Origin of the sequence: Bacillus sp. S2(2019), from assembly GCF_005144805.1 — a bacterium.
Taxonomy (GTDB): domain Bacteria; phylum Bacillota; class Bacilli; order Bacillales; family Bacillaceae; genus Bacillus; species Bacillus altitudinis.
The window spans coordinates 748,246-805,916 of the sequence record NZ_SWFL01000001.1 but is presented as its reverse complement, the minus strand read 5'-3'; the positions used below and the strand labels follow the sequence as shown (position 1 = coordinate 805,916).

The following is a 57,671-nucleotide window of genomic DNA, read 5'->3' as shown; positions in this document are numbered from 1 at the left end:
AAAACCAACGAAAAACATCATGTGTGTTGGGAAAAACTATCAAGATCACGTCATGGAAATGGGAAGTGCGGCAGATATTCCTAAAGACGTGATGATCTTTACAAAGGCGCCTACCTCTGTTGTAGGGCATGAAGCGGACATTCTTCTCCATGAAGATGTGACAAGTGAATTGGATTACGAAGGGGAGCTTGCCATTGTCATTGGCAAAACAGGAAAGAATATTGCTCCTGAAGAGGTCCACGATTACATTTTCGGTTACACCATTTTAAATGATATAACGGCAAGAGATTTGCAGAAAAAACACAAACAATTTTTCATCGGAAAAAGTTTAGATACAACTTGTCCAATGGGACCTTATATCGTTCACAAGTCAGTGATCGAGGATCATGGAGCACTCCATGTAGAAACAAAGGTAAACGGAGAGGTTCGTCAGTCTGCCAGTACGGAATTAATGATCTTCCCAATTGAAGACATTGTGTCAACTCTTTCAAAAGGGATGACGCTGGAAGCGGGAGACATCATTGCAACAGGTACACCTTCTGGAGTCGGCAAAGGTTTTGAACCGCCAAAATTTTTAGCCTCAGGCGATCAGGTTGAAGTAACAATTGAACCAATTGGGACGTTATCAAATCGCGTCAAATAAAGGCGTGTTGACACAGGATTGTCGCTTTGTGTTCGACTTATTTCGTGGTACGATGAGAAGGTAATTGTTCTGATAAAGGGGGAAATCACAAATGGGAACACATTTACATATTACAGCGTGGGTGCTAGGTATTATTCTATTTTTCGTTGCCTTTGCATTAGCAGGTAAAAACGATAAAGGCGCTAAAATTGTGCATATGATCGTACGACTGTTCTACTTGATTATTATTGCAACAGGCGTAGAGCTGTATGTTCGCACAGGAATGAAAATCCCGGGTTACGGGGGCGAGTATGTTGGAAAAATGATACTTGGTATTCTTGTGATTGGTTTCATGGAAATGGTCCTTGTACGCAAGAAAAAAGGAAAATCGGTGACGGGTGTATTCATTGGTTTTATCGTGGTTGCCATTGTGACCATTCTTCTAGGCTTACGTCTGCCGATCGGTTTCCATATCTTTTAAGATAAAAAGGGCATTGCTTATCAAAAGCAGTGCCCTTTTTATGTGAGATCAAACTGAGACATCAGCCGGTGACCGTCAGATGTCGTCCATTCCAATTGAACTTGATTTGTACCCGAATGATGGTGGCATTGAAGGGCAAGTGATTGCATGTCTCCTGAAAACTGAAAAAAAGACACGCGATGAGAAGGATGGAAGGAAGAGAAGACACAATCATAGACGGAAAAGCCAAGCTGTTCTACATGGTCAATGATCTGATAAAAGACGCTTTCTGGTACGAACATAAGCAAATCAAGCCACCCTTTAGAAAGAGACGCTGTATATTGAATGCGTTCACCGCCTTTTACCTCCATCAACTTCCCATTATCACAAAGAACGACAGACCCGAGCAATTCTCCTTTTGTCCATCGATCCTTTTCTTTCAAACAGATCATAGAACTTTGAAGGCTTTCAGGCATCATGATGTCTCCTTCTTCGTCTTCAATCAGACAATGACCGTTTTCCATCAGTAAGTACCCGTTACACCATTTTGGGTGGTTTTGCTGAAGATAGGTCATGCGGTTCTCCATTCGCAAAACCTCCTTTCCTCTTTCTTTTCTTACCAAATGAAGCTTGTCCTATACACAGGAGGAAAAAAGGACAAATCAACTATCAAGGAGACGATGCATAAACTAAGAAAGGCTAAATGAGAACACTTGATGAAAAACGGATGGGAGCTGATGATGATGTGTGGAATAACAGGCTGGGCAGACTTTAAAAAGCAGCTCATCCAACAGGATCATGTAATCAATCAAATGACAGATACATTATCTAAACGAGGGCCGGATGATACAAATACGTGGAAAAGTGAGCACGTTCTTTTCGGCCATAAACGGTTAGCCGTTGTCGATGTTGAAGGCGGAAAGCAGCCGATGACATATACCCATCAACACCATGATTATACGGTGGTATACAATGGAGAACTCTATAACACAGAGGATATACGAAAAGAATTATTCAAAAGGGGGCACCGCTTTCTTGGGCATTCTGATACAGAGGTTCTTCTTCACGCCTATACAGAATGGAAGGAAGAGTGTGTGACCCATTTTAATGGAATTTTTGCATTTGTCATTTGGGATAGTGAACGTGAATTATTATTTGCAGCGAGAGACCGGCTCGGTGTTAAGCCATTTTTCTATACAGAACGTCATCATTCCTTTTTGTTTGGCTCAGAAATCAAAGCACTTCTGGCTCATCCTGAAATGAAAGCCAAAGTGGATCATGAAGGGTTATCAGAAATCTTTGGTTTAGGGCCGTCTAGAACACCAGGGCAAGGCGTATTTAAAGGGGTGAAAGAGCTGAGACCTGCTCATGCTTTAACCTTCTCAAAAGATGGTTTGCGTGTGTGGAGGTACTGGAATGTCAAAAGCAAGCAGCATACAGATTCGCTTGATGACACCGCTCAGCACGTGAAGGAACTCTTTACGGATGCTGTTACAAGACAGCTCGTCTCTGATGTGCCTGTATGTACGTTTTTATCGGGCGGTGTGGATTCTAGTGCCATTACGGCCATTGCCGCCAAGCACTTTGAGAAAATAGGGAAAGCCCCGCTGCATACGTATTCCGTTGATTACGACGGAAATGATCAATTCTTTGAAGCAAGTCAATTTCAGCCCAATGCTGACGGGCCGTGGATTGATCGAATGACCAAAGCGTTTCAAACGAATCATCACAGCTGTATCATCGGGCAAAAAGAGCTGGCTTCTTATTTAAAAGAAGCGGTTGAAGTGCGAGATTTGCCGGGGATGGCAGATATTGATTCTTCCTTACTATGGTTCTGCCGAGAAATTAAAAAGGATTTTGTTGTCGGTTTATCAGGTGAATGTGCAGATGAAATTTTTGGAGGTTACCCATGGTTTCACATGGCAAGCGAAACCAATGGATTTCCGTGGATGAGATCAACGGAAGCACGCATTCAGCTTCTTCAAGACTCATGGCAAAAGAAATTATCACTGAAGGAATATGCGCAAAGCAAATATGAAGAAACCGTGGCAGAAACCCCTCTTTTAGATGGGGAAACTGGAGTAGATAAAGCCCGAAGAGAACTTTTTTACTTAAATATGATTTGGTTTATGACAACACTGCTGGATCGAAAAGATCGTATGAGCATGGGTGCGAGCCTTGAGGTACGTGTACCATTCGCAGATCATCGTCTTGTTGAGTATGTATGGAATATTCCTTGGGAAATGAAAATGTATGGAAATCGGGAAAAAGGGGTTTTGAGAAAAGCATTAGAGGGAATTTTACCGAATGAAGTGCTTTATCGCAAGAAGAGCCCTTATCCGAAAACACATCATCCTGCTTATACTCAGGCGGTAAAAGAGATGTTAACAGATTGTCTCGCGCAAAAGGATTCTGTGCTTCATGAATTTTTAGATCCACATCAATTAAAACAGCTGATTGAAACAGAAGGGGCTTCTTTCCAGGTTCCTTGGTATGGTCAGTTAATGAAAGGCCCACAGCTCATTGCCCATTTGGCACAGATTCATCATTGGTTTGAAACATATCGAATTGATATAGAAGCATAACAAAGGGTCGGCTTTCTTGCACTTGTTGAAAGGAAGTCGGCTTTTTTGCTACATAACATGAGACTTTTAGAGCACATCAAAAGTTGATCTAACCGCTTCAATTTGTATAATTAACTTAAAGTGAATTAATTTGGAGGAAAAAGGATAATGAAAATCATTGTGATCGGAGCAGGACCAGGGGGACTTGCAGCAGCTATGATGTTGCAAAGCAAAGGACATGATGTTCATATATATGAAAAACAGTCCTTTGTTGGCGGACGTAACTCTAAGTTTCAACTTGGTGATTTCACGTTTGATACAGGTCCTACTTTTCTCAGTATGATTCATATTGCAGAGGAACTGTTCACCTTTGCCGGTAAAAATCTCTATGATTATATAGATGTGATTGAATTAAAAGAAATGTATAGATTAATTTTTCAAGATGAGAAGCTTGATATGATTCGAGATCGAGACGAAATGTACAAACGGCTAGAAGCCTTTGCACCTGGTGAGGGCGAGGGGTATGTACGTTTTATGAATGATACAAAACGAAAAATGGACCGCCTAACGCCGATTCTACAAAGTAAAATGGATCGTTTCCATCATTATTTGCGTCCAAAAGTCATCAAAGCACTTCCACAGCTCTCATTAAATAAAAGCTTATATGATGTGCTGTCGGATTATTTCTCAAATGAATCAGTGAAATATGCCTTTACATTCCAATCAAAATATTTAGGGATGTCACCTTGGGAATGCCCAGGAGCGTTCTCAATTCTTTCCTTTATGGAGCATGACACAGGCGTTTATCATCCGAAAGGCGGAGTGAATCAGCTGTCAGAAGCGATGGCAAAGGCAGCTGTTGAATCTGGGGCTACCCTTCATCTATCAACTGGAGTTGAGAAGTTGCTGACGGAAGGCAGGAAAGTGAAGGGCATTCGCTTAGAAACTGGTGAAGAAATACAGGCAGATGAGGTCGTCGTAAATGGTGATTTTGCACACGTGATGACAAAGCTTGTAGAGCCGGGTCTTTTAAAGAAATATAGCGAGAAGAAACTGAAAAAGAAAAAATTCTCATGCTCCACCTTTATGCTGTACCTAGGTTTAGATACGATATATGATGAGCCGCATCATACCATCGTTTTTTCCGATGACTATGCGAAGTTCGTCAAAGAGATTACGAAAACCTTTGAGCTGCCGGATGATCCGTCCATTTATATTCAAAATGCAAGTGTGACAGATGATTCGCTTGCGCCAAAAGGCAAGTCCGCTCTTTATGTGTTAGCACCCGTTGCCAATAATCAAAGCGGTATTGACTGGGAAGCGCATCAAGAAGAATTTAGAGAGCTTGTGCTGGATACACTGGAGCGGAAAACGGGCTTTAAGAATATCAGGCAGCATATTGAAGTCGAGCGGATGATCACGCCGAAGCATTGGGAAGAAGAGCTGTATGTATATGAAGGAGCTACATTTAATCTGGGTCATCAGTTGACGCAGATGATGGTACTCAGGCCGCATAATGAATTTGATGAGTTGAAACACTGCTGGCTCGTTGGTGGAGGAACCCACCCGGGCAGCGGATTGCCAACCATTTTAGAATCAGCGCGTATTACGACAAATGCGATTCTGGCAAAAGAGAAACATACGCACAAAAGAGTGCCACATCAAGAAAAGGGGAGCGCCTCATGAAAAAACATATATTGATTGCTGGCGGCGGTATTGGCGGAATGATCTCAGCCCTCTATTTAAAAAAAGCTGGACATGATGTCACCCTTGTTGAAAAAAATGAACGGCTCGGCGGGAGACTTGCTTTTGTACGTGAGAAAGGATATAAAGTAGATGAAGGTCCGACCATTGTCCTACTTCCTGATATGTTAAAAGGCATTTTACATGACGTAGGCATTGATGAAACATCTCTTGATCTCTTGCAGCTCGATCCGCTGTATACGATCCACTATCAAGATGGAACCTCCTATACGAAATACTCTGATACACTGAGACAACTAGAAGAAATCAAACGTGTATTTCCAAAGGAAGAACAGGGATATTTAACATTTATGCAAGAAATGACGGATCGGTTTCAAGAAGGGCAGGAAGCTTTTCTAGAAAAATCATTTCATGAAAAACGAACCTTTTTTACAAAAGCGAACATGAAGATTTTAATGAAATTAAAAGCATATCGAACCGTTCAAAGTTCTCTCAAAAAATATTTTTCAGATGAGCGCCTCCGAGATGCATATGCACTTCAAACCCTCTATGTCGGAGGAAATCCGTATGAAGCATCTGCCATTTATTCGCTTGTTTCATATAGTGAGCACGCACACGGAATTTACTATTTAAAAGGCGGATATGCGAGTTTAGTAGATATATTGGAGAGACAGCTCTTAAAGACGGGTGTACGCATAAGAAAAAGTGAAGAAGTCGCACAATTTGAGTTTGAGGGGAAACGTGTGGTCAAGGCAAAAATAAATGATGAGCACATAGCAGCTGATGCATTTGTGATGAACGGAGATTATCCAGCGGCGTTAAAACAGCTTGGTTTAGGTGAACAAGACCGGCGTAAATACGTTCCATCCTCCGGCTGCGTGATGGTGTATCTAGGGTTAAACAAAGTATACGATGAAGCACCTGTTCATCAATTTTTCATGGGAGAACACTTTGATCAGCATATGAGAGAGGTGTTCCAAACGAAAACGATACCTCAAGATCCATCATTTTATACGTTTAATCCATCGACCATCGATCCATCCCTTGCCCCAGAAGGCAGCAGTGTCCTATATATGCTCATTCCTGTTCCATCAGGAGATCACATCAACTGGGAACAAGAGACAGACTTTGTGGATAAAATGGTGGAGCGTCTTGAGAAAAGAGGCTTTCCGCAGCTGCGAGAGGCGGTTGTCTGGAAAAAGGTGAGAACACCGAATGATTCAATGCGAGAAGGATTGTTTGAAGGCGGCAGCTTTGGCCTCGCTCCTAATTTGTTTCAATCAGGTGTGTTTCGCCCGCAAGTAAAGGTTGCAGATGTAGACAATCTATATGCGGTAGGTGCATCCATCCATCCCGGCGGCGGGGTACCGATCGTGATGCAAAGTGCAAAGCTCATGGCTTCTGTACTGCTTAAAGATCTGAACAACAGAAAGGAAGTGAAGCTAAGTGGTTGATGTGCAAACAGCATTGAAAATATGTGAAGAGACCATTCAAACCCATTCAAAAACGTTTTATCGGGCCTTTTCCATGCTGCCTAAAAAGAAAAGACAGGCTGTTTGGGCCGTATATTCTTTTTGTAGGAGAGCGGATGACATTGTAGATGAGTCTCCTTCACCAAAGGAAGAACTGGCGTCTTTTCAGGAGGCATTTGAACGTTTCTTACAAGGAGAAGTAGATCGTGATGATCCAATGTGGGTGGCGCTGGAGTATACATTTCAACAGTTTCGTATGGATGAATCCCCATTCCGTGACCTGCTGCGTGGACAGGAGATGGATTTAGAGCAGCACCGGTATGAAACGTTAGATGAACTGCTCATCTATTCCTATCATGTCGCAAGTACAGTTGGATTAATGCTGCTTCCGATCATTGCACCGCGTAAAAAAGAACAGCTAAAAGAAGCCGCGATTTCCCTTGGGATTGGCATGCAGTTGACCAATATTCTTCGAGACATTGGTGAGGATAAGGCGGAAAGGAATCGCATTTATTTGCCAAAACAAGTCATGGATCAATTTGGGTATACAGAGCAAGAATTACAAGAAGGGATCGTCAATCAAGCCTTCCAGCACGTATGGGAATATATTGCGTTTGAGGCAGAGGCGTACTATGAGGAATTTTTTGACCATCTCCATGAATTCCCACTTTATTCAAGGATACCAGTGAAAGCAGCTGCTCACTTTTATAAGGCTATTCTAGATAAAACTAGAGAAAACGAATACCGCGTCTTTACGAAGCGGTCATATATTTCAACACAAGAAAAAGCACTTATTTTAGAAGATATTACGTAATGAAAAGAAGACAAAGGGCTAAAATAAAGTTCGTTTTAGCCCTTTCAGCGTGTAGACAAACCCTCGCATTCGGTGTCAGTCCTGCGCTTCGGTGCTCACGAATGTCAAATTCGCTCCGCGCCGATGCTCGTCCTTCCTAGGGCTGCAAAGGTTTTCTATCACGCTGAAAAGAAGACAAAGGGCTAAAATAAAGTTCATTTTAGCCCTTTGTCAACAATCTGAAAGGACTGCACCCGCAGTCCTTTTTATGTGGAAGTAAATCGATAATCCGTCCACACCCTTGAACGCCACCGCCTATACATGAAGATGCCTCTTACCCATTCATCCACGATAAAAGAAATCCAAACCCCGATCAGGCCCATCTCAAGTTGAATGCCTAATAAATAAGCGATCGGAAGGCCGATGCCCCACATTGAAATCATCGCCATATAGACTGGAAACTTCGCGTCACCAGCTGCCCGCAAGGAGTTGATGATGACCATATTAAAAGAACGTCCAGGCTCTAAAATAATCGTCAATATGAGGAGGAGGCTCGCGATTTGAATGATCTCACTGTTGCTAGTGAAAAAAGTAAGTAAATGCGTCGATGATAAAGATAAAGCAGTAGAAGAAAGAAGCGAGATGGCAATGGCCCAGTATAAGCTTTTCATGCATCTTCGATAGGCCGCATCAAATTCTTTCGCCCCGATCAGGCGCCCAATTAAGATTTGCGTTCCTTGGCTAATGGCGGCACCAAATAACATAATGAACATCATCAAATTCTGGGTATAGACTTTTGCTGCCAGTGCTTGCGTGCCCATAAATGTGATAAACAGCGTAATAATCATTTGAGAGCCATTATAAGAAAGCTGTTCTCCAGCAGAAGGAATGCCGATTTTTAGCAGTTTTTTTAAATGCGTTCGCTGGATGTAAAACATTTGCTTGAATGAAAACTGCAATCCAATTCGGTGTCGAACAATGAGGATCATGGCAGTTAGACCGATCAACCGTGCAAATGATGTGGAAAGAGCAACACCCATGACACCTAATACAGGCAAGCCAAATGGCCCAAAGATGACCAAATAATTACCAGCAACGTTTAACAGGTTCATACCGATGGTGACATACATCGTATCTCTCGTGAATCCATAGCTTTTTAAAATAGCACTATAGGTCATAATGAGCGCCTGAATAAAAGAAAGCAGGCCGACAATCTGTAAAAAGACGGTTGCATCTGGCATGAGCTCGCTTGATAATCCCATCATATGCAGGATGGGCACAGCTAACACAAACATAAGAAGACTGATCACAAAGCTAATGAGGAAGTTGGTGCCTAGTGATACATAGGCAACTTGGGTCGCTTCCTGCTTGCGGCCCGCTCCTAAAAGCTGCGCAATGACAATCGTCGTCCCAGTCGTAATGAAGCTGAACATCACAATCAATAGATTTAATAGCTGATTACTAACCCCTACTGCGGCAACACTATTGTCAGAATACTGGCTGAGCATCAGTGTATCTGCGCTGCCCATCAGCATATATAAAGAGATTTCGATAAAAATAGGCCAAGTTAATGCAAATAATGAAGGGTGGGATTTTTCACTTTTGGCTTGAACCTTTTGTATTGTCAGTGCTTGTGGTTTCATCACATCGCCTTCTTTCGTATAAATCCGATTTATAGTGTACCTTGCATCGACTATAATAAGAAGAGATGAAACCGAAACTTATTGGAGAAATCCGACTTCATAAGGGGATGAATATGGGTCCGTTTATTACATTTACTGTACCGCCATTTCCAGTCTATATTGCTTCAGGCAAAGGTGTATTCCATCCAGGAGAACGACATATCTCCAGAATTTTCACAGTATTTGATCTTCTTTATGTCACGAAAGGGGAACTATGGATCACAGAAGACGAGGTGCCTCATCACGTAAAAGAGGGAGAATATATCATCTTATCACCGGGACTTGCCCATGGTGGACATCTGCCATGCAAAGAAGAAACACTTTATGAGTGGCTGCATTTCTCAATTGATCCATTTGAGTTTACAGATCGGCCGAGAGAACACTGGTTTGACATGAAGCAAAATCAAGCCACTTTTGAAAAAGCAGCAAGCTATGAATTTCGTCTGCCCCGAAAAGGAAAAGTGAAAGGGGGAAGCGTGCTACAGAAGCATCTTTCAGCGATGCGCGCTTTAAATGATGATGCGTCTGAACTTCAGCTCAAAAAGCAGCTTCAATTTGAGGAAATGCTCATTCATTTACAAAAAGAAGCATTTCATATTCCAAGTGCAAAGGAGACTGTCGCTTCAGAAGTGGTTCACTATCTTGAACGTCATTTTACGCAAAAATTACAGATGGAGAAGCTGGCAGAGATTCTTCATTATCATCCTGATTACATGACAAGGTGCATGCAGACCGTGTACGGACTGACGCCGAGCCAGTACATCAATCGACTCAAAATTGAAAAAGCCAAAAGCCTGCTTGCTTCAACGAATGAAAAAATAGCCCTCATTGCAGAACATGTAGGCATTGATGACCCTACTTATTTTTCAAAGCTGTTTCGGCAAAATGAAGGCATGACGCCTATCGAGTATCGTCATCTTGCTAAAAGAACGACAAAGTAAAGGAACGTGAACAGATGAAAGGAAAAAAAGAAGAGATTGTGAGCATACGTCCATTAGACGAAACCGATTTAGAAGTGGTATGGCATTTAAGGTTTAAAGCACCAGACCAGGCCTATCGAAAGTGGAATGCACCGTATTTTATTGAACATGACATATCGCTTGCTGCATTTAAAAAACGCTATTTACAGGATGAATCTGTCCTGCCAAAACTATTTGGCATTGATGTAGGAGGTGAATTAAAGGGCACAGTTTCTTATTATTGGGAGAATGAACGCACACGCTGGCTGGAGTGTGGGATTCTTATTTATGACTCACGTTTTTGGAATGGGGGCGTTGGTACAAAGGCATTGCGTCTATGGATCGATGAACTCTTTTCACACATTGATATCCCACGCATCGGCCTGACCACCTGGTCTGGAAATGAACGCATGATGCGTTGCGCAGAGAAATGCGGGTTTATCCTTGAGGGAAGACTGCGTAAGGTACGTTACTATCAAGGGGAGTATTATGATTCGATGCGGTATGGGATGCTGAGAGAAGAATGGCAAAGCCTTCCGAATCATTCATTTGAATAGTTGTTTTTAAGATTAGGAAAAAAGTATAGTAAGATTCAATAAATTGAAAAAGAAGGGTGGCGGATGAATGTGAAATGGATTACAGGTTGGTTTGTATCCATATTAGTCGCAATCTACCTATTCGTTGATGCACCAAAACACGGGAAAAATAAATGGTTATGGGCCATCTTAGGTCTTTTACTCGGGCTCTTCACACTTGGAATATATCTCATTCAAACAGGAAGAAAAGGGTTGGGCTGGACAGTACTGATTGTGTCCATTCTCATCTATGCGATTGCCATCCTCGTCTTTGTCTTGTACTTTCTCATGCTGGTCTTCGGGTACTCCAACGCAAATTAGAGAGTACGGCTGTGGCGATTTGTTTCACTTCAAGTTGCTACCGATTGATGGTTTGATTGCGCCAAAGCATCTTAGGATAAATGGTGATGGGGCTCGGGCAGGATGATCCTCATGTTTATCCATCTTATTTTATCTCATGTGGCTCACTGCTTTGGTCAAGTAAGTCCTTCATAAAGAAGGGCTTTTTTCTTTTATTTTTTGAGCAGGGACACCTGCAATGACAATCCGCTCTTCATGAAAGGAGCGATTCACTACTGCATTTGCTCCGATGGAAATATGATTCGCAATATAAATATTTCCAAACAGTTTAGCGCCAGGGCCGATCCATACATGATCTCCAATGACGGGCACATCTTTTTCATGATGGTTTTGACCGATATTCACGCCTTGATGAATATCACAAAACGATCCGATTTTGGCGTGCTTGTTCACAATCAACAGCCCAGTATGGTTGATTCTGAGCCCAGGTCCAAATACACCAATTGGGATATCAAAGCCAAGCTGCATGCCTTTCTTTTTATGTAAGTAACGATAAAACCATTTGCGTAACGTAGCACCGCTATTCGTATAGTACTCATATTTTCGTAAATATCTTTGATATTTCCAAATATCATCCCCAAGCCACTTTGGTCTTTTTCGATTGATGGCAAGTGCTTTCTGATCTTGTGCCAAGTAGTGGTGAAGGTCATGCTTCGTTAAAATCATCAGATCTCCCTCGATTCCCTTTCGTTTCAGAGAAATTATACCATCATAACCATTTATATCAAGATAAAATAACGTTCATTTTTTGTTTTACTACATTCATTTCATTCGGCCGTCCCGTATCAAACAAGGGAGCTACAACGCATAGAGCAAAAGAACCAGGAGAATTGATTTGTAATTTTTTTCAACATTTTTCATCATCAAACGTTACATCGCCCTTATGGCTGTAGATGTTTGTAAAAAATACACGAAATTACTCGTTAAAAAGAGAATATAGCATTCATATGCTTTTAGAATCATCTTTTTGAATACAATTGACTTTCGTATCTTACATCCTCTAGGCTAGTAAATGAAAATGATAATCTTTATCAATTGGAGGAGTGTTTTATTATGTCCATCAAAACCGTTTCTAAAAATCAGCAATTTTTAGAGCAACAAAGTCAAAGAGAATCTAATGCAAGGTCTTACCCGAGACGGTTCCCATTAGCCATGCAAAAAGCCGAAGGTATGATCGTGACAGATGCAGATGGTAGAGAATTTTATGACTGCCTAGCAGGTGCAGGAACACTTGCCCTTGGTCACAATCACCCGGTTGTTATAGATGCTATTGAACGTATGCTTCATGAAAAAAGACCGTTGCATACGCTGGACATCACTTCAGAGATTAAAGAAGAATTTGTGAATGAGATTTTTTCTCACTTGCCAGAAGAGTTTGCAAAAAGAGCAAAAATTCAATTTTGTGGACCAACTGGTGGTGATGCTATAGAAGCAGCAATTAAATTAGTCAAGACAGCGACGGGAAATCGTTCCATTCTATCATTCCACGGAGCATATCATGGTGCTACACATGGCACGATGTCATTAAGCGGCAACTTATCGCCAAAAGAAAAAGTACAAGGATTAATGCCAGATGTTCACTTCCTGCCTTATCCATATGAATACCGCTGCCCATTTGGAATCGGCGGTAAAGACTCACATCGCATTTCAAGCTCTTATATTGAGCGTGTATTAAATGATCCTGAGAGTGGAATTCTCCCGCCAGCAGGCATGATCTTTGAAGCGGTGCAAGGGGAGGGCGGCTCCATCCCGGCATCAATTGAATGGATACAAGAAATGAGACGAATCACAAAAGAAAAAGGAATTCCACTTATTATTGATGAGGTTCAATCAGGCATCGGCCGAACTGGTAAGATGTTTGCCTTTGAACATGCTGGTATTGTGCCAGATGTCATTGTGTTATCAAAAGCAATTGGGGGAAGCCTGCCACTATCCGTTGTGATTTATGACAAAGACTTAGATCAATGGAATCCAGGTGCACACATTGGCACGTTTAGAGGAAATCAAATGGCGATGGCAGCTGGAACTGCTACGCTTAAATATATTAAAGAAACCAATCTGCTTGATCATGTAGAAGCGCTTGGTCAGCGTATGCAGGCCAATCTAAAAGACATTCAAAAACAAGTGCCTGCTCTCGGTGATGTGCGAGGAAGAGGATTAATGATTGGTGTTGAAGTTGTGAATCCAGATGAGAAACAGGATGTGGACGGCAGTTATCCAGCAAATCCAGAGCTAGCCAGTCTCATTCAAAAGAATTGTTTTGATAAAGGCTTAATTGTGGAGACAGGAGGCCGTTTTGGAAGTGTGATTCGATTCTTACCGCCTTTGACCATGACAGAAGAACAGCTTGAAAAAGTCATCACGATTTTTAAAGAGGCAGTTTACGATGCAGTCAACTAAACCATCTGTCGATTCATTATTTATTCAACAAAGCCAGCTTGGGAGGGAGTCCTTCCAAGCGGCTCTCTACACATCCATCGACAGCTTACTGGCAGAGTGGCAAACAAGCAGAGGACCGTATAGCGGAATATTGCCTGGGAAATTAGCGACTCATGTCGAATCGTTATTCCAGATTCAACCGGCTGGTGAATCCATTGAGTCTGTTTTTCAAGATATAAAAAATCACCTTTTACCGCATTTGGTTGATGTGTCACATCCTAAATGCCTGGCACATTTGCATTGCCCACCTCTTATCCCTGCTCTGGCAGCAGAGGTGATCGTAAGTTCCTTTAACCAATCAATGGATTCCTTTGATCAAAGCGGCATTGCATCTTTGGTTGAGGAGGAAATCCTCAAGTGGTTATGTGAAAAGTTTTCTTATGGAGAACGAGCAGATGGGACCTTTACGAGCGGTGGAACCCAATCTAACTACATGGGACTGCTTTTAGCAAGAGATGCATTTTGCGAAAACACATGGCAATGGAATGTACAGCAGAAAGGGTTGCCGAGCGAGGCAAACCGTATGCGGATTCTTTGCTCCAAGAATGCCCACTTCACTGTGAAAAAATCAGCATCTCAGCTAGGTTTAGGTGAACAGGCTGTTGTGTTAGTTGAGACGGACGAACATCACCGAATGGACCTGCATGATTTGCAGAAGAAGCTTATGGAGCTTAAAGAGCAGGATTTGCTTCCATTTGCAGTCGTGGCGACTTGCGGGACAACTGATTTTGGCAGTATTGATCCTGTACATGACATATATGACATGGTGAAGCCTTTCGGTTTGTGGATTCATGCAGATGCTGCCTATGGAGGAGCGCTTGTATTAAGCAAAACGTTCCGAGGAAAATTAGATGGCATCGAGCTTGCTGATTCGATCACGATCGACTTTCATAAGCAATTTTATCAGCCGATCTCCTGCGGGGCATTTCTACTAAAGGATAAAAGACATTTTGGTTTGATTGATTACCATGCAGATTATCTCAATCCAAAGGAAGATGAACTGGAAGGCATTCTGCATCTCGTGAATAAATCTGTTCAGACGACGCGCCGGTTTGATGCGCTAAAACTCCTTCTCTCTCTGCGTATGATTGGAGAAGAAGGATTTGCAAGTATCATTGACCATACCATCCAATTTGCGAAAGATGTGGTTACGTTGATTGAGAAAAATGAGCATCTTGAGGTGATCAATCCTAATCCAGAAATCAATGCAGTCGTGTTCCGTTTTATAGATGATCATCAAGCAGATGACATCAATAAAATCATTCATCGCACACTTTTCCAAACAGGAACGGCTGTCGTAGCAAAAACAGTAGCCGATGGTCAAACATGCTTAAAATTCACTTTGTTAAATCCGAGAACGACTATTACACATATTGAGGAAATCCTTTCTGACATTGTTGATATCGGGATCGCTCATATTCAATCCGGGAGGGTACTACGTTGAGTCAATATAAACAAATGGCTGAAAATGCAACGATGCAAAGCTTTTTAAACTGTTTTTTACGTGAAACAGGAATTGATCGATCTGCAAAGAAAGAGACAAAAGCAGACGGCTCACTTGTATTTGTAGCAGCATTAGCAAAACAAGATCTTGAGCTTGTCATTCCGATTCGATATTTTTCGCCTATAGGCCGTCATCTCTTTGATTTTCCCGTTCGCTTTCGCCCGCAAGGCAGTGAGCAACAGGGAACGATCATCGATTACACCACACTTGTTGCTTTATGTTCAAAGGAACTTCTCATTGAATATGGCCGCACAGATGCAGAGGATGAGTTCATGCTTCGCATCATTTTAAGCTGCCGGAATATTGAACGATTCATCAGAGAGAGAGAAAGTGATCGAGCAGCTCTTTCTTCAGCTGATTTTGAATATATCGAAGCGGAGCAGTCACTCCTTCTTGGGCATTTAACGCATCCTACACCAAAAAGCAGACAAGGAATGACAGAAGAGGAGGAAGCGATTTATTCTCCTGAGCTGAAAGGCTCTTTCCAGCTTCATTACTTTAAAGCACATCCGTCAATTGTGCTTCAGGATTCTTCAATTTCACAGTCTGCGGCAAGCCTCATGTTTGAGGAGCTCATGCGCCAGATGCCAGAAGAAAAAGAGAGACTGACGACGTTAACAGAAGGCGGTGAATATGTCCTGATTCCGATTCATCCGCTACAAGTCCAAGTGGTCATGGAGAAAGCGTTCGTCAAGCGTTATATAGAGGACGGAATGCTGACGTATTTAGGGCCGCTAGGATCTGAATACACAGCGACATCTTCCTTTAGAACGGTCTATCAAAAAGACTCTGCGTACATGCTCAAATTCTCTGTCCCTGTAAAGATCACAAACTCTTTACGCGTTAACAAACAAAAGGAACTTGATCGCGGAGTTGAGATGTCTCGTATCTTAAAAACAGAATTAGGCGTTTCATTATATGACAAATTCTCTGGATTCCGTGTGATTGAAGATCCTGCGTATCTATCTATTCAAGGGGATGAGGCGGAATCTGGCTTTGAAGTCGTCATTCGTCAAAATCCATTTTTGCATCATGAAAAAGGGGCAAGCTTAATTGCAGGGCTATGTCAGGATCATGCATACGGAGGAAAATCAAGGCTTTCAGGCATTATCCATGAATTAGCAGACGCTGAAGGCAGATCAACAGAAGATGTCAGCCGTGATTGGTTCACACAATATTTATCGATTTCGTTAGAGCCGATGCTTTGGTTGTTTGAAACGTATGGTCTTGCCCTTGAAGCCCATCAGCAAAATGCTGTCGTACAGCTAAAGAATGGATATCCGCACACATTCTATTATCGTGACAATCAAGGCTACTATTATAGTGAATCGAAAAAGGATCAGCTTGCGAAGCTTGTTCAAAACTTAAGCGTCAGAAGTGAAACCATTTGTGCAGACGATGTAGCGGTTGAGAGACTGCGTTACTATTTCTTCTTTAATCATTTGTTTGGTCTTGTGAATGGTTTTGGTACAGAGGGGCTTGCACAAGAAGAAGATTTATTAGCCCTGATTAGAGACACACTGCTTGCGCATGAAGAGACATATGGTGCATCTGAGCTGACGAACAGTCTTCTCCGGTCACAGGAGCTGCCTTCAAAAGCGAACTTACTCACGAGGTTTGAAGATATGGATGAGCTGACGGGTTCTTTAGAAACGCAATCCAGGTACACGTCTGTGTTGAATCCGCTCTTTTTACATAAGGAGGCGCTGATTGGATGAGGCATCGAATTGGGTTCATTCGCGCTGAATATGAACGGGACGTCCAGCTTGTCCACAAGTGGATGCAAGAAGAGTATGTCCACCCATTTTGGCATTTGAATATTCCATTTCCTGCTTTTGAAAAGCACTTTTATCAGGCCATTCATGATCCGCATCAAACCCTTTATTTAGGAACCATTGATGGAACGCCGATGAGCTATTTTGAAGCATACAATGTGAAAGGGGATATCATTGAATCGTACTATGAGCCTTCTCCGCATGATCAAGGCATTCACCTGTTAATTGGAGAGCCAGATTATGTAGGGAAAGGATTTGCGGCTCCGCTGCTTCAAGCCATGACAGCATTTCAGTTTGAGCAGAACAAACGAACAGAAAAAATCGTGGCTGAGCCAGATATTCGGAACGAAAAAATGATTCATGTCTTTGAAAAGTGTGGATTCGAACGTGTGAAACCAGTCACTTTACCAGATAAAACAGGTCTTTTGATGTTTTGTCATCGAGATCGATTTGAAAGGAAGTATAACCATGACGCGGTTCAACAAGCAAAATAATGTAGTGGATGTCATTGGGATTGGCATTGGGCCATTTAACCTAGGGCTTGCTGCATTATCTGAAGAAGTAGACGAAATTGACGCTTTGTTTTTTGAAAGAAGTGAAGCGTTCCACTGGCATCCAGGTATGCTCATTGAAGGGACTACACTTCAAGTCCCCTTTTTAGCGGATCTTGTCAGTATGGCGGATGTGAAAAGCAAATATAGCTTTCTCAACTATTTGCAGGAACAAAACCGTTTGTATTCATTTTACTTTCTAGAAGACTTCCATATCCCGCGCAAGGAATATAGTCATTATTGCCGCTGGGTCGCGGATCAATTAGATTCTTGCCGATTTGGCATGAATGTCGAATCTGTCTCCATCGTTGAAAAAGCTGGAGAAAAACGATATGAAGTGCATGTCCGTCATGTGAAAGATCAAACGGTAGAGGTGTTTGAAAGTAAGCATCTTGTTTTAGGTATCGGCACACAGCCTGCGGTACCAGCACCTCTTCAGCCAGCTTTAGGGGATCGGGTGTTTCATTCTGCTGATTACTTGAAACGAAAGAAAGAAGGCTGTTTTAAAGGAAAATCCGTGACGGTCATCGGTTCTGGTCAAAGTGCGGCAGAAGTATTCTATGACATTTTATCAGACGATGAGGCGAAGGATATTCATTGGTTTACACGCTCTAAAGGGTTTTTCCCAATGGAATATTCAAATTTGGGTCTTGAGTATTTCTCTCCAGACTATATTGATTTCTTTTATGAGCTTCCGCAACCTAAAAAAGATGCGCTATTAAAGCAGCAAGATTTGCTGTATAAAGGCATCAGCTCAGCGATGATCCGAGATATTTATCACTTGCTTTATGAACGTTCTGCTTGCGGAGAGCAGCTGAACACCGTGCTGCAGGCGATGACGGAGGTCAATTTGATTGAGGAAACGAGGGACGGCTTATCGCTTTCATGCAATCAATGGGTCAAAGAGGAATCCTTTACGCATGAGACAGACATTGTCGTCTTGGCAACGGGCTATCAATCTGTATTACCGCCATTTATTGATCCGATTTCCCATCATATTCAGTGGGATCATCAAGGACGCTTCCAGGTTGAACGTGAATATCGATTGAAAACAAATACATTAGGTGAAAATGATATTTTTGTACAAAATGCAGAGCTTCATACACATGGAGTAGGCGCACCAGATTTAGGGCTAGGGGCGTACCGAAACAGTGTCATTATCAATGAACTGGCTCGTCGACCTGTGTATCCACTTTATCAAAAGCATGTTTTCCAGACATTCGGTACACATAAACACGCAAATACATTTGAAGAAATCAAAGGGTAAGGAGGATGAACCGATGAGTATACAAGATGAAATGAAAAAAGCGGTCAATCCTGCTGCTTGGAAAAAAGCAAACCAGCGAATGGTGGCAAAAATGCTGTCCGAATATATGTATGAGGATATGCTTCATCCCGTTCAGCTAAATCATCAGGATGGCATCGCCCAATATGAATTAATCATTCACGAACAGAAGAAATATCGTTATCTCGCAAAACCTCGTTTGTTTGATAGTTTTGATACGATTGCTGAATCGATCGAGTGCTGTCAAGACGGAACGTGGACAAAGGATGTTAGTGCCATTGTGTTTTTACTAGACATTCAGCCGATCATCCCAATGTCTTCTGAAACAACTGGCCATCTGATCAAAGAGCTTCACCATACCTTGTTAGCTGATGTTCATTTGCTGTCGAAAAAAGCACTTCGTGCAGATGAGCTGACGGATACAGATTACGCATGGATTGAAGGCGAGATGACTGGTCATCCGTGGATCGTCTATAACAAAGGGCGTATTGGGTTCAGCTACGAGGATTACTTAGCCTATGCACCTGAAAGGCAGGAATGTGTGCAGCTGTCTTGGATTGCTGTTCACCGAGAGCTTGCGACTTTCCATGCGGTCGATCATGAGAACTATGAGCACATCATTGCCAAGGAATTAGACGAAGTCACGATTCGTCAATTCCAACGTGTGTTAAAGGATGAAGGGCTGAATGCGGCTGATTATTATATGATGCCTGTTCATAAATGGCAGTGGACACATATGATCATCCAACATTTCCCCGAAGATTTAGCGATGCGCCGTATTGTGTATTTAGGAGAAGGGCTGGATCAATATATTCCACAGCAATCGATCAGAACCTTTACGAACATCTCAAATAAAGGCAAGCATCATATTAAATTGCCAATGAGTATTTTAAATACGCTAGTGTACCGGGGGCTCCCATCAGAACGTACGGTGATTGCTCCTCGTATTACAGCGCATATTAAAGGCATCGCCGATCAAGACGTCTTTTTGTCCGATGTATGCCGCGTCATTTTACCAGGTGAGAATGCGAGTATCAATGTTGATCATCCTTATTACAGCAAGCTACCTGGTGCGCCATATCAATACCTTGAAATGCTTGGAGTCATTTTTAGAGAAAGCATTTATACGTATTTAGATGAAGGGGAGAGCCCTGTTACGCTGGCGGTACTGACGTATGAAGATCATGAAGGCGAGCCTTATCTGAAGCAGCTCATTGAAAAATCGGGTCTGTCAGCAAAAGAATGGATGGCGTCATTCTTCCATGTTGTCATGCCGCCGCTTCTGCACTTTATGTATCAATATGGCACGGTGTTTTCACCGCACGGACAAAATACAATTCTTGTATTAAAAGATCATAAGCCGCATCGTTTGGCGATCAAAGATTTTGTTGATGATGTGAACATTAGTGATCAACCGCTGCCTGAATTGGCTTCATTAGAAGAAGATCTAAAGGAAGTGCTGCGTAGTGAGCCGCCTGAGGGTCTTGTACAATTTATTTTTACGGGCCTGTTTATTTGCAATCTTCGTTACGTGTCAAATGTGTTAGACAATCACAATCTGTTAGATGAAACGACGCTTTGGCGCTTGCTTGCAGAAGAAATTCAGCAGTATCAAAAGCAATTTCCACAACTAAAAGATCGTTTTGCTTTATTTGATCTATTCCAGCCTCAGCTGACAAAGCTTTGCTTAAACCGTAATCGCATGATTGATTATGGCTATGGAGATGGAGATGACCGGCCGCATGCATCAGAGCATGGCAAGGTCACAAATGCACTCGCTCAAGTTCTCTCATCCGTAGGCGAAAAATAAATAAGAAAAGCTGTAGACAACATCTGTCTACAGCTTTTTGATTTTTAAGAAAATGCTTGTGAGGCCAGGAAATAGAGAAGCGCAGGATCGTTCTGCTTTTCGTTCCCGCGAATCATCATAAAATGTGCGACGTTTGTTTTCGTAAATCCTGCTTCTACAAGTGATGCATGCAGGCGTTCAGCTGTTTCTTCCTGCATATCTAAACGAAAGGCGCCAGAATAAGACGTGAGAAGTGATTGAATGAGTAATAGCGCCGTTTGTTCATCGTTTGCTGCAAGCGGGCCAATCATCAGATTAGCTGGTGTTTCCACACCAAACGCGAAGCCGGTGATTTCGTGGTGTTCATCCTTTGCGATCAGTTTAAATGCTGCTCGCTCCATTCGTTTTATTAAGAAGTTTGATCGATTGGTTCCTGCGCCTTTTTCATCCAGTCTTTCAATAGACGGGAGGTGCGTTTCATCAGCGGGAAAAAGATGAATCTGATGTGACGGATGAAGCGCACTAGGGTTTGTTTTTTGTGCTTTGTATGTATGAATATAACCGGCTGTCTGAAAGCCGATTTTTTCATAGACTGGCTGTCCTTGTACAGTAGCCGTTAAAACGACAGGGACACTTGGATCACTATGACGAAGCAGTGTGTCAATCATTTGACGGGCAAGACCGAGGCCTCGATGTGTCTCAGATACAATGACCGCTCCAATTGATGCCACACTGTCATACTGAAAAAGTCCAGCGCATGAAATGACTTGTCCTTCAGTTGTTGTAAAACCGGTAAAATGTCCATTTGTTAAAAGAGATGTGAGCTCTTCCGCATTGTAATCAGGCCAATCGACCTCTTTTGACAATGCGACAAGGTCTGGTATGTCATCAAGGGTTAAAGATCGTTGAATAACGTTTGGCAATACACGCAACTCCTTCTTAGCTGATTTCTCTCTATGTATCGTACCATAAGAACGCATAAGAAAAAGGAAAAGGGGATACCTTTTCCTTTTGTCTAGTTTAATAATTGAGGTCACGGTTGTATTCATATTCAAAGGTGAGCTGTAAGTTCTTAATTGAGACAACGCCTACTTTGATTAACCGTCCACCGATCAATTGAGGAACCTCGGTTGCATTAAAAGAAACAAAAAAGCGGTCTTTAGCTGGCACTTGACTTGTTTTATAAGAAGAGATGTCAACTTTTTGACCGTTCCAAGGTACGTTCACTGTTCCGCCTTTTAAGGAAGAGACGGTGAATACATAATTATATGCATTTGTACTGCCTTTTTCAGCTTCTAATGACAGGCCAGTGACAACGGCATCCTGCGGCAAGCTGCTTAAATCAAAAGAAGAATTGGGAGATCCGGCTTCATTGAAACTATTCAATGTGGCAGGTGATCCATATCGTTTCGTTGTGCCTTTTTCAATACTTTTATCAAAGACAATACGATACATGTTGTCCTCTTCATTTAATAATTGCTTTGGTTTGACGGCTAAATAGTAGTCAGTGCTTGCGGCAATTTTCGGCATATGGATGATTTCATTTTGGTTGTTTGTCCGCACAGAGGAAGACACGAGTGACCCGCTCTGATTGTAAAGATAAAGATCGAAATCATTTCCAGCTTTCACATTGACGAGTTTGATAGAAAAGCGGCCATCTGCTCCATCAAATTTAGAGCTGGTGAACCGGTAAAAATCAATGTCATTCATAGAAGAGATACTGCCTTCGTGATATAAATAGGTCTTGTTTAGATGAAGAGAGTGCTGTAAGAATTGAGCTTTTTCCATCGTATCATTGTTTGCATAATCACTGTCTGGATACAGATGCTCCAATTCTTCTGTATAATATTTTGTTTGTTTCGTAGACGTTTCACTTGCTTGAGCAGGTGATTGGAAAAGAGGGCTAGCGATAAAGAGGCCTGTAAGCAATAAAACCCCGATCTTCTTTTTGAACATGACAAACATCTCCTTTTAAGTAAATAACTTTCATTTATAATATCGGTAAATAAACTTAATTTTTCATATTTATTCCATTTTTATTTATAAAAAGAACCTCCAATTCAGGAGGTTTTTTTAGTGAACGTTAAAATATCGAGCTTCAGGATGAGAAACGACAATGGCTGAAACGGATGCTTCAGGCTCCATCATAAACCCTTCTGTGAGATGAATCCCGATTTTTTCTGGCTGCAGCAGGTGAAATAGTTTTTCTTGGTCTTCTAGATTAGGGCACGCTGGATAGCCAAAGGAATAGCGCTGACCTTGATATTTGGCTTGGAACCGTTTCTCCATCGTGAAATCGACTGGGTCTGGGAATCCCCATTTATCACGAATTACTTGGTGCGTTCGTTCAGCCAATCCTTCTGCAAGCTCAAGTGCTAAAGCTTGGACCGCATGCATTTTCAAATAGTCACCCTCTTGTTTAAATTGCTGCGCAACTTCTCGTATGCGGGCGCCAGCCGTCACTGCAAATAAGGCGATATAATCTTTCTCGTTCTCTCCGCTTTTCCGCACATAATCAGAAATAGACCGATACGGAAGTTTTTCCTGTCTTGGAAATTGGAATGTCTCAATGACGCGGTCAGGCGTTTCTGGATCATAGATATGCAGGTCATTCCCATTTGAACTGGCAGGGAAGAATTGATAGACGAATGCAGGTGCAAACCAGTTTTTCTCTCTGCCTTCTTGAAGAAGATCTGTGATCAGCTGTTTTAACTCTAATGCTTTTGGATGCTGTTCAGCCAAGAGTTTTTTTACCTTTCCTTTTAAACCGAGGTGATGGCCGATCAGCATTTGCTCATTGACATAGGGCATAATGTGGTGCAAATCAATATCCCGTACATAATGGCGTTTCGTATTTTCTGGCGTGAAAATCGCTGCCTCCGGAAGTGTCGCGCGTTTTTCTAGTAATTCAATCACGGCTTTTGGCTGCGTTGTTTCTTTTTCCTTATGGAGTGTTTCTTGATCCTCTAAGGGTTTTGTTTGAAATTGAAGAGGGTTCGCTCTTAATTCATTCGCTAAAGACAGGCCGTCCATTGCATCTTTGGCGTAAAGGACGGGGCCATCATATTGAGGCGAAATTTTCATCTTCGTAAACTTCCGTGAAAGCGCCGCGCCGCCCACCAAAATGGGAACAGAGATGCTTGCTTTTTGTAAATCTTGAGCGGTCAAGACCATTTGCTGTGCTGATTTGACAAGTAAACCTGATAATCCAATCATATCTGGCTTTTCTTTTTGCACCGCTTCAATCAATGTTTGTGGAGTTACTTTGATTCCGAGATCGACGACTTGAAAGCCATTATTGCTCAAAATGATGTCGACCAGGTTTTTCCCTATATCATGGACATCGCCTTTGACGGTGGCGAGGAGAATCTTCCCTTTGCCGCTTGCGTCCTTTTTCTCCATAAATTGCTCAAGGTATGAAACAGATGCTTTCATGACCTCAGCGGATTGGAGGACTTCAGCTACAATCAATTCGTTTTGATTAAAAAGGCGCCCAACCTCTGACATTCCCTGCATTAATGGTCCATTGATGATATGAAGAGGTGATTCAAATTTCTCCAAAGCAAGGGCAAGGTCATCAATCAGGCCTTCTTTCGTCCCTTCGACGACATAGAGTGCCAGTCTTTCATCAAGCGATAAGGAGATCTTTGGTTTTTTCTCTGTTTTCTTTTTCCCGCGATAAAATTGTGTGAACTCAGCAAGGGTTTGATCATTTGTTTCATAAAGTAAAGTTTCAGCCAGTTTGATTTCTTCCTTTGGAATTGAAGCGAAGCGTTCAAGCTTTTCAGTATTCACGATCGCATAATCAAGTCCTGCTTTGACGCAGTGATACAAATAAACGGCATTCAATATTTCTCTGCCGACTGGTGGGAGTCCGAAAGACACGTTACTAATGCCTAAAATGGTGAGACATTCAGGCAGTGCTGCTTTGATTCGCTCAATGCCTTTAATCGTCTCTTCAGCAGCACCAATATACTGTTCGTCTCCAGTACCTACTGGAAAGACAAGCGGGTCAAAAATGATATCACTCGCAGGGATTCCATATTTTTTCGTGAGCAGGTCATGGGATCTTACGGCAATCTCAAGTTTTCGATCTGCTGTGACGGCCATCCCTGTTTCATCGATTGTTCCAACAACAAGTGCGCCGCCATATAGCTTGACAAGCGGAAGAATCTCTTCAAAGCGCTCTTCTCCATCCTCTAAATTAATAGAATTAATAATGGCTTTTCCTTGAGAATACATGAGTGCTTTTTCGATGACATGTTTATCGGTTGAATCAATGACAAAAGGAGCTTTCACTTTTTTCATGGCTTCTTTTAAAAAGCCTTCCATGTCTGCTATCTCATCACGATCAGGATCTGCTAGACACACATCAATGACGTGAGCGCCATTTTTCACTTGAGCACGGGCAATTTCTGCTGCCTCTTCAAACTTTTGTTCTGCGATGAGCCGTTTGAATTTGCGTGAACCAATGACATTTGTGCGCTCACCAACAAAGAGAGGGCGCATCGCTTCTTCATAAATGAGGGGCTCGATTCCTGATACGGTATGCGGTGATGACTCATGCGACATGCTGCGGGGCTGAAGCGAACGTACTTCATCTGATAATGCCTGAATATGTGCAGGCGTTGTACCGCAGCAGCCACCGACGATATTTAACCAGCCTTCTTTTGCAAAAGCGGCAATTTTTTTAGCAAGCGAAGCAGGGGATTCGTGATATTGTCCTTCTTCATCAGGGAGACCAGCGTTTGGATAGCAACTGACAGCCGACTTTGAGATGGAGGAGAGTGTACGGATATGGTCTGTCATAAATTCTGGACCAGTTGCACAGTTTAGTCCGACGCTGATTGGTTTCATATGCTCAAGTGAGATATAAAAGGCTTCAATATCTTGACCGGCAAGGGTGGTGCCCATTGGTTCGATCGTCCCTGACACCATCAGTGGTAGCTCAATACCGGTTGCGTGAAAGGCTTCTTGAATGCCTTTAAATCCAGCTTTGACATTCAGCATGTCTTGACTCGTTTCTAAAAGAAGAGCATCACATTTCCCATCAATCAGGGCGCGGGCTTGTTCTTCATAATTTGCAACGAGCTCTTCAAACGTTGTGCCGCCTGTCACGGATAATGTTTTTGTAGTGGGTCCCATTGCGCCTACAACAAAGCGGGGCCATTCTGGCGTCGACAAACGGTCTGCTTCACGCTTTGCTAGCTGAGCTGCTTTTACGTTCAATTCATAGGCGAGATGGCCAAGTCCATATTCATCGAGAACGAGCTTTGTCGCACCGAATGTATTCGTTTCAATGAGGTCAGCACTTGCCTCTAGGTATTGCCGGTGAATCGTGGAGATAATGTGAGGGGCTGTGACGTTTAAATATTCGTTACAGCCCTCATACTCTTCTCCGCCGAAATCCTCTGCTGTGAGATCGGCGTTTTGAATCATTGTGCCCATTGCACCGTCAAGGACGAGGATGCGTTTTTTGAGCTGTTCAGTGATAGTTGGCATGGATGTTTGGCTCCTTTTCTTTCTGATGGATGTAAGTTGTCAGTTCTGCTGTTAAATCTGATCGAAGGAAAGGGGTAATTAAATAGATACCATTAAACAATTCGCAAGCTGTATCTAATAAAGAGCGGGCAATCGCTAATCCTTCTGTCCGCTGCTTTTCTTTATCTTCGCCTGCCTTGGCCATAATCTCACGAATCGAGTCAGACAATTTAATGCCGGGAATTTCATGATGAATAAACTCAGCATTTCGGCTGCTTGTTAGCGGCATAATGCCGATATAAATCGGTTTATCCAAATGTCGGCTTTCTTCATGAATTTTCACAAGCTGTTCCTCAGAGTAAACAGGTTGTGAAATAAAATAATCGGCCCCGTATTCGATTTTCTTCTCGAGGCGTTTGACTGCTTTATCAATATGACGGACATTTGGATTAAACGCGCCAGCCACTGAAAAATTAGTCTTTTTCCCGAGCGGCTTCCCGGAGAAAGATAGTCCCTCGTTAAATTGTTTGATCAGACGGATCAAATCAAAGGAGGTTAAATCATACACAGATGTCGCACCTGGGAAGTCTCCAATTTTAGACGGATCGCCTGTGATGGCTAAAATATCGGTTAGTCCAAGTGTGTCCAGCCCCATTAAGTGGGATTGGAGTCCAATCAAATTGCGATCACGACATGTGATATGGACAAGTGAACGCATATCAAGCTGCTGTTTTAATAAAGCGCCGCATGCCACATTGCTAATACGCGGGGTAGCTAGAGAGTTATCGGCCAGCGTGAGGGCATCAATGCCTGCACTTTTTAATTCGTTCGCTGCGACGAGGAATTTTTCAAAGTTCAGCTTCTTCGGCGGATCCAGCTCGACGATAATTGAACGTTTTTTCACAGCCAGCTCGTCAAGACCTGGTTCTGTCCGTTGATCTTGGATGGAAATGATTTCTTCTTTTAATACTTTCACTTCTTTTTCGGTAATAGGTGCTAAATCTTTGACCGCCTCAGCCATAGCACTAATATGCTGAGGGGTTGTTCCGCAGCAGCCTCCAATGATTCGTGCGCCCTGATTTCTAAACTCAAGTGCACTTTTTCGGAAATAATCATTATCTGTATCATAGACGAGTCTGCCTTCTTCAAGGGAGGGGAGACTGCTGTTTGGATAGACAGATAAATGAGAATTTTCCAAAAGTGGAACACCTTCAAGTGCCTGAATCATATGATAAGGGCCTAATCGGCAGTTAATGCCGACGACATCAGCGCCAAGTGAGGATAATTCAGATAAACCGTCTTTTAGCGGTGTACCGTCCTGCAATACACCTTGCTCATGCATGGAGACGTTCATGACAATCGGAAGCGCTGTTTCTTTGCGAGCAATCTCAAGAACGGCTTTTGCTTCTTCAATATCGTAATATGTTTCAAGCAGTAATCCATCAGGCTCTTCATTTAAAAGGATATAGAGCTGTTCTCTAAAGCTCCGTTTAATCTCGTCTAAAGAGTAGGCATTTTTGTTAAATGTTCGAATGCCACCGATCGTTCCAAGGACATAAGCTGAGCCAGCGGCTGCTTTGGCAATTTGTACAGCTTTTGTGTTAATGCGTTTTGTTTCTTCTTCTAAACCGTAGCGGGATAGTTTAATATAATTCGCACCGTATGTGTTCGTTTGAATAATGTCCGCTCCAGCTTGCACATATGCCTCGTGCACTCTTTTGACTTCATCTTCTTTTGATAAATTTAATTCTTCAAAGCAACGGTCAATGCCATAAGAGTATAAAAGTGTTCCCATTGCTCCATCAGCAATCAGTACGCGATTTTGTAAGTCTTGTAATAGGCCCATTGGTTTCCTCCTTATTTCTATGTAACAAAAAAAGCCTTCTGATAAGAAGAAGACTTTTTGGCTGTATGGAAATTCTTCTTCTTATCTTCCAAGCAGTTGCTTGCTGGATTTAGCACCTTGGTCATAGAAAATAGATTTCTACTACACCGGTTGCTGAGGCTTCACAGGGCCAGTCCCTCTGCCTCTCTTGATAAGAAAGCGATATGAACATGTCAATGAATTGAACTTCCATCAACTGTATCGAAAAAATCGGAAATAATCAATGGAAAATTTGAAATTTATCGAAAATTTATAAATTGGACGTCAATCGGTAAATCTGCCTTGCGCATAAGCGCCATCACTTCTTGTAAATCATCTTTATTTTTTCCTGTCACACGCACTTGGTCATCTTGAAATTGCGACTTTACTTTTATACCAGATTGTTTGATCAAGGCATTGATCTTTTTGGCATTGTCCTTATCAATCCCGCTAATCAGCTTTGCACGCTTGCGAACGGTTCCACCTAGGGCATGTTCTGTTTTTCCGTAGTCAATGTTTTTAGTCGGTACGTTTCGTTTAATCAGTTTTGTCACAAGGACATCCTTTAGCTGCTCCAGCTTGAAGTCATCATCAGAAATGAGAACGAGTTCTTCTTTTTCTAGTGAAATATCACTTTTACTTCCTTTAAAATCATAACGGTTTTTAATTTCTTTCAGTGCTGCTTGAATGGCGTTTTGCACCTCTGGCAGCTCCACCTTCGATACAATATCAAATGAATTTTCTTTTGCCATCACATATGACCTCCAACTATAGATATTGCGTCTATTTTATCATGCCCATAGGGGAAGAAGAAACTTTATCGAAGAGAGTTCAGATGTATGCGGTATAATTCAAGTACAGTTTGTCCACTTTAGCTAACAGAACTAGAGATGTTCATGATGACAGAAGTATAGTAGAATAAAGTGAATCAAAAGATGAACGAACGCTCTTTTAAGGGCAGATAGGAAGGAAGAGAACATGAGACCAGGTGAGCAACTGACCTTGCAAATAGATAACGAGATGGAATACGGCTACTTTTTAACAGATGGCGAAGATTCTGTTCTCCTACATCGCAGTGAGATGACAGAGGATATTGGAGATCGTGATGAAGTAGAGGTCTACTTATATGTAGATCATGAAGAAAGACTGGCAGCGACGATGAAAATTCCTAAAATCAATGCACATACATACGACTGGGTAGAAGTTGTAGACGTTGTAGAAGATATGGGTGCTTTTGTCGATATAGGTTTGTCAAAGGATGCACTTGTTGCAACTGAACACCTCCCGCCTTTTGAGGAAGCGTGGCCGAAAAAAGGCGACAAACTATACTGTATGCTCAAAGTGACAAGTTACGGGAGAATGTTCGCAAAACCAGCCACTGAAGATGTGATCAGTGAATTATTTACTGAAGCGCCAGAAACGTTAATGAACAAAGAAATTACGGGAACGATTTATCGCTTAATTGCGACAGGTTCTTTTATGCTGACAGATACAGGCGTGCGTGGGTTTATCCACCGCACGGAACGAAAGGAAGAGCCTAGATTAGGATCGACCGTGACAGGACGCGTCATCGCAGTGAAAGAGGACGGAACCGTGAACGTTTCTCTGCTTCCTAGAAAACAGGATGCACTATCTGTCGATGCAGAAGAAATCTTAACTTATATGAGAACGAGAAACGGTGCAATGCCTTACGGGGATAAAAGTGATCCAGAAGATATCCGGGAAAGATTTCAAATGAGTAAAGCAGCCTTCAAACGAGCATTAGGTCATCTGATGAAAAATGATCTTGTTTACCAAAAAGAAGGGTGGACATACGAGAAAAAGTGAGCATTTGCTCACTTTTTTTATTTTTGTCATAAATAATGGTTTTTTTCAGTGAAAAAAGTCATGAAAAAAGCTGAAAATCCTTCACTTTATCATTGAAACAATGACTCTCAAATCCGATAAATAAGGGGTAAGGATGATAAAAGGAGTGTGTTTTTGGATGAAAGTGAAGATTTCATTACTTCTGATGGCAGCTATGATCATGGTACTCGCCTCATGCAGCAATCAGCAGGGAGGACCACCGGTATCAAATACGAAGCATATTGGTGTCATGCTGACGGATGATGGTCTTGGTGATCAATCATTTAACGATTCATCATTTAAAGGATTAGAAAAAGCACGTGATGAGCTTGGCATTGAATTCGATTATAGAGAAATTGCAGAAACCGATACATATGAAAAAGGGCTGACCGAGCTTGTGAAAGATGGAAATGACCTGATCATCGGTGTAGGTTTCAGTATGCAAGAAGACTTAGAAAAGGTAGCCAAAAAATATCCGAAAAAGCAATTTTTACTCATTGATGCTGTGTCTGAATTGAAAAATGTCACATCAGTGACTTTTAAAGAAGAGCAGGGCAGCTATTTAGCGGGAGCACTTGCTGCCATGACAACAAAAAGTGATGTCATTGGTTTTGTGGGCGGAGTCGATGCAGAGGTGATCCATCGATTTGAACAAGGCTATCAAAAAGGCGCAAAATCAGTGAATCCGAAAATTAAGGTCGTATCCACGTATGCTGGCACATTTAGTGATGCAGGCAAAGGCAGTAAAATAGCGAAAGACATGATCAAAAAGAAAGCAGATGTTTTATATGCCGCAGCCGGTTATACGGGTGTTGGTGTATTAAAAGAAGCGCAAACGCAAGGCAAATACGCAATCGGCGTGGACAGCGATCAGTATTATACAGCTGAAAAAGCCGTTATTTCGTCTATGGTCAAAAACGTAGATGAAGTCGTTTATCAATTCAGCGAACAGCTCGTCAAAAGCAGCAACATCAAAAGCGGGCATATCGTTTATGACTTAAGCAATGACGGAATCGATATGGCGAGAATCCGGGTACTCAAAGATGCTGAGAAATTGACCAAAAAATTAAATGGACTGAAGCAGACACTTCTGAAAGAAGAGGGGGCAGCATCATGAGCTTACGCATCAAAATTTTGCTCAACTCACTCATTTCACTTCTTTTAGCGGTTGGCGTAATTGCCTTTATTATTGTGAGCATGACAAAGATTCAGTCATCAAGCGAAACAGAAGTTCAAACCTTACTGAACGTACAAAAAACGAAGGCCAGCTTTGAAAGTGTCGAACAAGCCATGACCAATTATTCCATGACCCTTTCAGATGAACAGCTAGAGGTCGTTCAAACCGATATATCGACAGCGAAAAAACAGCTGCAAATGTTAAACAAAAACGCAGGAAATATGAACAAAGAAGCCCTAACACGGTTAAATTCAAAGTTTGACACATGGACGCAAGAAGCAAACAATGCCATTGGTGAAAAAAATGCCTCTGATGCCAGACGAGTAGCTGCCAGAATTGACGGTGTTTTAAACGACGTGCATACGATGAATAAAAGAGCACAAGAAGCGTATGAATACCATTTAGAGGAGGCGGCAGACAATGTGCAAAGGATCATCACAAGCGCATCTGTCGCAGCCCTCACGCTGATTGTCATCGCCGTCTTTTTAAATATTGGTTTAACGAGATCCATTGTGACACCAATCAAATCCCTTTCTTACCGGGCAAAACAGATTGCCGAAGGAAACCTCGCTGTGGAGCGGATGAACATCAAGCGGAAAGATGAAATCGGTGGCTTAAATGAGTCGTTCAATCAAATGACGGATCAGCTGATTAGCTTGATTCAAGAAATCAGTCATGTCTCAAGTCAAGTGGAATCGTTCTCGATTCAGCTAGATGATGAAAACAAAAAGCTTATCGAATCGGCCAATCAAGTGTCTGTATCGACAGACGAAATGGCGAATGGTTCACAAGCGATTTCAGAAGACCTTCAGCATGGCGTTAGTTTGATTGAGAAAATGGATTCACATGGCCGTAAGAATTCCGAAAGATCACATACAGTCATTCGTAGTACAGAGGATGCCATTGAAGCGGTAGAAAGCGGAAAGCACACGTTAACAGAAACAAAAGCAGCCATTGAAAAAAATACACGTGCGACGAGACAAATTGAAGAGTCTGCAGGAGAATTCACTCAGTACGCAAGCGGAATCTCCGCAATGGCCAAAACGGTTTCTGACATTGCGGACCAGACAAACCTCCTCTCACTCAATGCGGCGATTGAAGCGGCAAGAGCAGGAGAAGCAGGCAAAGGGTTTGCCGTCGTAGCGGACGAAATTCGTAAGCTGGCAGATGAATCGTCTCGTGCAACAAGACAAATTTTTGACATGGTGAGTCATATTGAAAAAGGCATTCAATCCATTAGCCAAACTGTACAAGAAGGGGTTAAGCTATCACTTCAGCAGCAAGATGCAATGGACAAAACCTCACACTCCTTTGAAGATATAGAAACAAAAGCACAACATATTAAGCAAGAAATGGCGGTCTTAAATGACCAAATTATTCAATCAACAGAGCTTGGCGGACAAGTGCTGAACTCGATTGAAAATATTAGTGCCGTTGTAGAAGAAACGGCAGCGGGCAGCGAAGAAATTTCTGCCTCGGCAAACGAACAGCTGCAATCTTTCCATCAAATGAACAAACAAGTAGAAGAACTGATGAGTATGACAGCAAGATTAAACGAAACCGTTCACCGATTTAAGCTATCATAAGAAAAGCACCCTTCCCGTGATGTTTCAGGGAAGGGTGCTTTTTATGATGGGCTGCCTGTAAAGAAGATGGCAAGTGTGCTAGGGCCTGAGTGGGACCCAACAGCCGCGCCGATGACCTCGATGTCGATTTCTTTTGGGTGAAATTCCGCTTCGATTAATTGTCTCATTTCTTCTGCAAGTGCAGGGTCATCTCCATGACTAATGCCAACAGTTTGACTAGACCAGTCAGATCCGCGTTCTTTCATCAGCTCGATAATGCGTTTCAACAATTTTTTACGGCCACGAATTTTTTCAAGGGGTATCAGTTTTCCATCCTCAACGTGTAAAATGGGTTTAATACTTAACAATCCGCCAACAAATGCGGACGCTTTACTGATTCTTCCGCCTCTTGCTAAATACGATAAATCGTCTACAGTAAAAATATGTTGTAAAGATTCACAAAAATGCTTTACAGACGTTTCAATTTCTTGTATTGTATTTCCGTCAATGGCAAGTGATTGAGCGTGTTTGACAGCTAGTCCATAACCAAGTGAAGCACATTTAGAATCAATGATTCGTAAATCGAAATCAGGGTATTCTTCCTTCACTTCGTTTGCCATCATCACAGCGGTTTGGTATGTACCTGAAAGCTCTGATGAAAAGGCAACATAGATAGCGGATGTATGGGTTTGTGCTGCAGAAACAAAGGCTTCTTTGATCCGGTTCGGTGAAGCTTGTGATGTTTTTGGACTTGCGCCTTGTCTCATCGCATCAAATACTTGTTTTGGTTCAATGGTGATCAAATCCTCAAATTCCTGCTCACCGAGTAACACACGCAGCGGAATGAGTGTCATGTTTTGTTCATCATAATAAGAAAGAGGCAGATCAGCAGCACTGTCTGCTATGATATGAACAGTCATCAAAATCCCTTCTTTCTAAAAAAATCAACCATATTTTACATCTTTTTAGCCTAACTATATCATAGAAAATCATTTTTTCGTGTTCAAATTCTAAATTTTAGGGAAAACCATAGAGAGAATGGTAAGTGGAGGAATGACAACATGTTCATTGGAGAAGCAAAAAAATTCATCGTCGTCGTCATTGGTGCCTTACTCAATGCGATTGGACTGAATTTATTTTTAATCCCTGCTGACGTATATGCAAGTGGTTTTACAGGGGTTGCCCAGCTGTTATCTAGTTTAATCGATCAATATGCACCGTTTTATTTATCAACAGGGATCCTATTATTTATTTTAAACATTCCGGTCGGCATTTTAGGTTGGATGAAGGTTGGTCGTTCCTTTACTTTGTATAGCATTATTAGTGTGGCACTGACAACGATTTTCCTCGGCATTTTACCAGAGACAAGTGTTTCTGAAGATATTTTATTAAATGCTGTATTTGGCGGAGTCATTTCTGCACTTGGCATTGGGATTACACTGAAATATGGGGCATCTACAGGCGGCCTTGACATTATTGCGATGATTTTAGCGAAATGGAAAGACAAACCAGTGGGCACGTATTTCTTCATTTTAAACGGAATTATCATTTTTACAGCAGGATTGTTACAAGGTTGGGAGAAAGCTTTATATACCCTTGTCACATTATATGTGACGACTAGGGTAATTGATGCCATCCATACGAGACATGAAAAGCTGACCGCCATGATTGTGACAAAGAAAGCAGATGAAATCAAAGAAGCCATTTATGGAAAAATGGTCAGAGGTATTACGACTGTTCCGGCCAAAGGGGCATTTACCAATGAACAAAAAGAAATGATGGTCATTGTCATTACAAGGTATGAGCTGTATGAACTTGAACAAATTATAAAGGAAGTCGATCCAAAAGCCTTTACAAATATTGTTCAAACAACCAATATTCTTGGATTTTTCAGACGAGATTAAAAGGTGGGTAGAAGATGAAAAAAGGGTTAGTGCTTTTTCTCGTTCTATTGGTTTTAACAGCTTGTGGACAACAAAAAAAGGATGAACCAGACAAGGAGGTATCCGGTCAAATGGGAGAAAAAACCGTTGTACTCACAGTAGACCCCGTCCAAAAAGGTTCTTCGGTTCAATTTCATATGTCACTCAAAAATGAATCAGATCGAGATATTGAATTCACGTTTAACACAAGCCAAAAATTCGAATTGAGTGTGTACGATGAAGACGGAAATGAAAAATACCGTTACTCGAAAGACCGTATGTTCACACAAGCCATCCAATCCTTTGTGCTGAAAGCAGATGAAACATATGACTTCCAAGATACGTGGTCAAACGGTGTGGAGCCGGGAACGTATGAAGCGGTCGTCACATTTAAAGGAAAAGCAGAAGGGCTAAAGCAAATCACTGAGAAGAAAACGTTCCAAGTGAAATAAGCATAAGAAAAGCTGTCCACAAAGCGGACAGCTTTTTTCGTTAAAGATCATCAAGCAGGTCTTGGAACGTATGCAGCTGGTTTCTTTCTGCATCTGTCGAATTAGCAAATGCAGATGATACGGCGTTTTTAGCTCGCTGAACTGCTTGTTGACGCTCTAAACCAGATGGAAATGAAGAAGTAAGGGCTTCTTCAGTAAATGATTTGGCTTGATCAAAAAGTTCGTTTCTCACAATGAACCTCCAGAAGCATCAGTCTTCATATTTCCCCTGTCCTCCGCAGCTTCTTCAAGTGTGGAACGATACGGAAAACGTGCGTCATGCAGACTGACTGAATCTTTACCTTGTTGTATAAAGCGTTTCGATTTGCTTCTTTTACCCATTCGGAATCCGCCCCTTTACACAAGCTGACAGGACAACCTGTCTAACGGTAGTATGCCCGCTTCGACCTGCTATGTATGAATGGAAAAATTAAAGCGAGAAGTAATTCGTTAGGAATTTTGCAATCCCATCTTGTTCGTTCGTATCTGTCACTTCATTAGAGACACGTTTCACTGCATCAATTCCGTTGCCCATGGCAACCCCGCATCCAGCAAATTCAAGCATCTCTAAATCATTGTCTTCATCTCCGAATGCCACAATCCGCTCCTGAGGTACACCGTAATAATCACTGATCTTTTGCAGTCCAACGGCTTTGTTCATACCTGTTTTAATAATTTCAATGACATGCCACGGAGCAGCCCAGCGTCTGTGGTCAATCACTTCTGCATGAACATCTGTCAAATAGCTCCGGATCGCTCCGACGTCTTCTTCTTTTGCGTGAATTAAGACGCTTGTGACATTCTCTCCAAGATTGTCCCGAAGGTCTCCAACGGTCACTTTGTTTGCATTCATATTAAATATATCAATGAGCTTTTCATCATGATAATGGAAATACAAATCGTCTAGCACTTCAGCTAACACATTGTGTACTTTATATTCCTCACTAATATCCACAAGCTGTTTCACGACTTGAAGATCAAGTGATGTGTGAAATCTGCCCCATTTTTCATCAAGAGGATGATGGACAAACGCTCCATTAAAGTTCACAATCGGTGAATCGAGCTGCAATTGCTGATAATAAGGAGAGCTGGAACGAAATGGCCGGCCAGTTGAAATACAGACATGATGCCCGCTGTCTTTCACTTTTTGAATGACATCAAGTGTGCGAGTTGAAATCGTTTTATCGTCTTTTAATAACGTGCCATCCAGGTCAAGTGCGATTAGATAAGGTTTAGTCTCCATAAAATCTCCTTTGATCTGTAAGTAATAGGAGGCAGCTAGTGCGGGTGCCTCCACCTATAGTGTATCTTTATCACATCTTCGTTGTCTACATGTTAAAATAAACAAAGACGGGAATGATAAAGGAGGATTCATAGGCTGTGATCACCATTGATGAGCAAATGACGCACGATATTCCATTTTTACATATCGTAAAAGCTGAAAATAAAGATAAACCACTGCCACTTGTATTTTTTATTCATGGATTTACAAGTGCACGCGAGCACAACTTACACTTCGCCTTTCATTTGGCGGAAAAAGGCATGAGAGTCATTTTGCCTGACTGTGCTTATCATGGTGTAAGATCAGAAAACCTCAGCTTAGAGGAACTGGCATCAAAGTTTTGGGAAATCGTCCTGAACGAAATCCGTGAAATCGATATACTTAAGACACATTTTCAAGAAAAACAATTGATTGAAGCCGACCTAATAGGCGTTGCAGGTACTTCCATGGGAGGCATCACGACCTTTGGTGCACTCGCAAAACATGATTGGATTAAAGCGGCAGTCAGCTTGATGGGCAGTCCGAAATATACGACATTCCTACAAGCACAAATTATGGACATGCGGCACAAAGGGTTGATGAAAGAGATTACAGATGAAGAGGTTCATCAGCAATTAGACGCGCTGCGTCCTTATGATTTAACGCTACAAACAGATCGATTAAACAAAAGACCGCTGTTATTCTGGCATGCAGAAAACGATCCAGTTGTCCCTTACAGACATGCAAAAGCTCTTTATGACGAGTTAGCAGAAACCCAATATAAAGAAGATCCGCACCTGATTCGTTTTATTACAGATGGACAGGCTGGCCATAAGGTCTCAAGACAAGCGATGTTTGAAACCATTGACTGGTTTGTGACACACCTGAAAAGCACAAACGTTTAGCCAAAAGGAAAAGTACGTTATACTAGTTGAAAAAGGAGTGGATATCATGGATGAAGCATTGAAAGAAAATATTTTAGGCGCCCTAGAACAGGTGATTGACCCTGAGTTAAACGTAGACATCGTCAACCTTGGACTTGTCTATGATGTCGATCTTGATGAGAATGGAAAAGCGGATATCACAATGACTTTAACATCAATGGGCTGTCCTCTTGCACCAGTTATCGTCGATGAAGTCAAAAAAGCATTAAGCGACTTGCCTGAAGTGAAAGAAACAGAAGTTCACATCGTATGGAATCCACCTTGGACACGTGACAAAATGTCAAGATACGCTAAAATTGCGCTTGGTATTCAATAAGTAAATACGACCTGGTATGAGTAGAACTCGTACCAGGTTTTTTTATGAAAAATTAAGGTAGAGGAGGAGTATGGCTTGATATAATGGATGTAATTTTATAGAACGGAGTACCTATAATGAAACGAAAGTGGATATGGATCGTCCTTTTGATGGGATATGGTGCTGCCTTTTTTGCATCAGTCTCTATACATGAAGATCAAGCACACAAAAGACAAGGACTTGAGGCGTTTACAGATGTGAGTCACCTCATGCCGGTCAAAATAAAAAAAGTCGTGCAAGGAAAAGAAATAGAATCTTTAAAAGAAGTATTAGAAGAAGCAAAAGAGAAGAATCTGCCCATTTCAATCGCCGGAAAGCAGCATAGTATGGGCGGCCACACGTATTATGAAAATGGCATTGTACTAGACATGACGAAATTTCGCCGAATCGTATCATTTAATGAAAAAAAGAAGACCATTCGGGTCCAGAGCGGCGCCACATGGGATGATATTCAAACATATGTGAACCCATATGGTCTTGCAGTAAAGGTGATGCAATCTCAAAACATCTTTACGATTGGTGGCTCGTTAAGTGCAAATGCACATGGACGTGACATTCGCTACGGCTCACTTATTGACACTGTGCGCTCTTTCACACTGTTAAAAGCAGATGGAGAGATCATCACAGTAAAGCCTAGCGATGATTTATTTACTGCCGTGATTGGAGGATACGGCTTATTCGGTGTCATTTTAGATGTTGAGCTGTCCTTAACAAAGGATGAATTATATAAAATGGAGACAACCTCTCTACACTTCGATGAATACACTGATTATTTTCAAAAGCATGTAAAGAACAATAAAGAAGTGCGCATGCATCTCGCAAGAATCTCTACAGCGAAAACAAATTTTTTGAAAGAGATGTATGTGACGAATTATTCACTTACTTCTGATCAACAGATCGATCCATACCGCGAGCTCAAAGAAGATCAGCTCGTCATCCCTTTAAAATTTATGCTCGGCCTTTCGAGAAGATTTGATATGGGGAAAGATTTGCTATGGAACTTGCAAAAGAAGTATTTTCAAAGTCAAAATGACCAGCTGATCACAAGAAATAACGTGATGCGGTCTGATTCTGCTTTTTTAGAATATGAAAATGAGTCAGATACCGATGTGCTTCAAGAATACTTTGTTCCAGTTGATCGTTTTCGTGCGTATATCGATGACATGAGAGGGTTTTTACAACAGGAAGAATTGAATTTAATGAACATCACGATCCGCTACGTACAAAAAAATGAAAAAGCGGATCTCTCATATGCGAAAGAAGATATGTTTGCACTTGTTTTGTTAGTGAATTATGGTTTTGAGAAAGAAGAGAAGGCAGAAGCAGAGCGGGTCATCCGGCAAATGACAGATATCACCTTGCGGCACCATGGAAGCTATTACTTACCATACATGCCTTATCAAACGAAAGCACAAATGAAACAAGCGTATCCAAAAACCGATCTATTCTTTCAAAAGAAAAAGCAAGCAGATCCAGATGGCAGATTTATCAACTACTTTTATGAAAGGTACAATACACAATGAATGCTAAAGCAATGAAATGGTTCGTCTATTCACAAAGTTTACTGTTTTTCGCCAGTAGTCTCATTTTCCCTTTTTATATTCTTTTTATTAAAAATGTTGGGTCGAGCTATTCTCAATTTGGTCTTGCCTATGGTCTGTTTGGTTTGAGCGGTGCGTTCATTCATTTATTATTAGGAAAACTTCCTGAAACGACGGACAGACGCCTCTTTTTAATCATTCATTCGTTTGGTATGGCCTTTCTTCTTCTCCTTTTTCCACATATCACAGAAGTAGAGCAAGTCTATATGATTCAGCTTGCGCTTGGTGCGCTTGGGGGTGTTCAGAAACACGGAGAGAAACTGCTCGTCACCGAACTCACAAATGAGAAAAAGCGAATGAAAGAAGTTGGGTACTATCATTTTTGGACAGCGCTTTTTTCATCCATGGCCATTATGCTTGGCGGCCTGTTTGCTGATTTCTTCACCATTCATTTGATTTTTTATGCAAGTTCCCTATTATATTTATGCAGTGCGCTTCTGGTCCTCAATATGAAGAACAATAGATAAAATCCGCATGTCTCACGAAGATATGTGGATTTTTTTATGAAAAAAAATGAAAACAAATATTAAATATACAATTGAATTAATTTTTATACATGTTATAATGTTAAATAATTTCACAAAGATCAAGAGGGTGTATTGACGTTGAAAATAGGTATTATAGGTGCTACAGGGTACGGTGGTGCGGAATTAGTTCGTATCTTTAAGCAGCATCCACATGTGGAGGAATGTATATTGTATTCATCAAGTGGTGATGGGCAATTATACAGTCAATCTTATCCGCATCTGACAACGATTACTGACCAAACATTAAAAGCCATTGATCCGGCTACCATTGTGCAAGAAACAGATGCTGTGTTTTTAGCGACACCAGCAGGCGTTTCAAGTGAACTCACACCGAAGCTCATGAATCAAGGGGTGCCAATTATTGATTTATCAGGTGACTTGCGCATTCAAGATGGAACTGTTTATGAAGCGTGGTATAAACGAAGGGCAGCGGATGAAGCATCGGTTCAACAAGCTGTATACGGATTATCTGAATTGAATCGTGAAACCATTAAGCAAGCGGAAGTCATTGCAAACCCAGGCTGCTTTCCTACTGCAGTTCTTCTAGGATTAGCACCGCTGATGAAACAGAATTTAATCGATGAATCTATGATCATAATAGATGCAAAAACCGGGGTGTCCGGTGCAGGACGATCAGCCTCACTTGGCACACATTTTTCAGAGCTGAACGATAACTTTAAAATTTATAAGGTGAATGAACATCAGCACACACCTGAAATAGAACAAGTACTTAGAGAATGGAACCCGCAAACGGCGAACATCACATTTTCAACACATCTTGTCCCGATGACAAGAGGGATTATGGCGACGATGTATACACAATTGAAAGCAGATGTCACAAAAGAAGAATTAATGAAACGGATGAAGGACTTTTATGAAGATTCCTATTTTGTAAGAGTGAGAGATCATGGGATATATCCGCAAACAAAAGAAGTATACGGCAGTAACTTCTGTGACATTGGTTTTCATTTAGATGAGCGAACAGGCAGACTGACGATTGTATCTGTCATAGATAATCTCATGAAAGGCGCAGCCGGCCAAGCGGTTCAAAACTTCAATATCATCAAAGGCTTACATGAAGAGGCGGGCCTCACAATGACACCTCTCTATCCATAAGAACAGGGGAGACAACAAACATGATCGAATTGAATGAAAAAAGTATTGTCAAAATAGACGGGGACGTATCATCACCAAAAGGTTTTGAAGCAAAGGGGATTCATATAGGATTACGCTATTCAAAAAAAGACCTTGGCTTGATCATCAGTGAAGTACCAGCAGCGAGTGCAGCGGTATACACTCAAAGTCACTTTCAAGCTGCGCCTCTTCAAGTCACACAAAAAAGCTTAAAAAAGACGGGCAAACTAAAAGGTGTCATTGTCAATAGTGCCATCGCCAACGCATGTACAGGTGAGCAGGGATTAAAAGATGCATACGACATGCAGGCAGCCTGTGCAGACATGTTAGGCACAGAGCCTGATTACATTGCCGTTTCTTCTACTGGTGTCATTGGAGAGTGTCTGGATATGGATAAAATCAAAACAGGCATCGCTCAGCTAAAAGAAGCAAAAGCAGGAAATGGCCACTTTGAAGAAGCGATTTTAACAACAGATACAGTCATTAAAAATACGACATACTCCTTGACGATAGACGGGAAAGAGATTCTCATTTCTGGTGCAGCAAAGGGCTCTGGTATGATTCATCCGAACATGGCAACAATGCTCGGGTTTGTCACAACCGATGCAAATGTCGAACAAGAAGCTTTGCAAAATGCTCTTCGTGACATTACAGATGTGACGTTTAATCAAATTACCGTCGATGGAGAAACATCAACTAACGATATGGTGCTTGTGATGGCAAATGGAATGGCAGAGAACCAGGCACTGAATGAAGAACATCCAGAATGGCCATTGTTTAAAGAAGGATTAAAACTAGCCTGCGAAGATCTAGCAAAAGAGATTGCAAGAGACGGAGAAGGCGCAACTAAATTAATCGAAGCGAAAGTTGTTGGTGCAAAAAACAACTTAGAAGCTGGTATTATTGCAAAAAAAATCGTAGGTTCAAGTCTTGTGAAAACAGCCGTATACGGTACGGACGCCAACTGGGGCCGGATTGTCGGAGCAATCGGTCATAGCGCAGCTTCTGTCACGCCAGATGAGGTTGAAGTTTACTTAGGCGGGCAATGTCTGTTTAAACATAATGAACCTCAGTCTTTCTCAGAAGAGGAAGCAAAAGCGTATCTAGAGCAGGATGAGATTACGATTTTCATTCAAATGAATGAAGGAAATGGTGAAGCGGCCGCATGGGGCTGTGACCTTACCTATGATTATGTGAAAATTAACGCGAGCTATCGCACATAATGAAGGAGATAGACATGGATAAAACGATCGTGTTCAAGTGTGGAGGCAGTGTCATTCGAGAACTTTCCGATACCTTTTATGAAAATGTCCGCTCACTTCAAGCTGCTGGATTTAAACTGGCTATCGTACATGGCGGAGGACCTGAAATCACGAGCATGCTGCAAAAATTAGAAGTGAAAACGGAATTTGTAGATGGACAGCGCAAAACAACAAAGCCGGTGTTAGAGGTAGCCGAAATGGTCCTTTCAGGAACGGTGAATAAATACTTTGTTTCAGAGCTGGCAAAGCATGATATATCATCTGTCGGTGTATCTGGTAAAGATGGACAGATGCTTGTCGCCGATTTTCTCGATCAAGATGTATATGGGTACGTTGGCGAAATCAAAGAAGTCAATCCAGAGATGGCAGAAGCACTAATGGAGAAACAATTCATTCCCGTCATTGCGCCGCTATCTATGACCGAAGAATGCCAAACGTTAAATGTAAATGCTGATCTTGCAGCATCAGCAGTCGCAGGAGCTATGAAAGCTGATAAGCTCATGTTTGTCACAGATGTGGAAGGAATTTTAAAAAATGGTGAGCTGTTAGACGTTGTCACCGAACAAGAAGCGCTCAAGCTCATCGATGAAGGTATTATTTCCGGGGGAATGATTCCAAAAGTGCAATCTGCGCTAAGTGCTTTATCAGGAGATGTGGATGAAGTCATGATTGTGAATGGAAAAGGCAGTATTTTTACAGGAGATACCTTTAAAGGAACTCGAATTGTAAAACAAAAGGAGGCGGTCCTGTGAGTCATCTCTTTCAAACGTACGGACGGTGGAATGTTGAAATTAAAGAGGCAGAAGGTTCTTGGGCAGTTGATACAACTGGGAAAAAATATTTAGACTTTATACAAGGCATTGCGGTCACGAATTTAGGTCACAATCATCCAAAGGTCAATCAAGCCATCAAGAAGCAGCTTGACGAGGTCTGGCACGTATCAAATCTATTTGAAAATGGACTGCAAGAAAAAGCAGCGGAAAAGCTGGCAGCAAACAGTTCAGGAGATCTCGTATTTTTCTGCAACAGCGGGGCTGAAGCGAATGAAGGGGCTATCAAATTGGCCCGAAAAGCAACAGGTAAAACAAATATTGTGACGTTTTTGCACTCTTTCCATGGGCGCACGTATGCTGGTATGGCTGCCACAGGTCAAGATAAAATCAAAACTGGTTTTGGACCGATGCTGGAAGGCTTTCATTATATACCGTTTAATGACCCTGAAGCGATCACAGCGTGTGAAATCGATGATGTCGCAGCTGTCATGCTGGAAGTGGTGCAAGGTGAAGGTGGAGTGAATCCAGCTACAGCTGAATTTCTAGAAGCCGTTCAAACGTTTTGCAAAAAACATCAAGCACTTCTGATTGTAGATGAAATCCAAACGGGTATTGGGCGAACAGGGACAGCATTTGCCTATGAGCAATCGGGACTTGATCCTGATATTATTTCAGCCGCAAAAGGTTTAGGAAATGGGTTTCCAGTCGGTGCAGTGATAGGGAAAAAAGCTTTAGGGGATGCATTTTCTCCAGGCTCTCATGGCACAACATTTGGTGGGAATATGCTCGCTATGTCAGCTGTGAACGCAACCCTTGATGTAATATTCAAAGAAGACTTTCTTTCAGAAGTGAAAGAAAAGGGTGCGTACCTCTTAAAGAGACTACAAGAAGTCAAACAGCTGAACATCGTGAAAGAAGTACGAGGCAAAGGATTAATGGCAGGAATTGAGTGTCATCAGCCAGTAGGTGATTACATCACAGCCCTTCGAGCGCAAGGTTTGCTGGTGCTTCCAGCTGGTCCGAATGTCATTCGTTTATTACCTCCACTGAATGTCAAAAAAGTTGAATTGGATCAAGCAATAGAAGCGATCATTCAAGTGTTAGCAAATGAAGCAGTAACGGTCTAAATTTTTTTACACTAGAACGCATAAACATGCATTTATATTATTAATTATTCAATATGGGGTGACACAAGCATGAAAGGTTATTTAAATTTAGAAGATGGAGCCTCTTTTGAAGGAGATCTGACAGGAGAAGCTGGCATGACAGGTGAAGTGGTCTTTTTTACAGGGATGACAGGTTATCAAGAGGTGCTCACAGATCCTTCTTATAAAGGACAAATCATTGTCTTCACATATCCGCTCATTGGAAATTACGGCATCAATCATGAAGATTTTGAGAGCAAAAAACCACAAGTAAAAGCGGTCGTTGTCTATGAGGCGGCTGACCATTTTTCTCATCACCTTGCAGCCGTAAGCTTAAAAGATTATTTACAGAAGTGGAATATTCCGCTTCTTACACATACAGATACTCGCGCAGTCGTGCAGAACATTCGAGCAAATGGAACGATGAATGCAGTGCTTAGTTTAGACGAAAATGAAACGCCACCTGCAATGAAGCAAGACAATGTGGTTGAGCAGGTCACAGAAGATGAAGTATACACACAAGGCAGCGGCGAGGATCATGTAGCGCTCATTGATTTTGGCTTTAAAAAATCAATTGCGGACTCACTCGAAGCGCGCGGCTGTAAAGTCACAGTGATTCCGTACAAACAAATGGAAAAGGTATTTGATATCAAGCCAGATGCGATCCTTTTGTCAAATGGACCTGGAGATCCAAAAACAATGAAGCCATATTTAAAAACCATTCATGACATCATGATGACCTTCCCGACACTAGGCATTTGCTTAGGTCATCAATTAATTGCTCTTGCGCTTGGCGGGGATACGTATAAGCTTCCTTTTGGCCACCGCGGGGCGAATCATCCGGTACAAGATACAGAATCAAAACGTGTCTTTATGACAAGCCAAAATCATAGCTATGTGGTCAATGAAAAAAGCATGAATGACAAAGAAGTGGACGTCAAATTCCTCCACGTGAATGACGGATCTGTTGAAGGATTCATTCATAAAGAGAAGCTGATAATGTCCGTTCAATTTCATCCAGAAGCACATCCAGGCCCTGCAGAAAGTGAATGGGTATTCGATGATTTTATTGAGAAAGTGAAACAAGCAAGGAGAGAAGTCGCACATGCCTAAAGATCAAAGCATACAAACCATTCTAGTCATCGGGTCCGGTCCAATCATCATTGGTCAGGCAGCAGAATTTGATTACTCAGGGACACAAGGTTGTATGGCCTTAAAAGAAGAAGGCTACAACGTCATCTTAGTGAATAACAACCCAGCAACCATTATGACAGACGAGTCATTTGCTGATGAAATTTATTTTGAACCGCTTTCAGTTGATTCAGTGACAAGAATCATTGAAAAAGAGAAACCAGATGGTCTTTTAGCCAATCTTGGCGGACAGACGGCTTTAAACCTTGCTGTCGAGCTGGAAAAAGCCGGTGTGCTGAAAAAGCATGGGGTAAAACTGCTCGGAACGTCAGTTGAAACAATTGAAAACGGTGAAGATCGTGAGAAATTCCGTGCTCTCATGAAGCATTTGAATGAACCTGTACCAGAAAGTGAAATTGTAGATAATGCGAAAGACGCCCTTCAATTTGCAAAAGAAGTGGGCTTTCCCGTCATTCTTCGACCAGCCTACACACTTGGTGGTAAAGGGGGAGGCATCGCTTTAACTGAAGAGGCTTTTAAACCGCTGATTGAAGGTGCTCTTCTAGCGAGTCCGATTCATCAGTGCTTAGTTGAAAAAAGCATTGCTGGCTTTAAAGAAGTCGAGTATGAGGTCATGAGAGATCGTCAAAATACGTGTATCACTGTATGTAACATGGAAAATATCGATCCAGTTGGTGTGCATACAGGTGACTCGATTGTCGTTGCACCGTCACAGACATTAACGGATCAGGATTATCAAATGCTCCGCTCAGCAAGCTTAAAAATCATTTCAGCGCTTGATGTCGTTGGCGGCTGTAATATCCAATTCGCTCTCGATCCACTCAGCAAAGAATACTTTGTCATTGAGGTCAACCCTCGGGTCAGCCGGTCTTCTGCTCTTGCATCGAAAGCAACAGGCTATCCGATTGCCAAAATGGCGGCAAAACTTGCGGTCGGTTATACACTAGATGAATTGAAAAATCCGCTTACAGGAACAACGTATGCTAGCTTTGAGCCGGCACTCGATTATGTCGTGGTGAAATTCCCGCGCTGGCCGTTCGATAAATTTAAACAGGCAGACCGGAAATTAGGCACAAAAATGAAGGCGACTGGTGAAGTCATGGCGATTGACCGTAATTTAGAATCTGCCATTCAAAAAGCCGTCGCATCACTTGAAATCAAAACAAAGGGCTTCCACTTGCCTGAACTGAAAGAACATACGACTGAACAGTTATTTGAATTAATCAAAACACCGGACGATCGCCGTTTCTTCGCAGTCATGGAGCTTCTTTTCAGACAAGAAACCGTTGAAACGATTCATGAAACGACGAAGATTGATCTGTTTTTCTTACATGTTTTCAAGAATATGATCACACTCGAACAAGAATTGAAGAACCATCAGGGGACGCTATCCAAAGACACCTTAAGAAAGGTAAAAGAAAAAGGTTTCCTTGATGAAACAATCGCTTCTCTGACGGATCGCAGTGAACAAGATATCAGACAGCTTCGCCAAGAGTATGGCATTTCCGCTTCATTTAAAATTGTCGATACATGTGCGGCTGAATTCGATGCAAAAACGAATTACTTCTATTCTACGTACTTTGGCAAAAGTGATGGAGAGCATCAAGAGAAAACAAAGCAGCGTGCACTCATCATTGGCTCCGGTCCGATTCGAATTGGGCAGGGAGTCGAGTTTGATTATAGTGCCGTTCACGGCGTTCTTACTCTACAAAAGCTTGGATTTGAAACCATCATGATGAACAACAATCCAGAAACGGTTAGTACCGATTATGAGATTGCAGATCGTTTATACTTTGAGCCGATCACGTTAGAACATATTTTAAACGTAGTTGAAGCGGAGCAAATTGATTTTGTCATCGTTCAATTTGGCGGGCAGACGGCAATCAATGTGGCGGAAGGTTTAGAAAAAGCCGGCGTTACCTTGTTAGGCACGTCCTTTGACACACTAGATGCATTAGAAGATCGCGATTTATTCTATCAGCTTCTTGATGAACTGAATCTTCCTCATGCAAAAGGAGATACAGCACATTCAAAAGAAGAAGCACTGGAGCATGCTGTAAGCATCGGGTACCCTGTTCTTATTCGTCCATCATATGTCATTGGTGGAATGGGCATGATCGTTGTTCATACAGAAGCTCAATTGGCAGAACTACTTGATCAGCCAGATCATTTACCTTATCCGATCTTAATTGATGAGTATGTCACTGGAAAAGAAGTGGAAGTGGATCTCATTTCAGACGGACAAACGACATTCATTCCAACAATCGTTGAGCATATTGAAAAAGCGGGCGTACACTCAGGTGACAGCTTTGCCATCTTACCAAGTGTCTCTATTAGTGAAGACATCAAAGAGCAGGTGTATAACGCTTCTGAACAAATCGCAAAGAAATTAGCTTTTAAAGGCATCATGAATATTCAATTTGTGATGAAAGGGAACCAGGCGCTCGTATTAGAGGTGAATCCTCGGGCAAGCCGGACTGTTCCAGTTGTAAGTAAAGTCATGGGTGTTGACATGATCCCAATGGCGACACAGCTGTTAGCTGGTGCAACGCTTGAAGAATTGAATCCTGTAACGAAGAATAAGGGGGGCACAGCTGTTAAATTCCCAGTCTTCTCCTCACATGCCATTCAAGATATCGATTTAAAGCTGACACCTGAAATGAAAGCGACGGGTGAAGGAATGTGTGTTGGAAAGAACGTCGAAAGCGCTTTGAAAAAAGTGTTTGCGCCGATCTGGCAACAGAAAGGGACCCTCTATATTCATGGCAGTGAATTACTCATAGATGAAGCTACACGAGCAGGCTTTAACGTCTGGACTGGCAGCTTTGAATCGTGGCTGCAACAAGACGATAAATCGCTTCACATTCATTTAGGTGATGATGAAGAGGCAAAAGAACAGCGTGTAAAAGCACTCACACATGGTGTTCAAGTATTAACCGAATATGAAACAGCGCAAGCGTTCCTGCAAGGAAAAGATGGAGATGTATCACCAGTATCTCTCCACGAATTATATAAAAAGGAAGTGACGGCATGAGCCAAGTCGACGTGCAACCGGCATTATACGGAAAAGACTTTTTATCGTTAAAAGACTTTTCGATCAATGATATTGCGTACTTAATTGAAAAAGCAGAAGAAATGAAACAACATCCATATCAAGATTTATTCAAAGGAAAAACATTAGCGATGATCTTTGAAAAATCTTCAACTAGAACCCGTGTCTCGTTTGAAGCGGGCATGACGCAGCTAGGCGGACATGCGCTCTTCCTCAGCTCAAATGATCTGCAAATTGGCAGAGGAGAAACGATTGGTGATACAGCGCAGGTGCTGTCTGGGTATGTAGATGGCATTATGATTCGAACCTTTGAACATGAGAAGGTAGAAGAACTTGCAAAATACGCCTCTATTCCAGTGATCAACGGACTAACGGACTACTCTCATCCATGTCAGGCACTGGCTGATTTACTGACGATTAAAGAAGCGAAAGGCACACTAAAAGGTGTGAAAGTGGCGTACATCGGTGATGGGAATAATGTGGCTCATTCCTTAATGGTCGGCTGCGCGCAGTTAGGCTGTGACATTGCCGTTGCATCACCAAAAGGCTATGAACCTCTTCAAGAGGTGACAGACACTGCCCGGGAGTTTGCAAAACAATCAGGCGCAGAAGTCATCGTCACAACAGATGCAGTAGCTGCTGTTCAGGATGCAGATGTCATTTATTCGGACGTATTTACAAGCATGGGGCAGGAAGCTGAAACAGAGAAACGTCTAGCTGAATTTAAAGAATATCAAGTCAATGAGGAACTCATGCAACATGCAGCAGCAGATTATATCTTCCTTCATTGTCTGCCGGCACACCGCGGAGAAGAAGTGACGGCTGATATCATTGATGGACCACACTCTAAAGTATTCCAGCAAGCAGAAAATCGTCTGCATGTGCAAAAAGCGTTAATCAAAGAGCTCATGTATCAACAACCTAAATAAATCACAAGTGTCCCTGTCTCGGCTGAGCAGGGACTTTTTACATATTGGATTGGAGAGGCAATGGACGGGACATAATAACATCAATCGAGAAAGGAGGATGGAAATGGGTCAACAGCATCAGTTTAAATCTGGTAATAAGGCACCTAATAATGGTGTTTATATCGAAATCGGTGAGACCGGTAGTATGGTGAAAGATCCTTTAAAGATAAAGCTTAAAGCAGGAGACGTCTTTCCAGATAACTCGAACCATAACCGTGTTTGGACTTACCAAAGAAAGCCGTAAGCAATTGACTAAGAGTCGATATGAATAAGTCTTTAGAGGCATGTGTCATGCCTCTTTTTTCTTTATAATAAAAAACAATTAAGTTCCAATTTTCAAATAAATAGTATGAAAAAAAGAAAGATTAAGGTAAAATATGTAAGAATAGTATAAGGTTGAAAGGATTTGTGTGATGGAAAAGATGAATCTCAGTGAAAGTGTTTGGAATAAACGCTTCACCTCATTGTTCATATCAAGACTCATAAAAAATACAGGAGAAAGTTTTGCTTTTACATCCGTTCTTTGGTTATTAATTTTAAGAGGGGATGGAGCGCTCGGTACCGGACTTCTTCTAGCAGTGACAGTTCTTCCTTCATCATTGTTGGCCCCAATACTAGGACCTCTTATGAAAAGACATCATTTATCTAAATGGATGTTTGCTTCAGATGTCATTCGAGCAACCATTGTACTCATTATTCCACTACTGCATTTTTCGCACATATTGCCTCTATGGTTATTGATCTCATTAATGGTTATTCAATCGGCAACAGGTGCAGCCTATAACCCGGCTTCTGTGGCCATCCTGCCACAGATTGTTCCAAAGCATCTCATTCAAAAAGCAAATGCGATCCTGCAATCATCTTTTGAAATTGTCGCACTTGCTGCGGTGATGGTCGCTGGTCTTTTGGTCAAATTAATTGGACCTGCAGATACGCTCCTGATCACCACTGCTTTATTTATCATATCGGGCTTGTTCATTATTGGCGTTAAACTCCAAAAGTCAGATGCAGAAAAAGCAGCAGACATTAAACAAGCAAAGAATACATATCTGTATAACTTAAAAAGAGGCTTTCTAGTTGTTAAAAATCATCATATTTTATTTGCACTGACCCTTTATTGTATTTTAATGAATGTCGCCGCAGCTCCGTGGCAGGCATTATCCGCTGTATATGTAGCAGAAGCGCTGCAAAGTGATTCAATGGTGTATTCCATTTTAAGAGGTGTCGCCGCAGTCGGTGCATTTATGATGGGCTTTGCACTGGCGAAGGTGAAAATCAAAAGATTCGGCTTGTTCTTTATTGTCGCAGGCATGATTGAAGGAGCTGCATTCTTTATCACTGGAATGAGTACATGGCTTCCAGTCGTTCTTCTAGCTTCCTTTATTTTTGGTGCAGCCGTCAGTGCAATCAATGTCCCAGAGATGGTCATTATTCAAACGTCTGTTGACCAAGAAGATCAGCCGCAAGTATATGCCGTGATCAATGCGTCATCAAATGTCTTTCTCCCGCTTGCAGCCGTCATATCGGGCGTCCTGGCAGAACGCTTTGGAGCAGGACCTGTCATTGCGGGGGGTGGTGTGCTTGAAATTTTATCGGGCATTGCGATCTTCCTGTTCACAGGGCTTGCGAAAAGCCATTTGTCAGCAGACAAACAGAAGTCCGAAACGGTTGAGGTGTAACTCAAAAACCCCCTGTAATTGACGGCAGGGGGTTTTAGCGTGCCCTCTCAACTTCTGGTCATCATTCTGAAAAAAAGAAAAAGAGCTAACCTCAAATCATTAGCTCTTTTCCAGCAATATTAAGAATGTTCTGTTGAACTTTCTGTTTCTTTCATTGGACTTACTTCAGCAAAGATGAATAAAATAACCGTAAACACTATGGCAAGAATGGAAGTTAACGTAAAATCATAAGCAGCTCCATTCATAGATGCAACGATGTAACCAGCCATATGTGTCAGCAGAAAAGTCCAAATGAGGGTGATAATGTAATGCATTATTCCACCGTCCTTTATGTAACAATCTATTGACTATCATACCATAGATACGAGTTCAGAGAAAAGACTGTTTTCCGCCTTTATGTGACCATTTTGAGACCTTCTACTATAAAAATAAAAAGAATTCTTCTGTCTTTAGGGGATTTCCTTATTCCTACAAGAGTTGTTGTTCATATCATAGAAAGCAGAATCACTGAAAGGAGGCTGGCCATATGGGTGTAAGCGAACGTTTTTTCCAGCTTGGTTCCCAGTGGAACGTCATTCACCTTCCTCAAAAACCAAATGGCTTTGGCATTCTAATCCTCGGTGACCGAAATCACTTTGTGCAGGAAAATACATCATTCTGGCTTCAGCATTACGGAAGAAACCAGCTTTTAACTGCTTTAAAGGATGAAGGATATACATTGTTTAATAGTCATCTTCATGGGAATCACTGGGGATGTGAAGATGCTGTTTTTAGTGCGAAACAGCTTGTTCATCACACATTAAAACAAGAAATATTAAACCGTGAAATTCATGTGCTGGCAGAAGGAATGGGTGCACTTGTCGCCATGAGTCTTGCCGAAGAAATGCCAGAAGTGCTAAGGTCTATAGCCATGATGAATCCATGTTTACACCTGCAAGCACAAAGAGAAAGAGAAAAGGAACACAAATTCTTCTACAAACAGTTCATGAAAGAACTCGCACAGAGCTATGGGTGCTCTGCAAAGGAAGCTGAAACGTATCCACTTCCTTCTTGCCCCGTTCATTCAGCTCATGTACCGATTCATATATGGCAGAGACTAAACGGCGCACCATATGCCTATGAACTACACGCAAAGCCTTTTATTGATCAGCATATGATGAATCCAGACCATTGTCAGATGGACCTTACCTTGCATATGTTTGATCATCCAAGAAGAATCTTTCAGTCCATTCACAAGTTTTATAAATCGCATGAAAGAGAATTGTAATGAATAGGATGATAACAGCCCTTCATGGAAAGGGCTCTTCTTTTTATTCGATATGCTAAAAAAGGGGACATGAACATGGAAACAGGACTGATCATAGGTGCAGATGAATTTTTTGGCCTGACACTTTGTGAATATATGATGAAAGAGGGCATACAAGTGGATATCACATATCCTAAGGAGCAGTCAGAGGAGCAAAAAATGTTATTAGAAGAGCGGATGATGTGGCTCGGCCGCAATGATCTTGTCCGCTTTATTGATGGTCAATATAGGAAAGAGGCATATGACCTGATCTTTTTTCAATCAGATGATTCAATGAACAGTGAGATAGACCTCGAAGCGAAGCATGGCATATACCGCTTGTTTTACGAAGAACCCGAAAGCCATTCGCATGAACAAAGCGTTCCGGCTGTTATCCTTCCACGCATGTTTGGTCCGTGGACACTCCATGAAGAGAGACGAATAAAGGATGATCACACATTTTTTGTAGAAGATGTCGCAAAGGAGCTTTTAAAGTGGGCACGCACCGATCAAAGGCAGGAAATGATCCATCAATTAAAGGTAGAAAGACAAACAGGTGACAAACAAGCAGAAGAAATCATAGCAGAATGGAAAAGACAAAACTCAACATTTTTCGACAAAAAGCAAGAATGATCTTCCATCTTATCTTTTTTCAGTATAAAATAAACCTATATTTAACATACAGGTTCATGCCTGCGTGTTGCAAAGGGAGTTGAACATGGCATGAAGTACCAGCGGCTTGTCATGATCTTTTCGTTCCTTCTTCTTATGCTATCTGCCTGCTCGCAGGCGCCGTTAAAAGGACATATTGAGAAGGTGGGTTTACTCGTCCCCGATACGATTAATGATCAAGTTTGGGGAACGAAAGGTTATAAAGGCTTATTAAATATCCAATCAACATTTGGTGTAGATGTTTATTATAAGGAAGGGATGGTCGACAAGGAGAAAATCGTTGATGCCATTGAAGAATTTCATAAAAAAGGAGTCAATTTGATTATTGGCCATGGCAATGAATACAGCGAAATTTTCAACTTGATCAGTGAAGATTATCCGAAAACACAATTTATCACGGTCAATGGAGGCAAGCCTCAAGCTGATAATGTCACAAACGTCACGTTTAAAGGGGAAGCAATGGGCTTTTTCGGAGGCATGACAGCAGCGCATATGTCCAAAACAAAAAAGATTGGTATTCTGGCTACATATGATTGGCAAAGTGAAGTAGACGGTTTTATCAAAGGTGCAAAATATCAGGACGAACATGTGCAAGTCCTAGCGGAATTTGTCGAAAACTGGGATGATGCTGACAAAGCGGTGAACCTCTATCAAAAATTGAAAAAACAAGGTGTAGATGTTGTGTATCCAGCAGGTGATGGTTATAATATCCCTGTCATTGAACAAATCAAAACCGACAATTTATCTGCGATCGGATATGTCACTGATCAATCCAACCTTGGAAGCCATACGGTGTTAACTAGCACAGTCCAGCATGTCGATAAAGCGTACAGTATCATTGCGAAGAAGTTTAATGAAGGCAAGCTAAACGAACAAGGTGAGTACTCCTTTGACTTTAAAGAAGGAGTGATCGAAATGGGGAAATTTAGCTCAACCATAGACCGCGCTTTTGTGAAAGACATTGAGAAGGATATTGCGAATTACAAAAAAACAGGCAAACTGCCAAATGAAAAGTGAGGACGTTGAACATGCAGCACGAAAAATCGATGGAGTTTTTACAAATTGCGATGAAGTATTTTCCACAAGCAAAAGAAGAATTAGATAAAGCAGGGATTCAGCTTGATCCACAAGCACTTCAGCCACTTCTCTCTTTGTTTACATCTGTCATGCAAGAGGCATATGAGCTTGGAAAAGCAGATGCAGCATCAGAAAAAGCCACAGAATAGTGGCTTTCAGCGTGTAGACAAACCCTCGCATTCTTTGTCAGTCCTGCGCGCTGGTGCTCACGAATGACAAATTCGCTCCGTGCAAGTAGCTGTCCTTCCTAGACTGCAAAGGTTTTCTATCACGCTGAGAAGAAGACAAAGGCCTAAAATATTTTAGCCCTTTGTCAACAATCAAAAAAAGCCACAGAATAGTGGCTTTTTTTATGATAATTTTTTCTTGAAGGCACTAATCATAGGACCAACATCTTTAAACACAGGCTTCAGCTCATCGATGGAGTTCATAATGTTTCCAATTTGATTCATGACATGCATGTAGTCAATGGAGTCATCACTTGAAGAAGTCTCTGCACGCTCCTCCTTTTTTTCTGTCTTGCTTTTCTCCTTTTCAAGCGGCTGACCAAACATCATTGCTGAGAAAATATCCTTTTGCGCCATATCACATGTTCCTTTCTACTATTGGTATATCATTAATCTATGAAAAAAGTGAGAGGAAAGGTTAGACGTTTGTATTGCCAAGGAGAAAAAAATAAGGTAAAATTAGTACCAGATACTAATATAAGATCACAATATCACATGCTCGTATGAGTAAAAGGAGTCTTATTCAATGAATGCTGGAATTATTGGCCTTGGCCGCTATATACCTGAAAAAGTATTAACAAATCGTGATTTAGAAAAAATGGTTGAAACTTCTGACGAGTGGATTCGTACTAGAACAGGTATAGAAGAAAGAAGAATTGCATCTGATGATGTCAATACATCTCATATGGCGCTTGCTGCTGCAAAAAAAGCATTAGCTGACGCAGATGTGGCTGCAGAAGATATTGATATGATTCTTGTAGCGACAGTTACGCCAGATCAAGCATTTCCGACAGTCGCTTGTATGATTCAAGAGCAGCTCGGTGCACATAAAGCATGTGCAATGGATATTAGCGCTGCATGCGCTGGCTTTATGTATGGGCTTGTTACTGGAAAACAATTTATCGAATCTGGCACTTACAAACATGTGCTTGTCGTTGGTGTAGAAAAGCTTTCTCGCATTACCGACTGGGATGACCGCAACACAGCTGTTTTGTTTGGAGATGGAGCAGGTGCTGCTGTACTAGGAACAGTCAGCGAAGGCAAGGGAATTCTATCATTTGAGCTTGGAGCCGATGGAAGAGGCGGGAAGCACTTGTACTTAGATGAAAAAGATCATACAATCATGAATGGAAGAGAAGTATTTAAATTTGCTGTGAGACAAATGGGCGAGTCAAGCGTAAACGTGATAGAAAAAGCTGGACTATCAAAAGAAGACGTAGACTTCTTGATTCCGCATCAAGCAAACATTCGCATTATGGAAGCAGCACGCGAACGCTTAGAGCTGCCAGTTGAAAAAATGTCGAAAACAGTCCATAAATATGGAAACACATCAGCAGCATCCATTCCAATTTCACTATGTGAAGAAATCGAAGCCGGAAAAATTCATGACGGCGATGTGATTGTAATGGTTGGTTTTGGTGGAGGATTAACGTGGGGCGCAATCGCTATGCGATGGGGCCGATAAAAGAGTGGGGTGCACAAATTAATGGATAAGAAACGAGTAGTTGTTACAGGATTAGGTGCTTTGACACCTCTTGGCAACGATGTAGAGACAACATGGAAAAATGCTGTAGCAGGTGTATCAGGTGTTGGCCCGATCACACGTGTTGATTCAAGTGAATATACAGCAAAAGTAGCTGCAGAACTAAAAGATTTTAACATCGAAGATTACATGGAGAAAAAAGAAGCGAGAAAGATGGCACGCTTCACACAATATGCAGTCGTTGCTGCTCAAAAGGCTTTAGAAGATTCACGCCTCGAAATTACAGATGAAAACGCACCTCGTGTTGGGGTATGGGTTGGATCTGGTATTGGCGGACTTGAAACATTCGAAGAGCAATTCGAAGTGTATTCGAATAAAGGAGCAAGACGCGTAAGCCCGTTCTTCGTTCCAATGATGATTCCAGATATGGCAACAGGCCAAATTTCAATTGCACTTGGCGCAAAAGGGGTTAACTCTTGTACTGTAACAGCATGTGCAACAGGAACAAACTCCATTGGTGATGCCTTTAAAGTCATTCAGCGCGGAGATGCAGATGCGATGATTACAGGTGGAACAGAAGCACCGTTAACGAAAATGTCGTTTGCTGGTTTCTGTGCGAACAAAGCTCTTTCGACAAATCCTGATCCAGAGACAGCAAGCCGTCCATTTGATAAAAACCGTGACGGATTTGTCATGGGTGAGGGAGCGGGAATTGTTGTACTTGAAGAATTAGAGCATGCGTTAAAACGTGGTGCGACCATTTATGCAGAAATCGTTGGCTACGGCTCAACTGGAGATGCATACCATATCACAGCACCTGCTCCAAACGGAGAAGGCGGCGTACGTGCAATGAAAGAAGCCATTCGTGATGCAGGTTTAACAGTGGAAGAAATTGATTATATCAATGCCCACGGAACAAGCACACCGTATAATGATAAGTTTGAAACAATGGCGATTAAAGAAGTGTTCGGAGAGCATGCGAATCAGCTTGCGATCAGCTCGACAAAATCAATGACAGGTCATTTACTTGGCGCAGCAGGCGGAGTAGAAGCGATTTTCTCTGTTCTGGCGATTAAAGACAGTGTCATTCCGCCAACGATTAACCTTGAAACACCAGATGAAGAATGTGATCTTGATTATGTAGCAAATGAAGCACGTTCAAAAGAAGTACAAGTTGCGTTGAGCAACTCACTTGGTTTTGGCGGGCACAATGCGACAATTATCTTCAAAAAATATGAAGCGTAATATGTCTTAAGAAGGCGGCGATCTATAAACAGATCGCCGCCTTTTTGCATATGATGAAAATGGAGGTGTTCAGCGGTATGGGTCTGATCAATACACAATATCTCATTGAGCAATCATCATCATTTCAGGAGCTGGCGGCACGTTTTGTCCCTTATTTTAAAGGAGCGGATAAAAAAGAAGGATCATCTATTCTCGCCCATTTACAACATCACGGAATGGTGCGATCATGGAACGCCTGCCTGGAAATGATCGACAAGCTCAAAGAAAAAGGGTATTTCCAGCTTGTGATGAAAGAATACAAAGCGCTGCAAAAAAAGTGGGGAGGTCCTGATGTCCCTGTCTTTATTTTGCCTGTTAATGAGAGCAGCAAAGAGATCAGAGAACAATTTTACTTTCAATCCGGCATGGCATTTGATGACAAAATCTTTCTTTTTTTATCCCCGCATACACCGAAGGAGCGAATCGGTACGTTGCTGACGCATGAATATCACCATGTATGCAGGTTGCATTTTCTCACGAAAGAAGAAAAAGATTTTACATTCCTTGATACAATCATGATGGAGGGGCTCGCTGAATATGCTGTGTATCATAGATATGGAGAAAGCTATACAGCAAAGTGGACGACTTTATATGACGAATCGCAGCTGCAGCGCATGTACAAGAAATGGGTATCCAGTCACCTTTATCAGAAAGTGCAGGACGACGAAAGGCTGATACAGAATCTCCTTTATGGAAAAGGGAACTACCCCAAAATGCTTGGCTATGCCACTGGATTTTATATCGTGAAAAAGTATTTCGATGAGCACCGAATCAGCGAGGAGTCTATGATTGCGGAGCCAGCAGAAACGTTTTTAAAGGCGATAGAATCATAAAGACAAACATTCACAAAAAAAGTGACATATTACAATTTTACTAAATACTTCTTGATTTCGTCATGCTGATGTAATAAT

Annotated in this window: 54 protein-coding genes and 1 riboswitch (1 of these 55 running past the window's edge); of the genes, 40 read left to right on the top strand and 14 right to left on the bottom strand. The window is 41.8% G+C overall.

Annotation, left to right across the window (positions count from 1 at the left end; all coding sequences use genetic code 11):
* Positions 1-643, top strand: partial view of a fumarylacetoacetate hydrolase family protein gene (locus tag FBF75_RS04110; protein ID WP_007499116.1) — the 3' portion only. It extends 263 nt beyond the left edge of the window; the window shows 643 of its 906 coding nt (coding positions 264-906); its start codon lies off the left edge, out of view; the stop codon is at positions 641-643.
* A 91-nt stretch (positions 644-734) separates the two neighbouring features.
* On the top strand, positions 735-1,103 hold the full coding sequence (locus FBF75_RS04105) for a YisL family protein (protein ID WP_007499115.1): 369 nt from the start codon (positions 735-737) through the stop codon (positions 1,101-1,103).
* A gap of 38 nt (positions 1,104-1,141) precedes the next feature.
* Here FBF75_RS04105 and FBF75_RS04100 read toward each other — a convergent pair whose 3' ends face one another.
* The gene (locus FBF75_RS04100) at positions 1,142-1,669 is read right to left on the bottom strand and encodes a DUF2777 family protein (RefSeq protein WP_035392478.1); all 528 of its coding nucleotides are present in this window, start codon (positions 1,667-1,669) and stop codon (positions 1,142-1,144) included.
* 156 nt (positions 1,670-1,825) lie between these two features.
* Between FBF75_RS04100 and asnB the strand changes: the two genes are divergently transcribed.
* From asnB to FBF75_RS04080, 4 genes are all read left to right on the top strand, one after another.
* Positions 1,826-3,667, top strand: a complete 1,842-nt coding sequence (gene asnB, locus FBF75_RS04095) for an asparagine synthase (glutamine-hydrolyzing) (protein ID WP_024720029.1) — start codon at positions 1,826-1,828, stop codon at positions 3,665-3,667.
* Positions 3,668-3,814: 147 nt separating this feature from the next.
* Positions 3,815-5,332, top strand: coding sequence for a phytoene desaturase family protein (locus FBF75_RS04090; protein ID WP_035392477.1), 1,518 nt, complete (start codon positions 3,815-3,817; stop codon positions 5,330-5,332).
* Complete coding sequence (locus FBF75_RS04085; RefSeq protein WP_136944462.1) at positions 5,329-6,804, top strand: phytoene desaturase family protein; 1,476 nt, start codon at positions 5,329-5,331, stop codon at positions 6,802-6,804. Before FBF75_RS04090 ends, FBF75_RS04085 begins: the two co-directional genes overlap by 4 nt.
* Positions 6,797-7,636 carry a phytoene/squalene synthase family protein gene (locus tag FBF75_RS04080; protein ID WP_024720032.1) on the top strand — a complete coding sequence of 280 codons (840 nt, stop codon included), beginning with the start codon at positions 6,797-6,799 and terminating at the stop codon, positions 7,634-7,636. Before FBF75_RS04085 ends, FBF75_RS04080 begins: the two co-directional genes overlap by 8 nt.
* Positions 7,637-7,881: 245 nt before the next feature.
* Here the strand turns inward: FBF75_RS04080 and FBF75_RS04075 are convergent, their stop codons facing one another.
* Positions 7,882-9,258 carry an MATE family efflux transporter gene (locus tag FBF75_RS04075; RefSeq protein ID WP_136944461.1) on the bottom strand — a complete coding sequence of 459 codons (1,377 nt, stop codon included), beginning with the start codon at positions 9,256-9,258 and terminating at the stop codon, positions 7,882-7,884.
* A gap of 113 nt (positions 9,259-9,371) precedes the next feature.
* Between FBF75_RS04075 and FBF75_RS04070 the strand changes: the two genes are divergently transcribed.
* From FBF75_RS04070 to FBF75_RS04060, 3 genes are all read left to right on the top strand, one after another.
* Positions 9,372-10,238, top strand: coding sequence for an AraC family transcriptional regulator (locus FBF75_RS04070; protein ID WP_116306691.1), 867 nt, complete (start codon positions 9,372-9,374; stop codon positions 10,236-10,238).
* A gap of 14 nt (positions 10,239-10,252) precedes the next feature.
* Entirely contained in the window at positions 10,253-10,813 is a 561-nt protein-coding gene (locus tag FBF75_RS04065; protein WP_136944460.1) for a GNAT family N-acetyltransferase, read from the top strand.
* Positions 10,814-10,876: 63 nt separating this feature from the next.
* On the top strand, positions 10,877-11,152 hold the full coding sequence (locus FBF75_RS04060; protein ID WP_008348576.1) for a hypothetical protein: 276 nt from the start codon (positions 10,877-10,879) through the stop codon (positions 11,150-11,152).
* Positions 11,153-11,320: 168 nt separating this feature from the next.
* Here FBF75_RS04060 and FBF75_RS04055 read toward each other — a convergent pair whose 3' ends face one another.
* Positions 11,321-11,857 carry a serine O-acetyltransferase gene (locus tag FBF75_RS04055; protein WP_008348575.1) on the bottom strand — a complete coding sequence of 179 codons (537 nt, stop codon included), beginning with the start codon at positions 11,855-11,857 and terminating at the stop codon, positions 11,321-11,323.
* Positions 11,858-12,244: 387 nt separating this feature from the next.
* On the opposite strand from FBF75_RS04055, the gene FBF75_RS04050 reads away from it, so the two are divergent.
* Genes FBF75_RS04050 through FBF75_RS04025 form a run of 6 tightly spaced genes read left to right on the top strand, consistent with a single transcriptional unit; the run spans position 12,245 to position 20,555 of the window.
* On the top strand, positions 12,245-13,591 hold the full coding sequence (locus tag FBF75_RS04050; RefSeq protein ID WP_035392469.1) for an aspartate aminotransferase family protein: 1,347 nt from the start codon (positions 12,245-12,247) through the stop codon (positions 13,589-13,591).
* Positions 13,578-15,074, top strand: coding sequence for a pyridoxal phosphate-dependent decarboxylase family protein (locus FBF75_RS04045; RefSeq protein WP_136944459.1), 1,497 nt, complete (start codon positions 13,578-13,580; stop codon positions 15,072-15,074). Before FBF75_RS04050 ends, FBF75_RS04045 begins: the two co-directional genes overlap by 14 nt.
* Positions 15,071-16,852 (top strand): IucA/IucC family protein, encoded by a 1,782-nt coding sequence (locus FBF75_RS04040; RefSeq protein WP_136944458.1) that lies wholly within the window; start codon positions 15,071-15,073, stop codon positions 16,850-16,852. The genes FBF75_RS04045 and FBF75_RS04040 overlap by 4 nt, the downstream gene beginning before the upstream one ends.
* Complete coding sequence (locus tag FBF75_RS04035) at positions 16,849-17,403, top strand: GNAT family N-acetyltransferase (protein WP_007499091.1); 555 nt, start codon at positions 16,849-16,851, stop codon at positions 17,401-17,403. Before FBF75_RS04040 ends, FBF75_RS04035 begins: the two co-directional genes overlap by 4 nt.
* Positions 17,378-18,727 carry a lysine N(6)-hydroxylase/L-ornithine N(5)-oxygenase family protein gene (locus FBF75_RS04030; protein ID WP_017366992.1) on the top strand — a complete coding sequence of 450 codons (1,350 nt, stop codon included), beginning with the start codon at positions 17,378-17,380 and terminating at the stop codon, positions 18,725-18,727. Before FBF75_RS04035 ends, FBF75_RS04030 begins: the two co-directional genes overlap by 26 nt.
* Positions 18,728-18,740: 13 nt before the next feature.
* Positions 18,741-20,555 (top strand): IucA/IucC family protein, encoded by a 1,815-nt coding sequence (locus tag FBF75_RS04025; RefSeq protein WP_136944457.1) that lies wholly within the window; start codon positions 18,741-18,743, stop codon positions 20,553-20,555.
* A 44-nt stretch (positions 20,556-20,599) separates the two neighbouring features.
* Here the strand turns inward: FBF75_RS04025 and FBF75_RS04020 are convergent, their stop codons facing one another.
* The 5 genes from FBF75_RS04020 to FBF75_RS04000 form a co-directional block, all read right to left on the bottom strand.
* Entirely contained in the window at positions 20,600-21,457 is an 858-nt protein-coding gene (locus FBF75_RS04020; RefSeq protein WP_035392462.1) for a GNAT family N-acetyltransferase, read from the bottom strand.
* Between the two features lie 97 nt (positions 21,458-21,554).
* On the bottom strand, positions 21,555-22,490 hold the full coding sequence (locus tag FBF75_RS04015; protein ID WP_041507476.1) for a hypothetical protein: 936 nt from the start codon (positions 22,488-22,490) through the stop codon (positions 21,555-21,557).
* Between the two features lie 117 nt (positions 22,491-22,607).
* Positions 22,608-26,036: a methionine synthase gene (gene metH, locus FBF75_RS04010; RefSeq protein ID WP_136944456.1), complete on the bottom strand. Its 3,429-nt coding sequence runs from the start codon at positions 26,034-26,036 to the stop codon at positions 22,608-22,610.
* A complete protein-coding gene (locus FBF75_RS04005) occupies positions 26,020-27,861 on the bottom strand; it encodes a bifunctional homocysteine S-methyltransferase/methylenetetrahydrofolate reductase (protein WP_007499079.1) in 1,842 nt (613 codons plus the stop codon). Before FBF75_RS04005 ends, metH begins: the two co-directional genes overlap by 17 nt.
* Positions 27,862-27,939: 78 nt before the next feature.
* A riboswitch (SAM riboswitch) is annotated at positions 27,940-28,058 on the bottom strand.
* An 81-nt stretch (positions 28,059-28,139) separates the two neighbouring features.
* Positions 28,140-28,631 (bottom strand): YajQ family cyclic di-GMP-binding protein, encoded by a 492-nt coding sequence (locus tag FBF75_RS04000; protein WP_136944455.1) that lies wholly within the window; start codon positions 28,629-28,631, stop codon positions 28,140-28,142.
* Positions 28,632-28,857: 226 nt separating this feature from the next.
* On the opposite strand from FBF75_RS04000, the gene FBF75_RS03995 reads away from it, so the two are divergent.
* From FBF75_RS03995 to FBF75_RS03985, 3 genes are all read left to right on the top strand, one after another.
* Positions 28,858-29,706 carry a CvfB family protein gene (locus tag FBF75_RS03995; protein WP_017360190.1) on the top strand — a complete coding sequence of 283 codons (849 nt, stop codon included), beginning with the start codon at positions 28,858-28,860 and terminating at the stop codon, positions 29,704-29,706.
* Positions 29,707-29,863: 157 nt separating this feature from the next.
* Positions 29,864-30,841, top strand: coding sequence for a BMP family lipoprotein (locus FBF75_RS03990; RefSeq protein WP_039963434.1), 978 nt, complete (start codon positions 29,864-29,866; stop codon positions 30,839-30,841).
* Positions 30,838-32,487, top strand: coding sequence for a methyl-accepting chemotaxis protein (locus FBF75_RS03985; RefSeq protein WP_136944454.1), 1,650 nt, complete (start codon positions 30,838-30,840; stop codon positions 32,485-32,487). Before FBF75_RS03990 ends, FBF75_RS03985 begins: the two co-directional genes overlap by 4 nt.
* Before the next feature lie 41 nt (positions 32,488-32,528).
* On the opposite strand, the gene FBF75_RS03980 is transcribed toward FBF75_RS03985, so the two are convergent.
* Positions 32,529-33,386, bottom strand: coding sequence for a DegV family protein (locus tag FBF75_RS03980; RefSeq protein ID WP_039963433.1), 858 nt, complete (start codon positions 33,384-33,386; stop codon positions 32,529-32,531).
* A gap of 141 nt (positions 33,387-33,527) precedes the next feature.
* Here FBF75_RS03980 and FBF75_RS03975 point away from each other — a divergent pair, with 141 nt between their 5' ends.
* Together FBF75_RS03975 and FBF75_RS03970 are read left to right on the top strand one after the other, a co-directional pair.
* A complete protein-coding gene (locus FBF75_RS03975) occupies positions 33,528-34,370 on the top strand; it encodes a YitT family protein (protein WP_007499067.1) in 843 nt (280 codons plus the stop codon).
* Positions 34,371-34,384: 14 nt separating this feature from the next.
* Positions 34,385-34,840, top strand: a complete 456-nt coding sequence (locus FBF75_RS03970; RefSeq protein WP_008348542.1) for a BsuPI-related putative proteinase inhibitor — start codon at positions 34,385-34,387, stop codon at positions 34,838-34,840.
* 40 nt (positions 34,841-34,880) lie between these two features.
* On the opposite strand, the gene FBF75_RS03965 is transcribed toward FBF75_RS03970, so the two are convergent.
* From FBF75_RS03965 to FBF75_RS03955, 3 genes are all read right to left on the bottom strand, one after another.
* The gene (locus FBF75_RS03965; RefSeq protein WP_008348541.1) at positions 34,881-35,072 is read right to left on the bottom strand and encodes a DUF3813 domain-containing protein; all 192 of its coding nucleotides are present in this window, start codon (positions 35,070-35,072) and stop codon (positions 34,881-34,883) included.
* Positions 35,069-35,221, bottom strand: coding sequence for a hypothetical protein (locus tag FBF75_RS03960; protein ID WP_008348539.1), 153 nt, complete (start codon positions 35,219-35,221; stop codon positions 35,069-35,071). Before FBF75_RS03960 ends, FBF75_RS03965 begins: the two co-directional genes overlap by 4 nt.
* 88 nt (positions 35,222-35,309) lie before the next feature.
* Complete coding sequence (locus tag FBF75_RS03955) at positions 35,310-36,122, bottom strand: Cof-type HAD-IIB family hydrolase (protein WP_017360186.1); 813 nt, start codon at positions 36,120-36,122, stop codon at positions 35,310-35,312.
* Between the two features lie 137 nt (positions 36,123-36,259).
* Here FBF75_RS03955 and FBF75_RS03950 point away from each other — a divergent pair, with 137 nt between their 5' ends.
* The 13 genes from FBF75_RS03950 (at position 36,260) to FBF75_RS03890 (ending at position 50,732) form a co-directional block, all read left to right on the top strand.
* Positions 36,260-37,045, top strand: coding sequence for an alpha/beta fold hydrolase (locus FBF75_RS03950; RefSeq protein ID WP_008348536.1), 786 nt, complete (start codon positions 36,260-36,262; stop codon positions 37,043-37,045).
* A 46-nt stretch (positions 37,046-37,091) separates the two neighbouring features.
* The gene (locus tag FBF75_RS03945) at positions 37,092-37,400 is read left to right on the top strand and encodes a metal-sulfur cluster assembly factor (RefSeq protein WP_003211530.1); all 309 of its coding nucleotides are present in this window, start codon (positions 37,092-37,094) and stop codon (positions 37,398-37,400) included.
* Positions 37,401-37,516: 116 nt separating this feature from the next.
* Positions 37,517-38,962, top strand: coding sequence for an FAD-binding oxidoreductase (locus FBF75_RS03940; protein ID WP_136944453.1), 1,446 nt, complete (start codon positions 37,517-37,519; stop codon positions 38,960-38,962).
* Positions 38,959-39,507 (top strand): MFS transporter, encoded by a 549-nt coding sequence (locus FBF75_RS03935; RefSeq protein WP_136944452.1) that lies wholly within the window; start codon positions 38,959-38,961, stop codon positions 39,505-39,507. The genes FBF75_RS03940 and FBF75_RS03935 overlap by 4 nt, the downstream gene beginning before the upstream one ends.
* A gap of 138 nt (positions 39,508-39,645) precedes the next feature.
* The gene (gene argC, locus FBF75_RS03930; RefSeq protein WP_076822037.1) at positions 39,646-40,683 is read left to right on the top strand and encodes an N-acetyl-gamma-glutamyl-phosphate reductase; all 1,038 of its coding nucleotides are present in this window, start codon (positions 39,646-39,648) and stop codon (positions 40,681-40,683) included.
* A gap of 20 nt (positions 40,684-40,703) precedes the next feature.
* Positions 40,704-41,924, top strand: coding sequence for a bifunctional ornithine acetyltransferase/N-acetylglutamate synthase (argJ, locus tag FBF75_RS03925; protein WP_035700269.1), 1,221 nt, complete (start codon positions 40,704-40,706; stop codon positions 41,922-41,924).
* A 14-nt stretch (positions 41,925-41,938) separates the two neighbouring features.
* Positions 41,939-42,715 carry an acetylglutamate kinase gene (gene argB / locus FBF75_RS03920; protein ID WP_017360181.1) on the top strand — a complete coding sequence of 259 codons (777 nt, stop codon included), beginning with the start codon at positions 41,939-41,941 and terminating at the stop codon, positions 42,713-42,715.
* On the top strand, positions 42,712-43,863 hold the full coding sequence (locus tag FBF75_RS03915; RefSeq protein ID WP_035392449.1) for an acetylornithine transaminase: 1,152 nt from the start codon (positions 42,712-42,714) through the stop codon (positions 43,861-43,863). Before argB ends, FBF75_RS03915 begins: the two co-directional genes overlap by 4 nt.
* Positions 43,864-43,932: 69 nt before the next feature.
* Positions 43,933-44,994, top strand: a complete 1,062-nt coding sequence (locus FBF75_RS03910) for a carbamoyl phosphate synthase small subunit (RefSeq protein WP_017367005.1) — start codon at positions 43,933-43,935, stop codon at positions 44,992-44,994.
* Positions 44,987-48,067 carry a carbamoyl phosphate synthase large subunit gene (locus tag FBF75_RS03905; protein WP_136944451.1) on the top strand — a complete coding sequence of 1,027 codons (3,081 nt, stop codon included), beginning with the start codon at positions 44,987-44,989 and terminating at the stop codon, positions 48,065-48,067. The genes FBF75_RS03910 and FBF75_RS03905 overlap by 8 nt, the downstream gene beginning before the upstream one ends.
* Positions 48,064-49,014 (top strand): ornithine carbamoyltransferase, encoded by a 951-nt coding sequence (gene argF, locus FBF75_RS03900; RefSeq protein ID WP_008348520.1) that lies wholly within the window; start codon positions 48,064-48,066, stop codon positions 49,012-49,014. Before FBF75_RS03905 ends, argF begins: the two co-directional genes overlap by 4 nt.
* Positions 49,015-49,117: 103 nt before the next feature.
* Positions 49,118-49,297, top strand: a complete 180-nt coding sequence (locus FBF75_RS03895; RefSeq protein ID WP_008348517.1) for a YjzC family protein — start codon at positions 49,118-49,120, stop codon at positions 49,295-49,297.
* A gap of 169 nt (positions 49,298-49,466) precedes the next feature.
* Positions 49,467-50,732 carry an MFS transporter gene (locus tag FBF75_RS03890; RefSeq protein ID WP_007499050.1) on the top strand — a complete coding sequence of 422 codons (1,266 nt, stop codon included), beginning with the start codon at positions 49,467-49,469 and terminating at the stop codon, positions 50,730-50,732.
* 119 nt (positions 50,733-50,851) lie between these two features.
* Here the strand turns inward: FBF75_RS03890 and FBF75_RS03885 are convergent, their stop codons facing one another.
* A complete protein-coding gene (locus tag FBF75_RS03885; protein ID WP_008348514.1) occupies positions 50,852-51,046 on the bottom strand; it encodes a YjzD family protein in 195 nt (64 codons plus the stop codon).
* Positions 51,047-51,258: 212 nt separating this feature from the next.
* On the opposite strand from FBF75_RS03885, the gene FBF75_RS03880 reads away from it, so the two are divergent.
* The 4 genes from FBF75_RS03880 to FBF75_RS03865 all read left to right on the top strand — a co-directional run bounded on the left by FBF75_RS03880 (position 51,259) and on the right by FBF75_RS03865 (position 53,915).
* Positions 51,259-51,999, top strand: coding sequence for a hypothetical protein (locus tag FBF75_RS03880; RefSeq protein WP_007499048.1), 741 nt, complete (start codon positions 51,259-51,261; stop codon positions 51,997-51,999).
* A gap of 75 nt (positions 52,000-52,074) precedes the next feature.
* The gene (locus tag FBF75_RS03875; RefSeq protein WP_017367007.1) at positions 52,075-52,650 is read left to right on the top strand and encodes a hypothetical protein; all 576 of its coding nucleotides are present in this window, start codon (positions 52,075-52,077) and stop codon (positions 52,648-52,650) included.
* A gap of 90 nt (positions 52,651-52,740) precedes the next feature.
* A complete protein-coding gene (locus FBF75_RS03870) occupies positions 52,741-53,706 on the top strand; it encodes a BMP family ABC transporter substrate-binding protein (RefSeq protein ID WP_017360174.1) in 966 nt (321 codons plus the stop codon).
* An 11-nt stretch (positions 53,707-53,717) separates the two neighbouring features.
* Positions 53,718-53,915, top strand: coding sequence for a ComZ family protein (locus FBF75_RS03865; protein WP_008348507.1), 198 nt, complete (start codon positions 53,718-53,720; stop codon positions 53,913-53,915).
* Positions 53,916-54,116: 201 nt separating this feature from the next.
* Here the strand turns inward: FBF75_RS03865 and FBF75_RS03860 are convergent, their stop codons facing one another.
* Positions 54,117-54,350: a hypothetical protein gene (locus FBF75_RS03860; protein ID WP_008348506.1), complete on the bottom strand. Its 234-nt coding sequence runs from the start codon at positions 54,348-54,350 to the stop codon at positions 54,117-54,119.
* A gap of 169 nt (positions 54,351-54,519) precedes the next feature.
* On the opposite strand from FBF75_RS03860, the gene FBF75_RS03855 reads away from it, so the two are divergent.
* The 3 genes from FBF75_RS03855 to FBF75_RS03845 all read left to right on the top strand — a co-directional run bounded on the left by FBF75_RS03855 (position 54,520) and on the right by FBF75_RS03845 (position 57,593).
* A complete protein-coding gene (locus FBF75_RS03855) occupies positions 54,520-55,458 on the top strand; it encodes a beta-ketoacyl-ACP synthase III (RefSeq protein ID WP_024720058.1) in 939 nt (312 codons plus the stop codon).
* Positions 55,459-55,479: 21 nt separating this feature from the next.
* On the top strand, positions 55,480-56,721 hold the full coding sequence (fabF, locus tag FBF75_RS03850) for a beta-ketoacyl-ACP synthase II (RefSeq protein WP_060780964.1): 1,242 nt from the start codon (positions 55,480-55,482) through the stop codon (positions 56,719-56,721).
* Positions 56,722-56,798: 77 nt separating this feature from the next.
* On the top strand, positions 56,799-57,593 hold the full coding sequence (locus FBF75_RS03845; protein WP_136944450.1) for a DUF2268 domain-containing putative Zn-dependent protease: 795 nt from the start codon (positions 56,799-56,801) through the stop codon (positions 57,591-57,593).
* Positions 57,594-57,671 lie beyond the last annotated feature (78 nt).

Excerpts from the sequence above, each read along its gene's own strand:
- FBF75_RS04105 (WP_007499115.1), top strand. The coding sequence starts at position 735 with ATGGGAACACATTTACATATTACAGCGTGGGTGCTAGGTATTATTCTA.
- FBF75_RS04100 (WP_035392478.1), bottom strand. The coding sequence starts at position 1,669 with ATGGAGAACCGCATGACCTATCTTCAGCAAAACCACCCAAAATGGTGT.
- asnB (WP_024720029.1), top strand. The coding sequence starts at position 1,826 with ATGTGTGGAATAACAGGCTGGGCAGACTTTAAAAAGCAGCTCATCCAA.
- FBF75_RS04090 (WP_035392477.1), top strand. The coding sequence starts at position 3,815 with ATGAAAATCATTGTGATCGGAGCAGGACCAGGGGGACTTGCAGCAGCT.
- FBF75_RS04085 (WP_136944462.1), top strand. The coding sequence starts at position 5,329 with ATGAAAAAACATATATTGATTGCTGGCGGCGGTATTGGCGGAATGATC.
- FBF75_RS04075 (WP_136944461.1), bottom strand. The coding sequence starts at position 9,258 with ATGAAACCACAAGCACTGACAATACAAAAGGTTCAAGCCAAAAGTGAA.
- FBF75_RS04070 (WP_116306691.1), top strand. The coding sequence starts at position 9,372 with ATGGGTCCGTTTATTACATTTACTGTACCGCCATTTCCAGTCTATATT.
- FBF75_RS04065 (WP_136944460.1), top strand. The coding sequence starts at position 10,253 with ATGAAAGGAAAAAAAGAAGAGATTGTGAGCATACGTCCATTAGACGAA.
- FBF75_RS04060 (WP_008348576.1), top strand. The coding sequence starts at position 10,877 with ATGAATGTGAAATGGATTACAGGTTGGTTTGTATCCATATTAGTCGCA.
- FBF75_RS04055 (WP_008348575.1), bottom strand. The coding sequence starts at position 11,857 with ATGATTTTAACGAAGCATGACCTTCACCACTACTTGGCACAAGATCAG.
- FBF75_RS04050 (WP_035392469.1), top strand. The coding sequence starts at position 12,245 with ATGTCCATCAAAACCGTTTCTAAAAATCAGCAATTTTTAGAGCAACAA.
- FBF75_RS04045 (WP_136944459.1), top strand. The coding sequence starts at position 13,578 with ATGCAGTCAACTAAACCATCTGTCGATTCATTATTTATTCAACAAAGC.
- FBF75_RS04035 (WP_007499091.1), top strand. The coding sequence starts at position 16,849 with ATGAGGCATCGAATTGGGTTCATTCGCGCTGAATATGAACGGGACGTC.
- FBF75_RS04030 (WP_017366992.1), top strand. The coding sequence starts at position 17,378 with ATGACGCGGTTCAACAAGCAAAATAATGTAGTGGATGTCATTGGGATT.
- FBF75_RS04025 (WP_136944457.1), top strand. The coding sequence starts at position 18,741 with ATGAGTATACAAGATGAAATGAAAAAAGCGGTCAATCCTGCTGCTTGG.
- FBF75_RS04015 (WP_041507476.1), bottom strand. The coding sequence starts at position 22,490 with ATGTTCAAAAAGAAGATCGGGGTTTTATTGCTTACAGGCCTCTTTATC.
- metH (WP_136944456.1), bottom strand. The coding sequence starts at position 26,036 with ATGCCAACTATCACTGAACAGCTCAAAAAACGCATCCTCGTCCTTGAC.
- FBF75_RS04005 (WP_007499079.1), bottom strand. The coding sequence starts at position 27,861 with ATGGGCCTATTACAAGACTTACAAAATCGCGTACTGATTGCTGATGGA.
- FBF75_RS04000 (WP_136944455.1), bottom strand. The coding sequence starts at position 28,631 with ATGGCAAAAGAAAATTCATTTGATATTGTATCGAAGGTGGAGCTGCCA.
- FBF75_RS03995 (WP_017360190.1), top strand. The coding sequence starts at position 28,858 with ATGAGACCAGGTGAGCAACTGACCTTGCAAATAGATAACGAGATGGAA.
- FBF75_RS03990 (WP_039963434.1), top strand. The coding sequence starts at position 29,864 with ATGAAAGTGAAGATTTCATTACTTCTGATGGCAGCTATGATCATGGTA.
- FBF75_RS03985 (WP_136944454.1), top strand. The coding sequence starts at position 30,838 with ATGAGCTTACGCATCAAAATTTTGCTCAACTCACTCATTTCACTTCTT.
- FBF75_RS03980 (WP_039963433.1), bottom strand. The coding sequence starts at position 33,386 with ATGACTGTTCATATCATAGCAGACAGTGCTGCTGATCTGCCTCTTTCT.
- FBF75_RS03975 (WP_007499067.1), top strand. The coding sequence starts at position 33,528 with ATGTTCATTGGAGAAGCAAAAAAATTCATCGTCGTCGTCATTGGTGCC.
- FBF75_RS03970 (WP_008348542.1), top strand. The coding sequence starts at position 34,385 with ATGAAAAAAGGGTTAGTGCTTTTTCTCGTTCTATTGGTTTTAACAGCT.
- FBF75_RS03960 (WP_008348539.1), bottom strand. The coding sequence starts at position 35,221 with ATGGGTAAAAGAAGCAAATCGAAACGCTTTATACAACAAGGTAAAGAT.
- FBF75_RS03955 (WP_017360186.1), bottom strand. The coding sequence starts at position 36,122 with ATGGAGACTAAACCTTATCTAATCGCACTTGACCTGGATGGCACGTTA.
- FBF75_RS03945 (WP_003211530.1), top strand. The coding sequence starts at position 37,092 with ATGGATGAAGCATTGAAAGAAAATATTTTAGGCGCCCTAGAACAGGTG.
- FBF75_RS03940 (WP_136944453.1), top strand. The coding sequence starts at position 37,517 with ATGAAACGAAAGTGGATATGGATCGTCCTTTTGATGGGATATGGTGCT.
- FBF75_RS03935 (WP_136944452.1), top strand. The coding sequence starts at position 38,959 with ATGAATGCTAAAGCAATGAAATGGTTCGTCTATTCACAAAGTTTACTG.
- argJ (WP_035700269.1), top strand. The coding sequence starts at position 40,704 with ATGATCGAATTGAATGAAAAAAGTATTGTCAAAATAGACGGGGACGTA.
- argB (WP_017360181.1), top strand. The coding sequence starts at position 41,939 with ATGGATAAAACGATCGTGTTCAAGTGTGGAGGCAGTGTCATTCGAGAA.
- FBF75_RS03910 (WP_017367005.1), top strand. The coding sequence starts at position 43,933 with ATGAAAGGTTATTTAAATTTAGAAGATGGAGCCTCTTTTGAAGGAGAT.
- FBF75_RS03905 (WP_136944451.1), top strand. The coding sequence starts at position 44,987 with ATGCCTAAAGATCAAAGCATACAAACCATTCTAGTCATCGGGTCCGGT.
- argF (WP_008348520.1), top strand. The coding sequence starts at position 48,064 with ATGAGCCAAGTCGACGTGCAACCGGCATTATACGGAAAAGACTTTTTA.
- FBF75_RS03895 (WP_008348517.1), top strand. The coding sequence starts at position 49,118 with ATGGGTCAACAGCATCAGTTTAAATCTGGTAATAAGGCACCTAATAAT.
- FBF75_RS03890 (WP_007499050.1), top strand. The coding sequence starts at position 49,467 with ATGGAAAAGATGAATCTCAGTGAAAGTGTTTGGAATAAACGCTTCACC.
- FBF75_RS03885 (WP_008348514.1), bottom strand. The coding sequence starts at position 51,046 with ATGCATTACATTATCACCCTCATTTGGACTTTTCTGCTGACACATATG.
- FBF75_RS03880 (WP_007499048.1), top strand. The coding sequence starts at position 51,259 with ATGGGTGTAAGCGAACGTTTTTTCCAGCTTGGTTCCCAGTGGAACGTC.
- FBF75_RS03875 (WP_017367007.1), top strand. The coding sequence starts at position 52,075 with ATGGAAACAGGACTGATCATAGGTGCAGATGAATTTTTTGGCCTGACA.
- FBF75_RS03870 (WP_017360174.1), top strand. The coding sequence starts at position 52,741 with ATGAAGTACCAGCGGCTTGTCATGATCTTTTCGTTCCTTCTTCTTATG.
- FBF75_RS03865 (WP_008348507.1), top strand. The coding sequence starts at position 53,718 with ATGCAGCACGAAAAATCGATGGAGTTTTTACAAATTGCGATGAAGTAT.
- FBF75_RS03860 (WP_008348506.1), bottom strand. The coding sequence starts at position 54,350 with ATGGCGCAAAAGGATATTTTCTCAGCAATGATGTTTGGTCAGCCGCTT.
- FBF75_RS03855 (WP_024720058.1), top strand. The coding sequence starts at position 54,520 with ATGAATGCTGGAATTATTGGCCTTGGCCGCTATATACCTGAAAAAGTA.
- fabF (WP_060780964.1), top strand. The coding sequence starts at position 55,480 with ATGGATAAGAAACGAGTAGTTGTTACAGGATTAGGTGCTTTGACACCT.
- FBF75_RS03845 (WP_136944450.1), top strand. The coding sequence starts at position 56,799 with ATGGGTCTGATCAATACACAATATCTCATTGAGCAATCATCATCATTT.